The sequence below is a fragment of the Terrabacter sp. NPDC080008 genome, assembly GCF_040702505.1.
Taxonomy (GTDB): domain Bacteria; phylum Actinomycetota; class Actinomycetes; order Actinomycetales; family Dermatophilaceae; genus Terrabacter.
This window is the reverse complement of sequence record NZ_JBFBLC010000002.1, coordinates 1-55,733: the sequence shown is the minus strand read 5'-3', so window position 1 is coordinate 55,733 and position 55,733 is coordinate 1. Positions and strand designations below refer to the sequence as shown.

Below are 55,733 nucleotides of genomic sequence, written 5' to 3'. Positions count from 1 at the left end.
GACCCCCACCCAGACGGCCACGCTCACGGCGACCGCCACGAAGGTGCTCCAGACCGCCTCGCAGGTGGCCACCGCCACCGCCACCCCGTCCGGGACGTGCTCGCCGACGGACCCGAGCCCGAGCAGCGCGCCGACCCAGTCGTCCGGGCCCACCTGCACCGACCCGAACGCCTCAGCGACCACGACGCCCGGCAGCGGCCGTTGAGCGTCGGCGACATCGCCTGACCGTCAGGCCCCCGTGGACACCCACGGGGGCCTGACGGCATACGGCAGCGGACGCGTACGCCGGCGGGCGCGCCTCACGATTGGGGCACGGTCGGCCCCAGGGGTGCTCGATTCCGGGCGAAACCGATAGGTTGCGCGAATGGACGACGTGAAGCCAGACGCCGGTACGCAGACCGACCGGCCGCAGACGCCCCGTGAACCCATGGTCGTCATCGACGGCGTCAACAAGCACTTCGGCGACCTGCACGTGCTGCGCGACATCAACCTCACGGTGGGCCGGGGTGAGGTCGTCGTCGTCCTCGGGCCCTCCGGCTCGGGGAAGTCGACGCTGTGCCGGGCGATCAACCGGCTCGAGACCATCGAGTCCGGCACGATCTCGATCGACGGCAAGGCGCTGCCCGAGGAGGGCAAGCCGCTCGCCGACCTGCGCGCCGATGTGGGCATGGTGTTCCAGTCCTTCAACCTCTTCGCGCACAAGACGATCCGCGAGAACGTCACCCTCGGGCCGATCAAGGTCCGCAAGAAGTCCAAGGCCGACGCCGACCGCCAGGCGGGCGAGCTGCTCAAGCGGGTCGGCGTCGAGGCGCAGGCCGACAAGTATCCCGCCCAGCTCTCCGGTGGGCAGCAGCAGCGCGTGGCGATCGCTCGCTCGCTCGCCATGGGACCCAAGGTGATGCTCTTCGACGAGCCGACCTCGGCGCTCGACCCCGAGATGGTCAACGAGGTGCTCGACGTCATGGTGGAGCTGGCCCGCGAGGGCATGACGATGATCGTCGTCACCCACGAGATGGGCTTCGCCCGCAAGGCCGCCGACCGGGTCGTCTTCATGGCCGACGGCCAGATCGTCGAGGTCGGCACCCCGCAGGAGTTCTTCACCAACCCCCGCAGTGAGCGCGCCAAGGACTTCCTCGGCAAGATCCTCACCCACTGAACCACCGGGCCGGAGCAACCCACGGCCACCTCGTGGCCACCACGGCCACCCCACTGAGCCACCCACAGACCGGCAGGGAGCGGCGCGCACCACCGCGCGCACGCCGGAGATCACCCAGGAGGAACCCACATGAAGGCACGACGACTCGGAGCCGTCGCCGTCGCTGCGACGCTCGCCCTGACGATGGCCGCGTGCGGCTCGGACAAGGGCGGGGACAGCGCATCCGGCGGAGGCAAGGGCCTCAAGATCGGCATCAAGTTCGACCAGCCCGGCCTCGGGCTGAAGAAGGGCAGCGACTTCACCGGCATGGACGTCGACGTCGCCAAGTACGTCGCGAAGTCGCTCGGCACCAGCGAGGGCGACATCACCTGGGTGCAGGCCCCCAGCGCCCAGCGCGAGACGCTCCTGTCGACCGGCCAGGTCGACATGGTCGTCGCGACCTACTCCATCACCGACAAGCGCAAGGAGAAGGTCAGCTTCGCCGGCCCGTACTTCATCGCCGGCCAGGACCTGCTCGTGCGCAGCAACGACAGCTCGATCACCGGCCCCGACAGCCTGGCCGGCAAGAAGCTCTGCTCGGTCACCGGCTCGACCTCGGCGCAGAACGTCCAGAAGAAGGTCCCGGGCGTCAACCTGCAGGAGTTCGGCACCTACTCGGAGTGCGTGACGGCGCTGGCCTCGGGCACGATCGACGCGCTGACCACGGACGACACGATCCTCGCCGGCTACGCCGCGCAGGACCAGTACAAGGGCAAGCTCAAGGTCGTCGGCCAGCCGTTCTCGACGGAGAAGTACGGCATCGGCATCAAGAAGGGTGACACCGCCCTGTGCCAGAAGGTCACCGACGCCATCAAGAAGATGGTCTCGGACGGCTCCTGGCAGAAGGCGGTCGACAACAACCTCGGCCCCGCCGGCTACAAGCCCGGCGCCGGCAACCCGCCCACTCCGGACGCCTGTTCCTGACCCACGGTTCGGGGCGGGGGCCGTCCACACGGACGGCCCCCGTACCCGGGCACAGCACGAGAGGTGACCCTTGGGCTACATCCTCAGCAACTACGGCATCCTCGGCGCCTTCTGGGGGACCATCCAGCTGTCGGTCCTGTCGGCGATCGGCGCCCTGGTCATCGGCACCGTCGTGGCGGTCCTGCGCATCTCCCCGGTGCGGGTCCTGCGGCTGATCGGCACGAGCTACGTCAACATCTTCCGCAACACCCCGCTGACCCTGCTCATGGTGTTCAGCGTGCTCGGGCTGACCTTCGTCCTGGGCCTCACCCTCTCGCAGGACCTGTCCCGCAACGCCTACCTCTGGGCCGTCATCGCGCTCTCGGTCTACCACGCCGCCTTCGTGTGCGAGGCGCTGCGCAGCGGCGTCAACACCGTGCCCGCCGGCCAGGCCGAGGCGGCGCGGTCGATCGGCCTGACCTTCTCCCAGACCCTGCGTGAGGTGCTGCTGCCGCAGGCCTTCCGCGGGGCCATCGCCCCGCTCGGCTCGACCCTCATCGCCCTGATCAAGAACACCACGGTCGCCGCAGTCATCCTCGGCACCCGGGAGTCCGCGGGCCTGCTCGCCAAGATCACCGAGAACGAGGGCGCCAGCCTGCCGACCTTCTTCATCTTCGCCCTCGGCTTCGTGATCCTCACGCTGCCGATCGGGCTGTTGACCACCCACCTCTCCCAGCGTCTGGCGGTGAAGCGATGAGCTCGCAGATCGTCCTGTTCGACGCGCCCGGCCCCAAGGCCCGGCGACGTCACGCCATCCTGACCGGCGTCGGCATCGTCATCGCCGCGTTGGTCGTGTGGCTGGTCGTCCGCAAGATGGGTGAGGCCAGCCAGCTCGAGGGCTACATGTGGTCCCCCTTCGTCACGGACCCCGACGTCTGGACCCAGTACCTCCTGCCCGGCCTGTGGGGCACCCTCAAGGCCGCTGCCCTGTCGGTCGTGTTCGCCGGCCTCTTCGGCCTGGTCTTCGGCATGGCGCGGCTCTCGAGGAACCGTTGGGTCAAGGTCCCTGCGGGCGTGATCGTCGAGTTCTTCCGGTCGGTGCCCGTGCTGATCATGATGGTCTTCCTCTACTTCGGCTACTTCGCCACGAGCGACGTCGTGTCGGCCGACACCGCGCCGCTCGCCTCCGTGGTGGTCGCCCTGACGCTCTACAACGGCTCGGTCATCGCCGAGCTGGTGCGCTCCGGCGTCTTCGGCCTGCCGAAGGGGCAGAGTGAGGCCGGCCTGTCGATCGGCCTCACCGCGGGACAGGTGCTGCGCTCGATCCAGCTGCCGCAGGCGCTCACCGCGATGCTGCCCGCGCTGGTGGGCCAGCTGGTCGTCGTCCTCAAGGACAGCGCCCTCGGCTACGTCATCACCTACCCGGAGCTGCTCAATGCCGCCAAGACCCTGGGCTCGGCGTACGCCAACACCGTCCCGGCCTACCTGGTGGCGGCGGTCATCTTCATCGTCATCAACTACCTGCTGACCAAGCTGGCGGCCGCCGTGGAGCGACGGCTCAAGCGCCGGGGCGGCGGCTCCCCCGCAGCCGGTCTCGCTGCCGAGACGGGCGACCCGGAGGCCGGTGCCGGGCTGCCCGGCTCTCTCGCGACGCGCGACGTCTGACGGCGTCGGGCGCCGCCCTGCGACTCCCGCAGGTGCGGCGCCCGACGGACGAGAAGGGCCCCGACACCAGTGGTGTCGGGGCCCTTCTCGTCGGTGCTCCCCCGATTGGACTCGAACCAATAACCTGCCGGTTAACAGCCGGCTGCTCTGCCAATTGAGCTACAGGGGAATGCTGCTCGGAAACCATAGCAAAGGCAGTGCCTCGACACTAAATCGGGGGTCGGGCCCGACGGCAGCCCTCTCCGGCGCCGTGCAGCCGCCCTCGAGAGGGCTCCGCCACGCGGCCCAGGAGCGGTCAGAGACCGACCTCGGAGCGCAGCCGAGCGAGCCGTTGCGCCGCCTCACGAGCGATGTCGGGATCGCCGAGATCCGCTCCTCGACCGGCGATCGTCTGCTCGACGAGGCCTCCCGAGGCGAGGTCCTGGCGGATGACGACGCGGACCTTGCGGCGCCCGGCGGTGCGGAACTCGTCGGCCAGCACGACGCTGGCCTGCAGGCGCTCCCGGAGCGTCTGCTGCAGCAGCGAGGGCTCGGTGAGGCGCCAGCGCGAGGGCGGCCCGCCGTCGACCCACGTGAGGGTCAGCAGGGACGACTCGCCCTGCCACGTCGCGGCCTCGGCCTCGTGCCACGGCCGTCGCCAGGCGAGGATGCCGTCAGCCCCCACGAGCACGATGTGGTGCGTCGTCGCCACGGCGTGCCCACCGGTGCCCTCGTCCTGGGCCCAGGCCAGCACCTGCTCCCCGCTGTCGAGGGGCACGGCGGAGCGCACCTGCGCCGGAAGTGCCGGCCGTCGTCGGCGGTCGAAGAGTGCCATCAGCCCATTCCTGCCTTGATCGCGGCGAGCTCGCGCTGCAGCTCCTGCAGCTGGACGCCGAGCTCGCGCGTACGTTCCGGAGACGGAATCTCCGCGTGGTCGAGGCGCCGCATCTCGCTCATCGCGTCGGCGATCCGCCGGGTGAGCGCGATGGTGCGCACCCGGTCGAAGAGCTCGCCGACGTAGCGGGCCGTCGGCAGCCCCGTGTTGGGGTCCATCCGGGTGGGCAGCGTGTCGACGGCCAGCTCGCTGACGAGTCCCGCGACCGGCGACGGGGCCGCCTCGGTGACGGCCGCCAACCAGGCCCGGGTGTTGCCCATGTCGCCGTCGTGGTGGGCGATCCGGATGCCGTCGAAGACGGCCCGGTGCGCCGGCGCCGAGAAGGACTCGGGGGTCAGCAGGTCGATGGCCCCGGGCTTGAAGACGGTGGGGAACTGGAGCAGCACCTGCAGCAGCTGGCGCTCGGCCAGCACGACCGGGTCACGTCGGTCGGGCACCGGGAAGGCGCCACCCTCCGGCGCGCCGTCAGGCTCGCCGTGTGCTTCCGGGGCACCGGCCCCGCGCGGTGCGCCCCGCCGGTCTGCTCCCCCCTGGCCGCCGCGGGTGTCGTCGTCGACCTTGAGCTTGCCGGCCCGCGACACCTCGCCGGCCACCTGCTCGACGTCGAGGCCGAGCATGCCCGCGACCTCGCGGGTGTACTCCGGCTGCAGCGACCGGTCGCGGATCGAGGCGACGATGGGCGCCACCGCGCGCACCGCCTGGATGCGGCCCTCGGCGGTGGCGAGGTCGAAGCGCTTGATCGTCGTGCGTGCTGCGAACTCGAACATCGGGACGGCGTCCTCGATGAGCGCCTGCACCGCCGGGTCTCCCCCGGACTGCCGGAGCTCGCACGGGTCCTTGCCGGACTTCTCCACGGCCACGAAGGACTGCGAGGTCCACTTCTCGTCGTCGGCGAAGGCGCGCATGGCGGCCTTCTGGCCGGCGGCGTCGCCGTCGAAGGTGAAGATCACCTTGGCCGGCGCCAGCCCTGCCTCGTCGCGCATGAGCCGGCGAAGCGTCTTGATGTGGTCGGCGCCGAACGCCGTGCCGCACGTCGCGACCGCGGTGTCGACGCCGGCGAGGTGGCACGCCATGACGTCGGTGTAGCCCTCGACGACGACGGCCTGGCGCCCCTGCGAGATCTTCTTCTTCGCCAGGTCGAGCCCGTAGAGGACGGTCGACTTCTTGTAGATGGGGGTCTCGGACGTGTTGAGGTACTTTGCCTCGATGCGGTCGTCGTCGAAGAGGCGGCGCGCCCCGAAGCCGACGGTGTCGCCGGTGATGTCGCGGATCGGCCACACGAGCCGACCGCGGAAGCGGTCGTAGAGCCCGCGGTTTCCTCGACCGGCCAGTCCCCCGGTGACGATCTCGTCGTCGGTGAAGCCCTTGCCGCGCAGGTGGCGCACGAGGTCCTCGCCGCCGCGGGGGGCGAAGCCGATCCCGAACTGCCGCACGTGCTCGCTGTTGAAGTCGCGGGCCCGCAGGAAGTCCCGGCCCTGCCGGGCGGCCTGGCTGCCGAGAAGCAGCTCGGTGTAGAACTCCTCGGCCACGCGGTGCGCCTCGATGAGCCGGCTGCGCCGGCCCAGGCCCTCCTCGCGCGGTCGGTCGCCGTTCTCGTAGCGCAGCTCCATGCCGAGCTTCTGGGCCAGCCGCTCGACGGCCTCCGAGAAGCTGAGGTGGTCGACCTTCTGCACGAAGGAGATGACGTCGCCGCCCTCCTGGCAGCCGAAGCAGTGCCAGGCGCCCACGGCCGGGCGGATGTTGAACGACGGGGTCTTCTCGTCGTGGAACGGGCACAGGCCCTTGAGCGACCCGGGGCCGGCGGAGCGAAGCGTGACGTGCTCGCGCACGACGTCCTCCAGGGACGACCGCGCCTTGACCGCCGCGATGTCCTCGCTGTTGATCAGCCCCGCCATCTGCCTCCTGTCGCTGCCCGTGATCCTAGTTCGTCCGGGTAGGGACCCTCGTCACCGGCACCACCGGCTGTGGAGAGCCAGGGCGCGCACGTCGGTCAGCGACGCCACCTGGTCGACGACCACGCGCAGCCGCTCCCCGTCGTCGGCGGCTGCGGCATGGTCGGCGCGGAAGGCCACGTCGAGGCGCTCCCCGGGCGCGGCGGCATACGCCTCCACGAGGTCGCGCACGACGTCACGCTGCGTCGACATCACCGCCAGCCGCTCGTCGGTGGTCATGACGAAGTGGTTCGCCACGGCCTTGAGGACCGAGCACTCGGCACGGGTGTCGTCGGGCACGACGAGGTCGGCTTCGTAGCGGCACAGTGGACCGGGACCGTGGCGCTCACGGGTGGCAACCTCCACGGCGAGCACGAAGCGTCCGATGAGCCGGCTGGTCAGGTCCTTGAGGCGCGCGAGGTCGCTGCGCGAGCCGTCGTATGCCGTGGGCACCGCGCCGAGGTTCAGCAGGCGTTCCAGCGCGGCACCGAGCACGTCGCTGCCGAGGTCGGGCGCGTAGGCGCGGCCCGCGATGGCGACGACGTCGGCGAGGTCTCCCGAGCGAAGGACGCCCGGGTCGACCCATCCGGAAGCGATGGCGTCCTCGACGTCGTGCACGGAGTAGGCGACGTCATCGGACCAGTCCATGACCTGCGCCTCGAGGCAACGCGCGCCGGGGCTCGCGCCGTCCCGGATCCACTGGAACACCGACACATCCGAGTCATAGACGCCGAACTTCACTGTCGCAGAGGGACCCTCACCCCGCCGCCACGGGTACTTGGTCGCCGCGTCGAGAGACGCACGCGTCAGGTTGAGACCCGCCGATCTCCCGTCGGCGTGGAAGCGCTTCGCCTCCAGCCGGGTGAGCAGGCGCAGGGTCTGGGCGTTGCCCTCGAATCCGCCGATGCCCGAAGCGATCTCGTCGAGAACCGTCTCGCCGTTGTGACCGAAGGGCGGGTGGCCGAGGTCGTGGGAGAGGCAGGCGGTGTCGACGACGTCGGCGTCGCATCCCAGTGCCGCACCGAACTCGCGGCCGATCTGCGCGACCTCCAGGGAGTGGGTCAGCCGGTTGCGCACGAAGTCGTCGTGGCCGGGCGCGAGGACCTGCGTCTTGGCGGCGAGCCGGCGCAGCGACGATGAGTGCACGACCCGGGCGCGGTCGCGGGCGAAGTCGTCGCGGTCGGCCCGCTTCTGGGCAGGGTCCTCGGCGACCCACCGCTCACGGTCCCGACTCTCGTAGCCCACGCGCCCGACTCTAAGGGGTGCAAACCCCATGGCGGCTGCGCCGCCGCGGGGGCAGACTGGCAGCGTGGGGCCGGCCCACGGCCCCGGAGCGGGCAGGAGCTCGTCATGGCCGACAAGTCACCACGGTCGCACATGTCCCAGAAGGGCAAGTCGATCAAGGAGAAGCGCGCGGAGAAGCACGCCAAGGCCGAGAAGGCCTCGCACACGGAGATCATCCCGCCGCGCGGCCGGCGCTGAGCCGCGCTTCGGGACGCTCGGTCCACGACGCCGGTCAGCGCACCGCACCGGCGGTAGTCAGCCGAGCTCGCCGCGGACCCGGCGCACCCAGGCGGGCTCGGTGCCGTAGCGCTGCATCTTGATCAGCCGTCCGTGCGCGCAGTCGTCGACGAGCTCGGCCATCCGCCTGTCCCGCGTGGCTTCCTGCTTGGCGGTGACCACCCAGTTGGTCGCGACCTTGCGGTACGACGGCGTCGCGGCGTCCCAGAACCTCGACGCCCGGGGGTTGGCCCGCAGCAGCGCCTCGTAGGCGTCCGGCCACGTGCGCTCCCGGTTCTCGTACGCGTACACGCCCGACCGGTCCGCACGTCGCCGAGCGAACGCCGCCAGCCCTGCGGGGTGCATGCGCCCGGCGGCGGTCAGCTCGGCGACGGCCTGGATGTTGACGGTGCTCCAGTTGCTGCCGGCCTTGCGCGGCGTCCACCGCTGGCGCACCGCGTCCTCGTCGATGCGCTGCGCCACCGAGTCGATCCACCCGAAGCACAGTGCCTCACGCACGGCCTCGGCCCACTGCAGCCCGGGCGACTCGACGTGCTTCTTGTGCAGGCCCATCCACAGCTCGGTCGCCGTGTCGTGGTTGGCCTCGAGCCACGCGCGGAAGTCCTCCGCGTCGTCGAAGAAGACGGCGGGACGCTCCTCGGTGCCACCCTCGCGCATGAGCCGATCCTGCCACCGGCCACCGACACCGGCTCCCCACATCCGGACGGTCGCTGGGAGGATGACGGATTGTGACCGACCGCATCCTGCTCGCCGCCCGGAACAACGCCCTCTGGTGCGACGCCGTCGCCCGGTCCCACGGAGTGACGACGTCGCTGGACGAGGCTGCCTGGACCGCCGCGACCCGCACCCCGCCCTACTACCCCGACGCCGTGACGCTCTCGCCCGACGTCGGCGAGTACGACGTGCTCGCGCGCATCGACGACTCCGACGGGTGCTCGGTCAAGGACTCGTGGTCACGGCTCGACCTGAGCCTCGAGGACTTCGCCCGCCTCGTCGTCGGCGAGTGGGTCTGGCTCGACCCCGCCGTCGACGTGCGCCCTGCATCGAGCGGCTCGGCACGCACCTGGCGGACCGTGACCACGGGTGACGAGATGGCCGCGTGGGTGCGGGCGTGGGCGAGCGACCCCGACGCGGAGGCCATCCTGCGGCCCTCGCTCCTCGAGGAGCCCGGCGTCCACGTCCTCGCGGCGCGTGCCTCCACCGACCCGTCCGCGCCCGTCATCGCCGGCGCGATCGTCAACGTCACCGGGGAGGTCGCCGGTCTCGGCAACGTCTTCGCACTCGACGGCGACGTGCCGTCGGCATGGCGGGAAGCCGCAGCGACCGCGCGCGAGGCCGCACCCGGCATACCGCTCGTCGGCTGGGAGGCCGGGGACTCGGTCGACGCAGCCGTCGCCGCGGGGTGTGAGCGGCTGGGGTCGCTCACCGTCTGGCTGAAGTGATCCTCAGCCGCCGCTGACCGACAGCTCGGCCTCGGCGATGGTGCGCCGGTGCTCCTCGGAGAGCTCGCGTGACTCCAGCCAGCGGTCCGGCAGGGCCACGTTGCGCGGCGAGCCGGCGCGCCCGCGCTGCCCCTCGGCTGCCTCACCGGGCCAGGGGGCGTCTGGGTCGAGCGTGGCGAGCAGCGTCTCGAGCGAAGCCATCGAGTCGACGAGAGCGAGGGAGTTGCGGATGGTCGAGCCGGCCGGGAAGCCCTTGAGGTACCAGGCGATGTGCTTGCGGATGTCGCGGCAGCCGCGTCCCTCGTCGCCGTAGAAGTCGCAGAGGTATGCCGCGTGCTTCCGCAGCGTGTCCGCGACCTCCCCGAGGGTCGGAGTCACCCGCGCCGACGTGCCGGCGAAGGCCGCCGCGAGGTCGGTGAAAAGCCACGGCCGGCCGAGGCAGCCGCGCCCGACGACCACGCCGTCGCAGCCGGTCTCCTCGACCATGCGCAGGGCGTCCTCGGCCGACCAGATGTCGCCGTTGCCGAGGACCGGGATGCTCGTGACGGTCTCCTTGAGCATCCGGATGGCACTCCAGTCGGCGGTGCCGGAGTACGACTGGGCGGCCGTGCGCCCGTGCAACGCGACCGCCGCGACGCCCTCCGCCTCGGCGGCCAGGCCGGCGTCGAGGAAGGTCAGGTGGTCGTCGTCGATGCCCTTGCGCATCTTGACCGTGACGGGGATGTCGCGCCGGCCGCCCTCCTCGACGACGGCGCCGACGATGGAGCGGAAGAGCTCCTTCTTCCACGGCAGGGCCGAGCCGCCGCCCTTGCGGGTGACCTTGGGGACGGGGCAGCCGAAGTTGAGGTCGATGTGGTCGGCGCGGTCCTCCTGCACGAGGATGCGCGCGGCAGCGCGGGCCGTCGCCGGGTCGACGCTGTAGAGCTGGATCGAGCGCGGGTTCTCGTCGGGGTCGTGCTCGATGAGGCGCATCGTCTCGGAGCTGCGCTCGACGAGCGCGCGAGTCGTGATCATCTCGCTGACGTAGAGGCTCGTCGCGCCACTGGCGCCACCGCTCGACGCGAGCGCGCTGCCCTCGTTGCCGTACTCGCGGCACAGGCGCCGGAAGGCGCGGTTGGTGATGCCCGCCATGGGCGCGAGCACGACAGGCGACTCGATGACGTGGCGGCCGATGCGCAGCGGGGGCAGCACGGCGCCCGTCGTCGCGGCGGCTGGGCCGCCGAGATCTGCGGAGGGGGCCTCACCGGCCTGCGTCGGGGCTGTCATCACGTCGGTCATCGCCCGATTCTCCCCGATCAGGGGCGTGGCGCCGAATCGACGACCTGACGGGTGAAGCGCAGGAGCGCCTCGGCGAACGCCTCCGGCTGGTCGAGGTTGGACACGTGGCTCGCCCGGCGGATGACCTCCTCACGCGCCGTCGGGCACGCCCGGAGGTAGGCGCGCACGCCGACCCGGAACTGGTCGAACTGTCCGTTGAGCAGCAGGACCGGGCAGCGCACGCGCTCGAGCATCGCCGGTCGGCAGTGGGTCATGACTTCGCGCCAGGCGTCGGCGGTGGGGGCGAAGTAGTAGCCCCCGGCGATGACCGGCTCGATGCGCTCGGGCGGGTAGAGCCGGCGCAGGATGCGGTCGTTGAGCCGCGTCATGCGTTCGGGCCCGAGCCGGTCGGTCAGCGCGGCGACGCCCCGGTAGACGGCCGCCCCCGGACCGGTCGGGGTGGCGCTCGCTCCCGCCAGGACGAGCCCGTCGAGCGCGTCGGGCTGGGCGGCGGCATACGCCATCGCGGCGTAGCCGCCGAGCGAGTGCCCGACCAGGACGACCGGGGCGCCCGACGGGACGGCGCGGACCGCCTCGTCGATGACCTCGACGCACCGCACGAGGGTGAAGTCCTCGCCGGCGCGCACCCCGTGGCCGGGCAGGTCGACGAGCGTCAGGTCGACGTGGTCCTGCAGCAGCGCGACCTGCGGGGCCCACTGGCTGCTCGCCAGGCGCGACCCGTGCACGAGGACCAGGTGAGCACGCACACCGCGAGGATGCCACGATGGCGCGGTGAGCCACCTCCTGAGTGCCGCCGACCTCGCCCACGAGATCGAGGACGTCACCGTCCTCGACGTCCGCTGGGCCCTCACGACCGCGAACACGCCCGCGGGGCGCGAGGACTACGAGGCGGGGCACGTGCCCGGCGCGTTCTTCGTCGACCTCGACACCGAGCTCGCCGCCCCTGCCGGTGAGGGCGGCCGCCACCCGCTCCCCGACCCTGCAGTGGTCGAGGCTCTGGCCCGTCGCGCCGGCATCACCGAGCGCAGCCGCGTCGTCGTCTACGACGCCAAGGAGTCGTATGCCGCCGCGCGGGCCTGGTGGGTGCTGCGCTGGGCGGGTGTCCCGGACGTCCGCGTGCTCGACGGCGGGTATGCGGCGTGGGTGTCCGGGAGACTCCCGGTCTCCACCGAGGAGCCCGCCGACCGGCACGGGGACTTCGAGGTGCGCCCGGGGCAGCTGCCGACGCTCGATGCGGGCGGGGCGGCGGAGCTCGCCCGTGAGGGGCTGCTCCTCGATGCACGGGCCCCCGAGCGCTACGCCGGCGAGTCCGAGCCGGTCGACCCGGTGGCCGGCCACGTGCCGGGAGCCGTCAACGTCCCCACAGCGGCCTGGCTGTCCGAGGACGGAACGTTCCGCCGCGACCTCCGCGACCACTGGGAACGCCTGTCGGCGGGTCGCGACGTGGACGGCCGGCCGGTGGGGGTCTACTGCGGGTCCGGCGTGACCGCGGCGCACGAGATGCTCGCCCTCGCCGAGCTGGGGGTGGACACGGTCCTCTACCCCGGCTCGTGGAGCGAGTGGATCCGCGACCCTGCTCGTCCGGTCGCCACCGGACCCCAGCCCGGCTGACCGCCCAGCCGGACCGGCGGACCTGCACGAACCGCCCTTGCGCCGCCGCTCCGTGCGTGGACGCCGACCTCGTGGCGGTCCGCCGGGACGCCCCGGCCCCACGACGACGTATGCCGCCCGCCCGGGTGGGCGGACGGCATACGTCAGCGGTTGGCGCGCGAGCGCCTCAGCAGCCGACGAGGCGCTGCGCGAGGTAGCCCTCGACCTGGTCGAGCGCGATGCGCTCCTGCGCCATGGTGTCGCGCTCGCGGATCGTCACGGCGTGGTCCTCGAGCGTGTCGAAGTCGACGGTGATGCAGTACGGCGTGCCGATCTCGTCGTGGCGGCGGTAGCGCTTGCCGATGGCGCCGGCGTCGTCGAAGTCGATGTTCCAGTGACGGCGCAGCTGCGCGGCGAGGTCGCGCGCCTTGGGCGAGAGGTCGGCGTTGCGCGACAGCGGGAGCACCGCGGCTTTGACCGGCGCGAGACGCGGGTCCAGACGCAGCACGACGCGCTTGTCGACACCGCCCTTGGTGTTGGGCGCCTCGTCCTCGGAGTACGCGTCGACGAGGAAGGTCATGAGCGAGCGGGACAGGCCGGCTGCCGGCTCGATGACGTAGGGGGTGTACTTCTCCCCCGTCTGCTGGTCGAAGTAGACGAGCTCGGTGCCCGAGTGCTTGCTGTGCGTCGACAGGTCGAAGTCGGTGCGGTTGGCGATGCCCTCGAGCTCGCCCCACTCGGAGCCGGCGAAGTTGAAGCGGTACTCGATGTCGACGGTGCGCGTCGAGTAGTGCGACAGCTTCTCCTTGGCGTGCTCGTAGTGGCGCAGGTTGTCCGGGTTGATGCCGAGGTCGGTGTACCAGCGGGTGCGCTCGTCGATCCAGTACTGGTGCCATTCCTCGTCCTCACCCGGCTTGACGAAGAACTCCATCTCCATCTGCTCGAACTCGCGGGTGCGGAAGATGAAGTTGCCGGGCGTGATCTCGTTGCGGAAGCTCTTGCCGGTCTGGGCGATGCCGAACGGCGGCTTCCGGCGCGAGGCCTGCATGACGTTGAGGAAGTTGACGAAGATGCCCTGGGCCGTCTCGGGGCGCAGGTAGTGCAGGCCCGACTCGTCCTCGATGACGCCGAGGTAGGTCTTGAGCATCATGTTGAACTCGCGCGGCTCGGTCCACTGGCCCTTGGTGCCGCAGTCGGGGCACACGATCTCGCTCATCGGGATCGAGTCGGGGTCATCGATGCCCTTCTTCTCCGCGTACGCCTCCTGCAGGTGGTCCTGGCGGCGGCGCTTGTGGCAGTGCAGGCACTCGACGAGCGGGTCGGTGAAGGTGCCGACGTGGCCGGAGGCGACCCAGGTCTCGCGGGGCAGGATGATCGAGGAGTCGAGGCCGACGACGTCATCGCGGCTCGTGACCATGGCCTTCCACCACTGCCGACGGATGTTCTCCTTGAGCTCGACGCCGAGGGGGCCGTAGTCCCAGGCCGATCGCGTGCCTCCGTAGATGTCACCGCTCGGAAAGACGAAGCCCCTGCGCTTGCAGAGGCTGACGACGGTGTCCACGGTGGATGTCTGCTTGGCCATGCCGCACAGGCTATCGGGCGGGCGCCACTGCTTTGCCACGCGTCCGGGGTATGCCGTCGCGTCCCCTAGGCTCGTTCCGTGGCACTGAGCTTCCGTTCCCGTCTCGAGCACGCCTCCGCCCCCTTGGCCGAGCGCCTCAATGCCCTTCCCCGACTCGTCGGGCCGGCCGTCCTCGTCGTCCTGCTCCTGGTGGGCATCTTCGCGCCGCGGCCGTGGGGGGGCATCGCGTTCCTCGTCGTCGCCGCCTTCCTCGGATGGCTGCTCTTCCTCACCTGGCAGCGGCTGGCACTGCCCGAGCGGCTGATGCGCCTCGCGGTGCTGGTGCTCGCCCTGGCCGTGGCGATCGTCAGGCTCGTCCCGGCCGGCTGAGGGACCGGCGCCTCGCAGCGACCGCGAGAACGGTTTTGACAATCATTCTCACCTAGGCGGAGGATGGGCGCCATGCCCCCTCTCCGCGACCCATCGCGCCGGTCCGCAGCAGCGTCCCTGCTCGCCATTGCGGTCCTCGTGCTGACCGCGGCCTGCGGCACGACAGCCGGTGCCGGCTCCGGCTCGGCCGGCTCGGACCGTCCTGACCAGGCCGTCGTCACCTCGTTCTACCCGCTGCAGTTCGCGGTGGAGCAGATCACGGGCGGCGCCGTTCCCGTCACGGTCCTCACCAAGCCCGGCACCGAGCCGCACGATCTCGAGCTCGCCCCCCAGGACATCGCGACGATGAGCAAGGCCCGGCTCGTCGTCTACGCCGACGGCTTCCAGCCCGCGGTCGACGACGCCATCGCCGAGGTGCAACCGGGCTCCGTGCTCGACGTCGCCGACGCCGCACAGCTGAGCCTCACCCTGGCCGAGGAGTCCGGCCAGGCCGGCGAGAGCCCGCAGGAGCACGGCAACCACGACCACTCGGGCAACGACCCGCACTTCTGGCTCGACCCGCAGCGCTACGCGGCAGTCGTGAAGGTCATCGGCGCCCGACTGGCGAAGGACGACCCGGCCCACGCGGCGGCATACGACCGCAACACCGCCTCCCTCGTCACCAGGCTGACCGCCCTCGACGGGCAGTTCCGGACCGGGCTGGCCTCGTGCCGCTCGACGGTGCTGGTCACCAGCCATGCCGCCTTCGGCTACCTCGCGCAGCGCTACGGCCTGCAGCAGCACGGCATCTCCGGTGTCTCCCCCGACACCGAGCCGAGCGGCGCCGCGCTCAAGCAGATCGCCGACCTCGTGCGGAGCCGGGGCGTGACGACCATCTACCAGGAGACCCTCGTCGAGCCGCACCTCGCGCAGACGGTGGCCGGCACCACCGGCGCCACGGTCGCGACACTCGACCCGCTCGAGGGCATCACGTCCGCCTCCGCCGGGAAGGACTACTTCGAGGTCATGCACAGCAACCTCAAGGCGCTGCAGAAGGGGCTGGGGTGCTCATGAGCTCCGACGGTGTCAGGACCATCGACTCCCCCGCGGACGAGGTCGTCATCGAGCTGGACCACGCGGCCTTCGGCTACGGCGAGCGCGCCGTGCTGCGCGACGCGTCCCTGACCGTCCACCGCGGCGAGATCGTGGCGGTCGTCGGGCCCAATGGCTCCGGCAAGTCCACGTTGATGAAGGGCATCCTCGGCCTCAACGAGCAGGTCTCCGGCAGCGTGCGGCTCTTCGGCGTGGCCGGAGAGGACCTGCACGAGCGGGCTCGCCTCGGCTACGTGCCGCAGCGCCACACCCTGTCGGCCTCGGTGCGGGCGACGGCCGAGGAGATCGTCTCGACAGGCCGGCTCCCCCGCATCGGGTGGCTCGGACGGCTGCGTGCCACCGACCGGCAGCTGGTCGCGCGCTCGCTCGACGTCGTAGGGCTGGCCGACCGGGCCGCCACCGAGGTCAGCACCCTCTCGGGCGGGCAGCAGCGCCGGGTGCTCATCGCCCGCGCGCTCGCGGGCCAGCCGGACGTGCTCATCATGGACGAGCCCACCGCCGGCGTCGACGCGGCGAACCAGCACGTCCTCGCCGACGTCCTCGACCGCCTCGTTCAGCGGGGCGTCACGATGCTCATCGTCACCCACGAGCTCGGCGCCCTCGAGCGCCTCCTGACGCGGATCGTCGTCGTCGACACCGGTCGCATCACCTTCGACGGCACCCCGCGGGAGTATGCCGCCGCGCGCGACCGCGTCCACCACGACCACGACAGCCACCACCACGACAGCGAGCTGGACGCGTACGCCGTGGTGACCCGCGGCCCGCTCGACGCCGACCACACCGACCACCACCGGGAGGCCCGACCGTGATCGAGATGCTCACCGTCGACTTCATGCAGCGGGCCCTCATCGCAGCCCTCCTCGTGGGCACCGTCGCGCCCATGGTCGGCATCTTCCTCGTGCAGCGGCGGCTGTCGCTCATCGGCGACGGCATGGGTCACGTGGCCCTCGCAGGTGTGGCGATCGGGCTCGTCACCGGTTCGGCGCCGGTGCTCACGGCCCTCGCGGCGGCCGTCGTCGCAGCGATCGTCATCGAGCTGCTCCGGGCCAAGGGACGCACCAACGGCGACGTGGCGCTGGCCGTCATCTTCTACGGCGGCATCGCCGCCGGCGTCGTCATCATCAGCAAGTCGCCCGACGGCACGCCGGCGAACCTCATGAAATACCTCTTCGGCTCGATCCTGACGACGCAGCGCGGCGACCTCTACGTCTTCGCCGGCCTGGCGCTCGTCATCGCCGTGACGACGTGGGCCCTGCGGCCGCGGCTCTTCGCGGTCGCCAACGACGAGGAGTACGCCCGCGCCGTGGGGCTGCCGGTGCTCCCCCTCAACCTCGTGCTGGCCGTCCTGACGGCGACCACCGTGGTCGTCGCGATGCGCGTCGTCGGGTTGCTGCTCATCAGCGCCCTCATGATCGTGCCGAACGCCGCCGGCCAGCTCGTCGCCCGCTCCTTCAGCGGCGGCCTTCGGTGGGCGATCGCGATCGGCCTCGTCTCGTCGGTCGGAGGCGTCGCTCTCTCCTACCCGCTCAACACCCCGTCCGGCGGCACCATCGTGCTGCTCGCCGTCGCGCTGTTCGTCGTCATGGCCGTCGTCACCGGCGTCGCGGCCCGGGCACGCGGCAGGCAGCACGCCGTCGCCGAGACCCACGCCCACGAGCACGGCATCGAGTGCGGACACCCTGCGGTGACCCACGGCGACCACGTCGACTACCTCCACGACGGCCACCTTCATGCCGCGCACGAGGGCCACTACGACGAGCACGGGGACCACGACCACCCGTCGCCGGCGCCGGCCGAGCAATCCGGTACCCCTGGAGGCGAAGCGGCCGCAGCCTCCTCTTCCACGTCGACAGGAACGACACGATGACCGGCACGAACAGCCCCAAGGTCGCCGCCCTCTCACGCAAGCCGACCCGGCAGCAGGCTGCCGTGGCCGAGCTGCTCGAACGCTCCGACGACTTCACCTCGGCCCAGACGGTGCATGCACGGCTGCGCGAGGCCGGTGCCGGCGTGGGGCTCGCCACCGTCTACCGCACGCTGCAGTCGATGGTCGAGGCCGGCACGGTGGACGTGCTGCGCACCGACGACGGCGAGGCCGTCTATCGCGCCTGCTCAACGCATCACCACCACCACCTGGTGTGCCGCAGCTGCGGTCGCACCGTCGAGGTGGAGGGGCCCGCGGTGGAACGGTGGGCCGGCAAGGTGGCGAGCGAGCACGGCTTCATCGGCGTCACCCACACCCTGGAGATCTTCGGCACCTGCGCCGACTGCGCCGCCTCCTGACCCGATGGCTCACCGAACGCCGCGTTCGGTTTCGAAAGCCGTGTTCCAACAGCGCGTTCGAGACCGAACGCGGCGTTCGGTCTGTGGGGAGGCGGGTCAGCGGGGCACGGGGGTCCCGGGGGTCAGGAAGTCGAGGTCGGGGTGTCGACGGCTCCGCCGTAGCGGCGGTCCCGGGCGACGTACTCCTCGATCGCAGCCCACAGGTCGCGCCGGTCGTAGTCGGGCCACAGCCGGTTCTGGAAGACCATCTCCGCATACGCCGACTGCCACAGCAGGAAGTTGCTCGTGCGCTGCTCGCCGGAGCTGCGGACGAAGAGGTCGACGTCCGGCATCGTCGGCTCGTCGAGGTAGCGCTTGATCGTCTTCTCGTCGACCGACCCGGGGCGCAGCCGGCCGTCCTTGACGTCGTGGGCGATCCGCTGCACCGCGTCGGCGATCTCGGCGCGGCCTCCGTAGTTGACGCAGAAGTAGAGCGTGAGACCGGTGTTGTGCTGCGTCAGCTCCTGGGCGATCTCGAGCTCCTTGATCACCGACCGCCACAGCCGGGGTGCCCGCCCGACCCACCGCATACGCACGCCCCACTCGTGCAGCTGGTCGCGCCGGCGGCGGATGACGTCACGGTTGAAGCCCATGAGGAAGCGCACCTCCTCCGGCGAGCGCCGCCAGTTCTCGGTGGAGAACGCGTACGCCGACAGGTGCGTCACGCCCACCTCGATAGCGCCGGCGACGACGTCGAGCAGCGAGGCCTCCCCCGCCTCATGCCCCTTCGTGCGCGGCAGGCCGCGTGCGTTGGCCCAGCGGCCGTTGCCGTCCATCACGATCGCCACATGCTTGGGCAGCAGGTTGCCCGGGATCTGGGGCGCGGTGGCGCCGGACGGGTGCGGGAAGGGCTTGGCGTACACGGCTCTCCGGTCGGTCGGGGTCGGGATCGACTGCAGCGAAAGTGGGCTCGGCGACACTACTCAGGCACGCTCGACGAGGCGCAGCGACCGCAGCCCTCGCTCGATGTGCCACTGCAGGAAGGCGGAGACGAGGCCGTTGCCCTGTCGCCGGCAGCGCTCGTCGCTGGCGTCGGCGACGTCCCAGTCGCCGGTCAGCAGGGACGCGAGGAGGGTGAAGGTCTCGGGAGCGGGGGCGCTCGAGCCGGGCGGACGGCATACGGAGCAGACGGCGCCGCCGGCCTGCACGTTGAACGCCCGGTGGGGACCCGGCGCGCCGCACCTCGCGCAGTCGACGAAGCTCGGGGCCCAGCCGGCGACAGCCAGCGAGCGCAGCAGGTAGGCGTCGAGGACGAGCCCCGGGTCGTGGGCGCGCTCGGCGAGCGAGCGCAGGGCACCGGCGAGCAGGAGGTACTGCTGCGTCTGCGGCTCGTGCTCCTCGGTGAGCTGCAGGGCGGTCTCGAGCATCGAGGTGGCGCACGTGTAGGCGGTGTAGTCGCGGGCGATCGCGTCGCCGTAGGGGGCGAGGGTCTCGACCTGCGTCACGGTGTCGAGGTTGCGTCCCTCGTAGCACTGCACGTCGACCACCATGCCGGGCTCGAGGCGCGAACCGAACCGCGACTTCGTGCGGCGTACGCCCTTGGCGACCGCGCGCACGCGACCGCGGGTACGCGTGAGCATCGTGATGATGCGGTCGGCCTCGCCCAGCTTGTGGGTGCGCAGGACGATCGCCTCGTCACGGTAGAGGGGCATGGCCCCATTCTCCACCGTCGCCTCGCGCGGGCGGCACCGCACGCGCCGTCGCGGGCCGAGCGCACGACATCTGGCCAACTCGAGTCGAACACCCGTTCGACACGTTGGGGTATCGTGGACGGCATGGACCTCTCTCTCCAGGGTTCGCTGCTCGACCTGACCGACGCGATGACGCTGCGGGAGGTCGGCACGGGCCTGACCCGCCACCGGCTGACGCGCGGGGCGTGGGTCGACGTGCGGCCCGGCTGGCTCGCTGCCGGCGACGAGCTGTTCACCACCTTGCTCCACGAGGTGCCGTGGCACGCCGAGCGACGCCAGATGTACGACTCGGTCGTCGACGTCCCGCGGCTCACCAAGTTCTACGCGGCCGACGAGCCGCTGCCGCACCCGATCCTCGTCGAGGCCCGCGACGCCCTGAGCCGCCACTACGCGCCCGAGCTCGGTGAGCCGTTCGTCACCGCCGGGCTCTGCCTCTACCGCGACGGGCACGACAGCGTCGCCTGGCACGGCGACCGCATCGGACGCTCGCGCGACACCGACACGATGGTCGCGATCCTCTCGCTCGGCTCGCCGCGCACCCTCACCCTGCGACCCCGCGACGGCGGTGGCATCCCCGGCACCACCCAAAAGAGCTTGCGCTACCCGCTCGGGCATGGTGATCTCGTCGTGATGGGCGGCTCGTGCCAGCGGACGTGGGACCATGCGGTCCCCAAGACGTCCGAGCCGATGGGCCCGCGCATCTCCGTCCAGTTCCGTGTCGCCGGCGTCCGCTGAAGGAGCCCTCCGTATGCCGTCAAGCCGCTCAGGTGGCCCCCTGCCCTTCCTCGACCACCTGGCGGCGGACTCCGCCCGGTTCCGCGAGGCGCTGGCCTCGGCCCCGAGCAGCGCGCGCGTGCCGACGTGCCCCGACTGGGACGCCGACGACCTGCTGTGGCACCTCGCGGAGGTGCAGTGGTTCTGGGGCGAGATCGCCGAGCGCGGCGTCACCGACCCCGCCGACCTCGACGCCCTGAACGCCTCACGCGAGGAGCGACCCGCCGACCGCGCGGGCCTGCTCGCCTTCTTCGACCGCTCGAGCGAGCGGCTGCACCGGACGCTGGCCGGGCTCTCGCCCGAGACGCCCCTGTGGATGTGGGCCGACGACAAGACGGCCGGCTACATCCGGCGACGACAGGCGCACGAGGCACTCATCCACCGGCTCGACGCCGAGCTCACCGTCGGGGAACGCACCCCGATCGACTGCCGGCTCGCGGCCGACGGCGTCGACGAGGTGCTCCGCATCATGCGCGGCTACGAGCCCGAGCCGGGCCTGACCCACGTCCCGAGCGCCGCGCCGGTCACCCTCGTCACCGTGGACGCCATGCACTCCTGGAGCCTGACGCCGGTGCGCGTGACGGGCACCTATGAAGGTCGCGCCATCGACCTGCAACGATTCCTCGTCACCGACGGCCCGGACGACCGGGCGGCCGCCGAGATCTGCGGGTCGGCCGCCGACCTCGACTGCTGGCTGTGGAACCGTCCCGCCGAGGGCGAGATCACCCGTGAGGGAGACGTTGCAGCGCTCGCCGCCGTCGACGCGGTCCTCAGCGACTCGATCGACTGAGCCCCGACCGCCCGGGCCGACGCAGGCGCGGGAGCGCCCCGTGGGCCATGGCCGCCAGCGCCACGACGACCGGCACGAACGCGAACAGGTAGCGGGAACGGCCCTCGAGGACGATGGTGAACGCGGCGATGCCGAGGACCGTGAGCGCCAGCAGGAGGGTCTCCCGGCGGTAGGGAGCGCGCAGCAGCCCGAGGCCCGCCACGAGCAGGACCGCGAGCCACACCGCCTGCGTGACGTCGGCGCGAGTTGCATATGACGAACCGTGGAACCCGTTGAGCGAGTGCACGACTCCCGTCAAGCCGGTGGCCGAGGCGAGCGTCCCGGGCAGTGAGTCCGGCCCTTCGCCCCAGGCCCAGAACATGCCGTCGCCCCAGTTCCACGCGGCCTTGCTCGCGTAGAAGGCAAGCATCCCGCCCGGTCCACGCTCGGCCCAGCGGTCACCGAGGAAGCGGGCGGCATACGCCCTCATCTCCTCCTGGGTGCGCCCGGAGATGGCTTCGACCATCTCGCGCGAGTAGGCGCCGTAGTTGACGACCCCATCCGAGGTCCGTTGCTCACCGGCACCGTGGGCCACCCACCAGAGCAACGGCGGGGACGCCGACGTGTCGATGCGCGTCGTGTCGACGCCGCTCGCCGAGGTCGCCGCCGCCGAGAGCCCGAGGCCGAGGCCGACGAAGAGGACGGCCGAAACCGCACATGCGGCAACGACGGCGGCCCGTCGGCGGCCGGCGACGTCGTGGTCGAAGACCGCCACGACGGCCGTCAGCACAGCGGCGATCGCGATGACCACGGGGGTCGTCTTGATCGCGTAGGCCACCGACACCGACAGGATCGCGAGCACCCACAGCAGGACGCGCCGCGAGAGCCGTCCCGGCGCCAAGGCCCTGGCTGCCAGAGCAACGGCCCCGACGACGAACGGCATCGCATAGAAGTCGGTGTACGGCACGGCGAGCCAAGGACTGGTGCCGACGAGCACGAGCGTCACGAGCTGCGCGGCGAGGGACGGCCCACGGCCGGCGACGCGCACGACGAGGAGGTGGACGGCATACAGCGTCACGGCGACGCAGATCCCGTTGAGGGTGATGAGGATCGCGTCGGGAGCCAGCGAGAAGCGTTGTCCCACAGCGGCGCCCACGCGGTCGATGGCGAGCAGCGGCAGGTTGTTGGGGTAGAGCGAGAGGTAGTCGTAGTCGGCCGTGCCGAGCGGTCGGCCGGCCTGGAGACTCCGGGCCATCTCGATGACGACTCGGGCGTCCCAGCCGTAGTGGTAGCGGGTCATCAGTCCGACGAACGTCGCCACGACCCCGCCCCCGAGGGCGACGACCGGGGGCACCCAGCGGCCTCGCAGCCAACCCGGGAGCCGGATGACCATGGCCAGCAGCACCAGGGCCACGGTGACGGGGACGACCACCTGCCACCGGTGCGCGACATTGACCGGGCGCGGTGCGACCAGGCCTGCGAGCGCCACCGCGAGGAGCGAGACCCCGGCCAGTCGAAGCAGAACTCGACCGACCGGGGACTCCATGGCGCCAGACGCTACCCCACCGGGGCAGCCCTGCTGTCAGGCGGCGGAACGGGCGTCCCGCTCGGCCCGGTTGACGGCCGAGACGATGGCCTTGATCGAGGCGGTGACGATCGAGGAGTCGACGCCGACCCCCCAGAGCACCCGGTCGCCGACGGCGCACTCGACGTACGCCGCGGCACGCGCGTCGCCACCTGCCGACAGGGCGTGCTCGGCGTAGTCGAGGACGCGCACGTCGGGCGTGCCCTCGATCGTGGAGAGGGCGTCGACGAAGGCGGCGATCGGACCGTTGCCGGTGCCGTTCACCGTCACCGGCTCGCCACCGTCGGTGACGGTCGCCTCCATCGTGCTCGCACCGTCGACCGTGGAGTCGGTGACGACGTTGACCAGCTCGAAGCGTCCCCACGGGCTGGCCGGGTTCGGGAGGTACTCGTCCTGGAACCTGCCCCACAGCTCGGCGGGTGCGACCTCGCCACCGTCCTGGTCGACGCCGCGCTGGACGACGCCGGAGAACTCGATCTGCAGCCGGCGCGGCAGGTCCATCTGGTGCTCGGTCTTCATGATGTACGCGACGCCGCCCTTGCCGGACTGGCTGTTGACGCGCACGACCGCCTCGTAGGACCGGCCGAGGTCGTGCGGGTCGATCGGGAGGTAGGGCACGCCCCAGACGAGGTCGTCGACGCTCGTACCCTTCTCCTTCGCCTCGGCTGCCATCGCCTCGAAGCCCTTCTTGATGGCGTCCTGGTGCGAGCCGGAGAAGGCGGTGAAGACGAGGTCGCCGCCATAGGGGTGGCGCTCGTTCACCGGCAGCTGGTTGCAGTACTCGACCGTGCGGCGCACCTCGTCGATGTCGCTGAAGTCGATCTGAGGGTCGACGCCCTGGCTGAAGAGGTTCATCCCGAGGGTGACGAGGCAGACGTTCCCGGTGCGCTCGCCGTTGCCGAACAGGCACCCCTCGATGCGGTCGGCGCCGGCGAGGTAGCCCAGCTCGGCCGCCGCCACGCCGGTGCCCCGGTCGTTGTGCGGGTGCAGGCTGACCACGACGGACTCGCGCCGGTCGAGGTGGCGGATCATCCACTCGATCGAGTCGGCGTAGACGTTGGGAGTCGCCATCTCGACGGTCGCGGGCAGGTTGACGATCATCTTGTGGTCGGGGCTCGGGTCGATGACGTCGATGACCGCGTTGCAGATCCGCATGGCGAAGTCGAGCTCGGTGCCGGTGTAGGACTCCGGCGAGTACTCGTAGTAGACCTGCGTGTCGGGGATGGTCTCCTCGAGCTTCTTGCACAGGCGCGCGCCCTGGACGGCGATGTCGATGATGCCGTCCTGGTCGAGGCCGAAGACGACCCTGCGCTGCAGCGCCGACGTCGAGTTGTAGAAGTGGACGATCGCCTGCTTGCTGCCGCGGATCGCGTCGTAGGTGCGCTCGATGAGGTGGTCGCGGCACTGCGTCAGCACCTGGATCGTCACGTCGTCCGGGATGTGGCCGCCCTCGATGAGCTCCCGGCAGAAGTCGTAGTCGGTCTGGCTCGCCGACGGGAAGCCGACCTCGATCTCCTTGTAGCCCATCTTCACGAGCAGCTGGAACATGCGCAGCTTGCGCTCGGAGTTCATCGGGTCGATGAGCGCCTGGTTGCCGTCTCGCAGGTCCACTGCGCACCAGCGCGGGGCCTGCTCGATCCGCTTCGTCGGCCACGTGCGGTCGGGCAGCTCGAACGGGATCTGCTCGTGGAAGGGGACGTACTTCTGGAACGGCATGCCCGACGTCTGCTGGGGGTGGATCATCACTGCACTCTCTTCGTCTGCGTCTCGCTCGGTGTCCGGCCGGACACGGGAAACTCCGCGACGAGGAGGGCCGGGATCAGGCCTCGTCGCGGCGAAGAAGCAGGAGGCTCACCGCAAGCACCCCGCCACCGTATGCCGGTCGCTCCCTCCGCGTCCACCGCTCGGGACCGCCGGCCCGGATGGTGAGACCGTTTCGTCCCGGAGGGCGCGGCTCAGAAGCCCAGGCGCTGCAGCTGCTTGGGGTCGCGCTGCCAGTCCTTGGCGACCTTGACGTGCAGGTCCAGGAAGACCTTCTGCCCGAGCAGCGCCTCGATGCCCTTGCGGGCGTTGGTGCCGACCTCGCGCAGCCGGGAGCCGCCGCGACCGATGACGATGGCCTTCTGGCTCGGGCGCTCGACGAAGACGTTGACGCGCACGTCGAGAAGCGGCCTGTCCTCGGGCCGGCCCTCGCGCGGCACCATCTCCTCGACGACGACGGCCAGGGAGTGGGGCAGCTCGTCGCGCACGCCCTCGAGGGCGGCCTCGCGGACCAGCTCGGCGATCATCACCATCTCGGGCTCGTCGGTGAGCACGCCGTCGGGATAGAGCTGCGGAGAACGCGGCAGGAACGAGGCCAGCACGTCACGGACCTCCTCGACCTGGCTGCCGGAGACCGCGGAGCACGGGATGATCGCGTCCCACTCCCCCAGCTGGTCGATGGCGATGAGGTGCTCGGCGAGACGCTCTCGGTCGACGGCGTCGGCCTTGGTCGCGATGGCGACGACCGGGCGACGACGCACCGAGCGCAGCTCCTTGAGCTCGTTCGCGATGAACGTGTCGCCGGGGCCGATGCGCTGGTCGGCAGGCAGGCAGAAGCCGACGACGTCCACCTCGAGGAGCGTCTCGCGGACGAGGTCGTTGAGCCGCTCCCCGAGCAGGGTGCGCGGCTTGTGCAGACCGGGGGTGTCCACGAGGATCACCTGCGCCGTCGGCGTCGTGGCGACACCGCGGATCGTGTGGCGCGTCGTCTGCGGCTTCGACGAGGTGATGGCGACCTTCTGCCCGACGAGGGCGTTCGTCAGGGTCGACTTGCCGGCGTTGGGCCGCCCCACGAGGCAGGCGAACCCGGCACGGTAGTCCTCCGAACGGCCGGGCAGCATGCCGGCGTCCGGGCCCTGCGTCGGCTCAGCGTCCTGCGTGCCCATGGGCGTCCTCCGTCTTGGTGTGCACCTCGGTCTGCGCGGCGTCGTCGTCGGGCACCGGCGCCCGGTGCACGATGACCGACGCGACCCGGTGGCGGCGTCCGGCCATCCGCTCGGCCGTCAGCTCCAGACCAGCGACCGTACCGGACGACCCGACGATCGGCACGCGTCCGATGACCTTGGTCAGCAGGCCCCCGACGGTGTCGACGTCCTCCTCCTCGATGGTGACGTCGAAGAGCTCGGCGAGGTCGTCGATGTCCATCGAGGCCGGGACGCGCAGGGTGCCGTCCTCGAGCTGCTCGACTCCCGGCGCCTCCCGGTCGTGCTCGTCGGAGATCTCGCCGACGATCTCCTCGATGATGTCCTCGATGGTGATGAGCCCCGCGGTGCCGCCGTACTCGTCGACGACGATGGCGAAGTGGCTCTGCTCGAGCTGCATCTCGCGCAGCAGGTCGTCGACGGGCTTGCTCTCGGGCACGAAGTGCATGGGCCGCATGACCTCGGTCGCCGGGTGCCGCGCGTCCTCCGGGGCCGCGTTGAGGCGGCGGGCGACGTCCTTGAAGTAGAGCAGGCCGCGCACGTCGTCGCTGTCCTCGCCGATGACCGGGATGCGCGAGAACCCCGAGCGCAGGAAGAGCGACATGGCGCTGCGCAGGCTCTTGTCGGCGTCGATCGTCACCATGTCGGTGCGCGGCACCATGACGGCCCGAGCCACGGTGTCGCCCAGCTCGAAGACCGAGTGGATCATCTCCCGCTCGTCGGCCTCGATGACGTCGGAGTCGCCGGCCATGTCGAGCAGGTCGCGCAGCTCCGACTCGGTCTGGAAGGGCCCGTCGGTGTAGCCCTTGCCCGGCGTGACGGCGTTGCCGAGGACGACGAGCAGCTTGGCCAGGGGGCCGAGCACGCGGCGCAGCCCGACGGCGAAGGGTGCGCTCCACAGCGCCACCGTGTCGTAGTTCTGCCGGCCGAGCGTGCGCGGGGACACCCCGACGACGACGAAGGAGACCACCGCCATGATCGCGATGCTCGTCAGGGCCCGACTCCACGTCGAGTCCAGCCGCGCCGACACCGCCAGGGTCACGAGGACCGCCGCGGTGGCCTCGGCCACGACACGCAGGAAGGCGATGACCGACAGGTAGGCCGGGGAGTCGCCGACCACCGTCACGAGGGACTTGGCCCCGGAGCGACCTTCGTCGAAGAGCTCCTGGGCCCGCACGCGGGACATCCTGAAGATGGCGGCCTCGGCGGCCGACAGCAGGAACGCCACGACGATGCTGATCAGGGCCGGGAGGGCGAACTGCGGGAGCATCTCGTTCTCTCGAGTCGGGGCCGGCGCTCAGGCGCTGGGGCGGTTGCGCGTGGCGAGGAAGGTCAGCAGGAGCTGGCGTTGCAGCTCGAACATCTCGCGTTCCTCGTCCGGCTCGGCGTGGTCGTAGCCGAGCAGGTGCAGGATGCCGTGCGTCGTCAGCAGCAGCATCTCCTCCATCGGGGCGTGACCCGCCTCGGCGGCCTGCTTCGTGGCGACGGACGGGCACAGCACGATGTCACCGAGCGTGCCCTCCTCCGGCTCCTGGCCCTCGCGGCCGGGCCGCAGCTCGTCCATCGGGAAGCTCATGACGTCGGTCGGGCCGGGCAGGTCCATCCACTGCACGTGGAGGACCTCCATGGCGTCCTCGTCGACGAGCTTGATGCACAGGTCGGCCTGCGGGTGCACCCGCATCTGCTCCATGACGTAGGCCGCGCACGAGAGCAGCTCGAGCTCGTCGACGTCGTGGTCGGTCTCGTTGAGGACGTCGATGCTCACGCCGGGTCCTCCTGCGCCACCGAGGGCGCCACCGGGGGCGTGGAGGAGGGCGTATGCCGTGTGGCGCGCCGGGCGCCCGCGGCGGCGCCGTGCCCCGCGCGGCCCGACTGCTCGCCGTCCGCTGCCCGACGGGCGGCCCGCTTGCGCTCGCGCGCGTCGGTGCGGTCGTAGGCGTCGACGATCGCGCTCACCAGCCGGTGGCGTACGACGTCGTGGGAGGTCAGCTCGGCGAAGTGGATGTCGTCGACGTCGCCGAGGATGTCGCGCACGATGCGCAGACCGGAGCGCGTGCCGCCGGGCAGGTCGACCTGGGTGATGTCGCCGGTGACGACCATCTTGGAGCCGAAGCCGAGGCGGGTCAGGAACATCTTCATCTGCTCGCTCGAGGTGTTCTGGGCCTCGTCGAGGATGATGAACGCGTCGTTGAGCGAGCGGCCGCGCATGTACGCCAGTGGTGCCACCTCGATGGTGCCGGAGGCCATGAGCTTGGGGATCGTCTCGGGCGAGACCATGTCGTGCAGCGCGTCGTAGAGCGGGCGCAGGTAGGGGTCGATCTTGTCGTTGAGCGTGCCGGGCAGGAAGCCGAGCCGCTCCCCCGCCTCGACGGCGGGGCGGGTCAGGATGATGCGGTTGACCTGTTTGGCCTGCAGCGCCGCGACGGCCTTGGCCATGGCGAGGTAGGTCTTGCCCGTGCCCGCGGGTCCGATGCCGAAGACGATGGTGTGCTGGTCGATGGCGTCGACGTAGCGCTTCTGGTTGAGCGTCTTGGGCCGGATCGTGCGCCCGCGGTTGCTGACGATGTTCATCGTCAGCACGTCGGCGGGGCGCTCGAGCGTCTGGTTGCGCAGCATCGAGATCGAGCGCTCGACCGCGTCACGGTTGAGCGGCTGGCCGGTCTCGACGATGACGAGCAGCTCGTCGAGGAGGCTGTCGATGATCTCGAGCTCACCGGCCGGACCGGTGAAGGTCATCTCGTTGCCGCGCACATGCGTGTCGACCAGCGGGAACTGCCGCTCCATGGTGCGCAGCAGCTCGTCGCGCGGGCCGAGCAGCGTCACCATCTCGATCGGCGGCGGGATCTCCCGCGTCAGCACCGGGACGCCGTTCCCGCGGTCCCCGTCCGAGCCGCGGGGGCTGCGGGCCGTGCGGGCGCCGTCGGGGCGGGCAGCGGTGTCGCTGTCGAGGTGGCCGTCGGACTCGGAGGGTCGTGGCTGCGCGTCATTCATCGTGGTCACGAGTCTACGTGTCGCGGCTCGCGCTCCTCACCACGAAATCGGCCAGGTCTGCGCTCTGCCGCAGGCGCGAGGGCTCGTGGACGTACATCATGTGCCCTGCCTCGTAGTACACGTGCTCGACGTTCGCGAGGCGGTCTACGGGCAGCTGCAAGTGGGCGACGACGTCCTCGGCCGCGAAGTGGGGCGTCGCCCCGTCGTAGTAGCCGTAGGCGATGTGCACCAGCAGGTGCGGGTTCTGCCGCATGGCGCGCTCCAGCTTCGGTGACACGTCGACCGGCCGTCCCTCGAAGTCCTTGAACGACCAGGGGTGCACGAGCCGTGAGATCTGCTCGTAGTGCAGGTCGCTGCGGTAGCCGAGCTCGTCGCGCACGTAGTGGTTCCACGCGGCGGCGTACGGGCCCGTGATCGCGTCGTGCGAGGGGTCGGCGTCCATGTTCTCCGCGATGGCGGCGGCGGCCGGTCCCGTGAACCGGGCGTCGAGGCGCCCGACCGACAGCCGCTGGTCGCGCAGCAGCTCGGTGAAGAAGCGCCAGTGCTCGATGCGCAGGTCGGCGCGGTCGACGTAGTCCTCGGTCAGACCCGACAGGCGCGCCAGCGTCGAGACCGCCTCGGCGCGCTCCACGGGCGTGAGCCGGTTGCCGCGCGAGAGCACCCACGGGTAGTCGCGGGCGGCATACGCCTCCGCCTCGTCGAGCACGTCCCTCAGCGAGCGTCCGGCATGCTTGCCGTGGTAGTGGGCCACGGCGGCATACGTCGGCAGGTAGAGGGCGTGGGCGCGGTCGTTGCGCTGGTTCTCGAAGTCGACGGAGCCCAGGTCGAGGACGCTGCTGATCAGGATGAGGCCATTGAGGTACATCCCGTAGCGGCTCTGCAGGTGCTCGGCGAGGGCCGCCCCGCGGAGGGTGCCGTAGGACTCGCCGGCGACGAGCTTCGGAGACATCCACCGGCCGTGGCGCGAGGTCCACAGGCGGATGAGCTCGGCGACCGACTCGATGTCCTTCTGGTAGCCGTGGTACTCCCCCGGCTTGCCGCCCTCGACGGCTCGGGAGTAGCCGGTCGACATCGGGTCGATGAAGACGAGGTCGCTGACGGTCAGGAGTGACTCGGGGTTGTCGACGAGGTCGTAGGGCGGCGGCTGGAGCGCCCCGACGTCACCGCTGACCACCCGGCGTGGGCCGAGCAGGCCGAGGTGCAGCCAGACGCTGGAGCTGCCGGGGCCGCCGTTGAAGGCGAAGGTCACCGGGCGGGTGCGTGGGTCGGCGTCGTCGAGGACGTAGCTCGTCAGGGAGAGCTCCGCGCGCGCCTTGTGGCCGCCGAACGTGCCGTCCTTGTGCTCCTCCTCGCGCAGCACGACGCGCCCCGTGGTGGCGGTGTAGCGCAGGGTGCGGCCGCCGGCCTCGAGCGTGTGCTGGGTGGTGACGAGGTCGTCGACCGGCTCGGCGGCCCTGGCGGTGGTCGCGGTGGTCGAGCCGCCCTCGGGGCGCTCGGCATCGTGGGCGGCGTCGCCAGCGGCGTCGTGGGCGGTGTCGTCGGAGCCGGGCGTGGTCACACCATCCCCCGCTCGGTGAAGGTGGTGCCACCGAGGACGTGGACGTGTGCGTGGAAGATCGTCTGGCCCGCGCCGCTGCCGGTGTTGACGATCATCCGGTGCGCGTCGGCCACGCCCTCCTGCTCGGCTACCTGCGCCGCCAGTCGGAAGACGTCGGTCAGGTCCTCACCCGAGGCGGCGGCGAGCGCGCCGACGGTCGGCTCGTGGCGCCGCGGCACGACGAGCACGTGGACGGGCGCGGCCGGGCTGATGTCGCGGAAGGCGATGGACCGCTCGCTCTCGGCGACGCGTTCGGAGGGGATCTCACCGGCGACGATCTTGCAGAAGAGGCAGTCACTGGGGGTCTGCGAGGTCATGACCGCACCCTAGGACCCCGACGCCGACGGGCGCGTCAACCTGCACGTGCAGCTGCGCGTCTACCGTCCGTGAGAGCGTTGGGTATGCCGGTCGGTGAGCTCGGAGCCTCCCGACCCACCGGGTCCGGGGAGTCTCCCGCCGCCGTCCCGGCTGCCCTGCCCGCCGATCCGGACCTCGCCGTGACCGAGCTCTACCGCGCGCACTGGCACCGGTTGGTGCGCCTGGCGTGGCTGCTGCTGCGCGACCAGCTCGCCGCCGAGGACGTCGTCCAGGACGCGTTCGTGGCGACCCACCGCAGCTGGTCCGCCATCCGTGAGGGCGGACGGGTCGTGGGATATCTGCAGGCGGCGGTGGTGAACGGCTGTCGCTCGGTGCAGCGCCACCAGGTGGTGGTGGACCGGCAGAACGTGCGCGAGGCCGCGGCTGCGGACGTCCCCGGGCGTGGGAGCCACGGGAGCGCCGAGGTCGAGGCGCTGCGCTCGGCCGACCGTGCCCTCGTCGTCACGGCCCTGCACGACCTGCCGGTCCGCCAGCGCGAGGTCGTGGTCCTGCGCTACTACGCGGGCCTGTCCGAGCCCCAGATCGCAGCGGCCCTCGAGATCTCACCCGGGGCCGTGAAGACCCACGCCCACCGCGCCCTCACCACCCTGCGCCGCACCATCGAGCCCCTGGAGCTGTCATGAACACAGACGCCACCGGGCCCGCGCCGCGTCCCGGCGAGGACCACGGGGAGCCGCCCACCACCGCCGGAGCACCCGGGCCTCGCGGGGACCACCCCCCGCTCGGGTCCACCGAGGCGCGCCTGCGCCGGGCACTGCACGAGGAGGCCCGGTCGATGGCTCCCACCGAACGACTCGACGCGATCCTCACCGAAGCGCGCGGAACCCGCGCCTCAACGGCCTTCACCGCGCGTGGACGCGGCGGCGACACCGCGAGGCCGACCCGCTCCCGTCGCCTGATGCTGCCGGCCGCGGCAGCCGCCGCTGCGCTGCTCGTCGCGGGCACCCTGTGGGCGCTCAACCGGCCACCGGCCCAGGCGCCGCCGGTCGCGGCGACCTCCCCCACCGCCACCTCCGTCGCGCCGACGGCGCCGGGCACACCCTCGGGCGCTTCCTCCGGTGCACCTTCGAGCATCCCCACCACCTCGGCCGAGGGGCTCTCCCCCTCCCCGACGGCGGCCCCGACGAGCGCCCCCGGGCAAGCGACAGTGCGCACGACCGTGCCGGTCTACTACGTCGGTCCGGTCGTGGCGGGGAGCCCGCAGCTGCGGCTCTTCCGCGAGTTCGCGCCTGCCTCTTTCCCCTCACCGAGCACGGGCGACAACACGGCCCTCGCGGCGCTCCGCCTGGCGATGGGCCCGGCACCGGCCGGCTCCTCCTACCGCTCCGCCTGGGTCGGCATCACGCCGCAGTCGGTCGCGGTCTCCGCCGACGGCATCACCGTGCGGCTGTCGGGAGGCACCGCCAGCACCCAGCAGCTGGCGATCGAGCAGCTGGTCTGGACGGTGCAGGCCGCGCTCGGCAAGTCGCTGCCGGTCCGGTTCCAGCTCGCCGACGGCGGCAGCCAGGTCTCCCCCGGTCACCCGGTGACCGCGTCCTACACGCGCCCGAGCGACCCGATGGCCGTCCTCGACCAGGTCGCGCCGATCTGGGTCGACGAGCCGGCCCGCGGCGCGGTCGTCAGCGCGGGCAAGCCCGTGACCGTCAAGGGCGTCGCCAGCACCTTCGAGGCCACCGTGCTGTGGGAGCTGTTCCGGAACGGCAGGCGCGTCGACGGCGGGGTGACCACCGCGGCCCAGTCGGCCCCGGCACGCGCCGCCTACACGTTCACCACCAAGCCGGTGCCTGCGGGCACCTATGTGCTGCGCGTCTACGAGAGCAGCGCCGAGGACGCGAGCACCGTGGCCGAGCAACGCGTGCCGCTCACCGCCCGCTGACCCACCCGCCGTCGTCTCGCGGTTCGAGGTGATCGCGGCAGCCGCAGGTGCCCGATATCACCTCGAACCGGGGCGCCGGCTGGGCGAAGGCCTGCGCATGCCGCCCCGCAGGGGCACGCTCAGCGCCAGCGGGCGCGCGCGCTGAGGACCGCGAGCGCCGCCGGGCCGGCGGAGGAGGCGCGCAGGATCGTCGAGCCCAGTCGAACCGGCCGGGCACCCGCTGCCGCCAGCGCGTCGAGCTCGCGCGCGGTGATGCCGCCCTCCGGCCCGACGACGAGGAGGACGTCGCCGTCGGTCGGCAGCTCCATGGGCGCGAGCGGCTCGGTGGCGTCCTCGTGGAGCACCAAGGCCAGACTCGCGCTCTTGACCCGCGCGACGAGGCCGTCGATCCCCACGACGGAGGCGGTGGCCGGCATACGGGCTCGGCGGGACTGCTTGGTCGCCCGGGCCACGACGGCCGCCCACTTGGCCTGCGACTTCGCCGCCCGCTCGCCGCGCCAGACCACGACGGAGCGCTCGGCCTGCCACGGCACGACCTCGTCGACGCCGAGCTCGGTCGCCGCCTCGATCGCCTGCTCGTCGCGGTCACCCTTGGCGAGGGCCTGGACGAGCACGAACCGCGGCGCGGGCGCCGGCTCGTCGACCACGTCGAGCACCCGGCCGCACACGCGGGTGCGGTCGACCTCGGTGGCCTCGACGAGCACCCGCCGGCCGGCGCCGTCGGCCACGAAGCAGCGCTCACCGGGGCGCAGCCGCACCACCGTGGCCGCGTGCCGGCCCTCGTCGCCCTCGAGCACGAGCGTCGCGCCGACGACGGCCGCGGCCACCGCCGAGGGCTCGCCGAGGAAGAGCTGGTGCGTCACCGCGGGCCCACCGGAGGGCTCACTTGTCCTTGAAGGCGTCGCGCAGCTTGCCGAACAGGCCCTTGTTGGCCGGCGTGAGCCGGCCCTGGGGGCTGTCCTCGCCGCGCAGCGCGGCGAACTGGCGCAGCAGCTCCTCCTGCTCCTCGGTCAGGCGCGTCGGCGTCTGCACCGTGGCGTGCACGAGCAGGTCGCCTCGGCCGCCGTGGCGCAGGTGGGTGACACCGAGGCCGCGCAGGGTCAGCACGTCGCCGCTCTGGGTGCCCGGCTTGATCTCGAGGTCCTGCATGCCGTCGAACGTGGACAGCTTGAAGCTCGTGCCCAGCGCGGCCGCCGCCATCGGCAGCTCGACGCTGCAGTGCAGGTCGTCACCGCGGCGGGTGTACGTCTCGTGGTTGAGGACGCGGATCTCGACGTAGAGGTCGGCGTTGGGGCCGTTGCCCGGGCCGACCTCGCCCTCGCCCGTCAGCTGGATGCGGGTGCCGGTGTCGACGCCCGCGGGCACCTTGAGCTTGAGGCTGCGGCGGGTGCGCACGCGCCCGTCACCGGAGCAGTCGTGGCACGGGTCGGTGAGCGTGGACCCGAATCCCTGGCAGTTGACGCACGGCCGCGAGGTCATGACCTGGCCGAGGAAGCTGCGCTGGATCTGCTGCACCTCGCCGCTGCCGTGGCAGATCGGGCAGGTCTGGCGCCCGGTGCCCGGCTCGGCACCGTCGCCGCCGCACCGGGTGCAGCCGACCGCGGTGTCGAGCGTCAGCTCCTCCTCGGAGCCGAAGACCGCCTTGGCGAGGTCGATGTCGAGGCGTACGAGGGCGTCCTGGCCGCGCTGCACGCGCGAGCGGGGGCCGCGTGAGCCGGCCGTGGCACCGGCGCCGAAGAAGGCGTCCATGACGTCGCTGAACGAGAAGCCCTGGCCGGCCCCGAAGCCCGCGCCGCCGCCCGTCGCGAACGGGTCGGCGCCCATGTCGAAGGACTGGCGCTTCTGCGGGTCGGAGAGCACGTCGTAGGCCTGCGACACCCGCTTGAACTCCTCCTCGGCCTCGGGGCCGGGGTTGACGTCGGGGTGCAGCTTGCGGGCCAGCCGACGGTAGGCCTTCTTGATCTCCTCCTGGCTCGCGTCGCGCGAGACCCCGAGGACGGCGTAGTAGTCGTTCAAGCTGGTTCCTTCGATACGTGGTGCTTCTGGTTCCGGCGCCGTGGGCACCGGCGGACTGGCCGAGGTCGGTGCTTCGGGTCAGGTGGCCTGGTTCTCGTCGAGGATCTCCGAGACGTAGCGCGCCACGGCCCGCACGGAGGCCATCGTCGTCGGATAGTCCATCCGGGTCGGGCCGAGGACTCCGAGGCTCGCGACCCGCTCGCTGCCCGAGCCGTACCCCACGGAGACGAGCGAGGTGGTCTGCAGGCCAGAGACGGGGTTCTCGGAGCCGATGCGGACCGAGACGAGGTCGGGGTCATCGCCCAGCTGCCCGAGCAGGCGCAGCAGGGTGACGTGCTCCTCGAGCGCCTCGAGGATGGGTCCGATGGTGCGCGGGAAGTCGGCGACCGAGCGGGCGAGGTTGGCCTGCCCCGCCAGCACGACGCGCTCCTCGCGCTCCTCGACGAGTGCGTCGCCGAGGGCCGAGACGACCGCCTGCAGCGCCGCCCGGTCATCGTCGGCTCCGGCGCTGCCGTCCGGCTCGTCGACGAGCCGCCGCAGACGCGTCGCCGCCACGGTGAACGGCACGCCGGCCGCGACCTCGTTGACCCGGGTGCGCATCGACGCGACGAGAGCCTCGCCCTCAGCGCCGACGAGGACGCGACCGGTGTCGACGACGCGCTGCTCCACCCGCCCGGTGTTGACGATGAGCACGACCATGAGGTGGGTCGAGCCGAGCGGCACGAGCTCGACGTGCCGGACCGTGGAGCGGCTGAGCGACGGGTACTGCACCACGGCGACCTGGCGGGTGAGGCTGGCGAGGAGGCGCACGGTGCGGTCGACGACGTCGTCGAGGTCGACGGCGCCCTGCAGGAACTGGCTGATCGCCCGGCGCTCACCCGGTCCCAGCGGCTTGATGGCGCTCAGCCGGTCGACGAAGACGCGGTAGCCGGCGTCCGTGGGCACTCGCCCGGCCGACGTGTGCGGCGCGTGGATGAGGCCCTCCTCCTCGAGCAGGGCCATGTCGTTGCGCACGGTGGCGGCGCTGACGCCGAGGTGGTGGCGCTCGACGAGCGCCTTGCTCCCGACGGGTTCGGAGGTCTGGACGTAGTCCTGCACGATGGCGCGCAGCACCATCAGCCGGCGGTCCTCGCTCATCGCAACCCTCCCTCGCTGGTCTCGCACGTGCTGGGCGGCGCTCTGGCAGCGTGCTGGCACTCTCGATTGACGAGTGCCAAGTCTACGTCGTCGCGGCCGGATCTCCGATTCCGGCCAAGTAATGCCGCCACCCAGTCGGCGCCCGCGTGGCGGCTGCCGACGACCCGGCCCGACGGCATACCCTCGCTTCCCGTGTCCCCCATCGACCGTTACGGATCAGACGTGCTCAGCGGCGACTGGCGTGCCCCGCGCCGCGGTCGCTCGACCCCGGTGGCCGCGGAGCCGGACCTCGTCGTCGAGGAGGTGGAGACGGGCTGGGTGGGCGCCGTCGTCCGTGTCGAGAAGGCGGGTGGCATGCACGTCGTCCACCTCGAGGACCGGCAGGGACGGACCCGAGCGTTCCCCCTGGGCCCCGGCTTCCTCGTCGACGGCGCACCCGTCACGCTGACACCGCCCACCGCCGCGGCCGGGGCGGCGCTCGCAGCGGCTCGCAAGGCCGCCTCGCGGACCGCGAGCGGCTCGGTCGCCGTCGAGGGGGCGCGGGCCCGCGTCGCGAGCGGGTCGCGGATCTACGTCGAGGGGCGTCACGACGCCGAGCTCGTCGAGAAGGTGTGGGGTGATGACCTGCGGGTCGAGGGCGTGGTCGTCGAGCTCATGGACGGCGTCGACGACCTCGCCGGCATCATCGCCGACTTCCACCCCGGCCCCGGCCGGCGGATGGGCGTGCTCGTCGACCACCTGCTGCCGGGCACCAAGGAAGCGCGGATCGTCGAGCAGGCGCGAGCCCTGCCGGGCCTGAGCCAGCACGTGCGGATCCTCGGCCACCCCTACGTCGACGTGTGGCAGTCGGTGCGCCCCGAGCGCCTCGGCTGGCAGCAGTGGCCCGTCATCCCCCGCGGCACGTCGTGGAAGCACGGCATCTGCGCCGAGCTCGGCTGGGCCCACGCCACCCAGGCCGACATCGCGAACGCGTGGAAGCGGATCCTCGGCACGGTGCGCACCTACGCCGACCTGGAGCCCACGCTGCTGGCCAGCGTCGAGGAGCTCATCGACTTCGTCACCGAACCCGGCGCCTAAGCGGACGCCGCCGGTGAGCTGAGGTGCCAGCAGGTGGCGTCGCACGACGCCACCTGCTGACCCTCCTGCACCCCCACGCACCGCCGCGCCCGTGCCTTCACGGACCGGCGGCCGCCACTACTGCGCCAGGTAGCCCTGCACGTCGGCGACCACCTGCGTGCCCTGCTGGGCGTAGATGTCGACGTAGCCGTCGCTGCTCGGCCGCACGAACGCCGTGTTGGCGATCGTCTGGCCGGCGAGGTAGTTGAGGTTCGACGTCGTGGGCCGCGCGGTGTACGAGGGGTATGCCGTGAGGAACCCGTTGCTCTCCGGCGCGGTCACCGTCAGGGTGAGGACCACCGCCTTGACGCCGGTGGCCGGCACGCCGCCGCGGCCGGTGACCTTGAGGCGGATCACGCTGCTCGGGTCGACCGCGCCGCGCGAGCCGACGCCCGTGCCGTCACGGGTGTCGAGCAGGCGCGACGGCGTGAGGCCGAGGTAGTCGGCGGGCGAGGGGTACCAGCCCACGACGTCCGCGACGACGTCGGTGCTCGAGGAGGCCATGATGCTGACCTTGCCGCCCGCTCCGACCTTGGCCACCACGAGCCCGGACAGCGCGGTGCCGGCGTCGTAGTTGAGCGAGGACGAGTTCGGCCGGCTGGCACCGGCCGGCCAGGCGGCGAGCCACCCTGGCCCCGACGGGGACGCGGCGGTGAGGTTGATCAGGACCGAGTCGACCCCGGAGGACGGCACGACAGAGGTCCCGGTCACCTGCAGGTCGACGCGGCCGCCGGAGGGCAGTCGCCCGCCGGTCGTGCCGAGCCCCGAGCGGGTGTCGAGCAGGCGCGTCGGCGTCGTGGTCCTGAGGTTGCCGAACGAGGGGTACCAGCCGACGACGTCGACGAGCACGTGGGTCGCCTGGCTCACCCTGACGCGGATGCGCCCGTCCTGGCCGACGCCGACGACGGCCTGGTTGGCCAGGGTGTCTCCCCGACCGAAGTTGACGGTCGACGACGCCGCCGGCGAGGTGCCCGACGGGTAGGCCAGCAGCCAGCCGGCCTTGCTCGCGTTGACGGCGGTGACGTTGACGACCACGGCGCCCAGGGCGGTCTTGGGCAGGCCGGCCTTCCCGGTCACGAGGATGCTCGTGTCGCTCCCTGCCGCCAGCGGTCCGCTTGCGCCGAGGCCGGAGCGGGTGTCGACGATGCGCGTCGGCGCTACCGGCTTGTAGGTGGGGTAGTCGGCCGGCTGGGCCACCTTGGGGCCGACGTCCTTGAAGTGGATGAAGCCGGCCGGCCAGTAGCCGCCGGAGCGGCTCACCGTGCGCCACCGGAACTCGCCGCCCCAGTTGTCCTCGGAGATCTGGATCTGGTCGGGCGAGATGACCTTCTCGACGTACGCGACGTGGCCGGTGCTCGAGAAGGACTGGCCGAACCATGCGACCGAGCCGACGGCCGGGGCGTCGTCCATCTTGTTCGCGAAGGCCAGTCCCCAGTTGTAGGCGTTGCCCGAGAGCCCGGCCGGCCGCACGTTCGGCATGCCGTTCTGAACGAGGCGGTAGGCGACGTAGTTGGTGCAGTTGTGGCCCGTCGACTGGCTCCACCACGAGCTGCTCGCCTTCGCGGCGTAGCCGCCGTCGGTGTAGCCGGCGTTCGTGCAGGCGGTGTAGCTCGTGCCGTGGCACAGCACCGTCCACTCGTAGGAGCGCGCCGGGCCGGCGAGACCGACCGTCGAGACCAGGACGGCCAGGGCCGTGACCAGCAGGGCGAGGCGTCGGCGGACGCGCGTTGAGCGCGCGGCCAGCGCGCTGCCGACCCGGGGGAAGGTGGCCAAAGGCATGTCGGTCTCCAGAAGTTGCGTGTGGGGTGCACCCGCAATCTAGGACATACAGGCCAAGGCGTCCCTGCTTTCCCAAAAATCACACGCGACACGCCAGACGACTTCCACCGCTTCGGCCACGTCGTGTGCTAGTTACACCGCTGTCATTCGACCTTCCGACGAGGACGGCGGCGCCGCCCGGGGAACGCCACCCGACTCACGACCTGCTCCTTGAGCGCCGTGAACGGCGGCCGCACGAAGACCGTGGCGTCGGGACGAGTCGGCAGGGTGAGCACCGGCTTGGAGTGGGAGAACAGCTCCAGCGAGTGCTCCCCGTGGTAGGCGCCGGTCCCGCTCGCTCCCACCCCGCCGAACGGCAGTCCCGGCACCGCGAGGTGCGCCAGCGGCACGTTGAACGCGAGCGCCCCCGAGGAGGTGTCGCGCACGAAGCGCCGGCGTACGCGGTTGGAGGAGGTGAAGACGTAGAGCGCCAGCGGCTTCTCCCTCCGGTTGACGAAGTCGACGGCGGCGTCGAGTCCCTCGATCTCGACCAGGGGCAGGACCGGCCCGAAGATCTCCTCGCGCATCACCAGCTGCTCGGGGTCGTCGGCGTCCTCGACCTCCACGACCGTCGGCTCGAGGTAGCGCGTCGAAGCGTCGGAGCGGCCCCCGGTCACGAGGCGGTCGTGGTCGACCATCGAGGTGAGCCGCTCGAAGTGCCGAGCGCTGACGATCCGGCCGTACTCGGGCGACCGCGACGGGTCCTCGCCGAACGCGGCTCGGATCCCCTCGACCAGGAGCGGCTTGAGCGCCTCGATGGTCGCTCGTGAGGCGAGCACGTAGTCCGGCGCCACGCAGGTCTGTCCCGCGTTGGTGAACTTGCCCCACACCAGCCGCTGCGCCGTGACCCTGAGGTCGGCGTCGTCCGAGACGTAGGCCGGCGACTTGCCACCGAGCTCGAGCGTGACGGGCGTCAGGTGGCGCGCTGCGGCCTCGAGGACGATGCGGCCGACAGTGCCGTTGCCGGTGTAGAAGATGTGGTCGAAGCGCTCGGCGAGCAGGGCGGTGGTCTCCGGCACGCCGCCCTCGACCACATGGACTGCCGACGTGTCGAGGTAGCGGGGCACCAGCCGCGCCAGCACCCGTGAGGTCGCCGGTGCCACCTCGCTCGGCTTGACGACGACAGCATTACCGGCAGCGAGCGCCCCGAGCAGCGGCGCCAGGCACAGCTGCACCGGGTAGTTCCACGGCGCGATGACGAGAACGACGCCGAGTGGCTCGCGCACGACCTTGGCGCGGCCGAGCGCGAGGGACACGGGCACGGGCACGCGCCTCGGTGCCGTCCAGGCGCGCAGGTGACGCAGTGTGTGGTCGATCTCCCGGACGAGGAAGCCGGTCTCGGTGACCCACGCCTCGGTGGCGCTCTTGCCGAGGTCGGCGTGCAGCGCCTCCGCGATCTCCTGCTCGTGGTCGACGAGCAGCGTCCGCAGGGCACGCAGCTGCGCCTCGCGCCACGACCGAGGCTTGGTGAGCCCGCTGTCGAAGGCGGCTCGGGCGCTCGCCACCACCTCTGCCGGGGTCCGAGCTGCCGTCGTCTCGAGCAGCGTCTCCGTCATGCGGCCTCCTTCGTCGTCGGTCCCTCAGTCGGCGAGGAGCCGGTGCACCACCGTGTCGGCGAGCAGCCGCCCGCGCCGGGTCAGCACCAGCCTCCGGGAGCCCAGCACCGCGGTCCCGTCAACGAGCCCGTCGGCGATGAGCCCGGCCACCGCGCCGCGTCCCGATCCTCGCAGGTCCGAGACGGGCAGTCCCCCGACCAGGCGTGTGCCGAGGAGCACACGCTCGTCGTAGCGCTGCTCGTCGGTGAGCGACTCACGCGCCTGCGCGGGCGAGGTCCCGGAGGCCAGCCGGGCGGCATACGCACTCGGGTGCTTGACGTTCCACCAGCGCACGCCGCCCACGTGGCTGTGCGCCCCCGGCCCGACGCCCCACCAGTTCGTGCCCGACCAGTAGGCGACGTTGTGCCGGCACCGGGTCTGCTCGGAGCGCGCCCAGTTGCTCACCTCGTACCACCCGAAGCCGGCCGCGGTGAGCAGCTCGTCGGCGAGCTCGTACTTGTCCGCCTCGTCGTCGTCCTCGGGTGCGGCGACGAGCCCGCGGCGCACCTGCGCGGCGAGCTTCGTCCCCTCCTCGACCACGAGGGCGTAGGCCGAGACGTGGTCCGGCTCCAGGGCGATCGCTGTCTCGAGGCTGCGCCGCCAGTCGTCGAGCGACTCCCCCGGCGTGCCGTAGATCAGGTCGACGCTGACCTGGAGGCCCTCGGCCTTCGCCGCCGAGACGGCCCGCGCGACGTTGTCGGGGTCGTGGGTGCGTTCGAGGGTGCGCAGCACGTGCGGCACGGCCGACTGCATCCCCACCGAAACGCGCGTGAAGCCCCCCTCGGCGAGCTCGCGCAGCGACTCGCGCGACACCGAGTCGGGGTTGGCCTCGGTCGTGACCTCTGCGTCGGGGGCGAGCCCGAACCGATCACGTATGCCGTCCAGCACCTTCACGAGGTCGGCCGACCTCAGCATCGTCGGCGTCCCACCCCCGACGAAGACCGTCGAGACGTGGGGCGCTGCCGCACCCAGGACGTCGCCGGCGAGCTCCAGCTCGCGCAGCGCGGCGTCGGCGTAGCTGTCGACGCCGATGCGCGCGCCCGGGCCGCCCAGCTCGGTCAGCGTGTAGGTGTTGAAGTCGCAGTAGCCGCAGCGCACCGTGCAGAACGGGACGTGGACGTAGATCCCGAGGTCGGTCTGCGCGAGGTGCTCGAGCGCTGCGGCAGGCAGCTCACCCGTGGCGGGCGCGGGGTCGCCGTCGGGAAGGGCGGAGGGCGGCATACCTCCATTGTCCCAGCCGTGACGGGGTGCGCCGGCCGGCGGCCCGTCGCTCAGCCGGAGTGGGTCGTGACCCCGTAGCGAGCCCGCGAGCGCAGCGCCCAGCGGGCGGCCGGGACGGAGACGAGCGCGATGACGACCATGAACGCGGCGAGCATGAGCCAGCCGGCCTCGCCCCGGTCGACGCAGAACCAGGTCACCACCGGTGGGGCGACGACCGCGAGCACACTGAAACCGAGGCCGGCGAAGCCCTGGTACTGCCCCTGCCGCTCGTGCGGCGCGAGCCCCATCTGCAGGCCCCACTGGCCGCCCGAGCCGATCATCTCGCCGACGACGTGCACGAGCGAGCCGGCCACGAGGGCGGCGATGGCCACCCACTCGTTGCCGCGCTCGGCGAGCCCCACGACGGCGAAGCCCCCGGCGATCCACCAGGCACCCCGCACGAGGGCGCGGGCGCCCGCCTCGACCGAGTCGGCCCGGCGCGAGAGGCGCACCTGGAAGAGGGCCACCGCGGCGGTGTTGAGGATGAGCAGGATCGCCACCATCACCGGCGGGGCGGCCGTGCGGGCCGAGACGAACAGCGCGAGGCCGAGCTCCATGACGAAGAAGTGCAGCGAGAAGAGCCCGGTGATGACGGTGATGACGACGTAGGGCCAGTCGCGGATCACGGCGAGGCGCGGCTCCCCCTCGGCGCGCGTGTGCGGGGCGAGATGCGGCAGCCGGGTGGTGTTCCAGGCGGCGAATCCGGTGAACACGGCGTTGAGCAGGAACACCCCGACGTAGGCCCAGCGCTGGTCGATCACCAGGGCCGCGCCGCCGAAGACCGAGCCGAGGCCTAGGGCGGTGTTGGTGACGGCACGCAGGTACGCCTTGAAGAGCACCCCTCGCCCGCCCGTGGCCAGCTGCGCGATGACGCCCTGGTTGACCGCCCCGGCGCCGCGCTCGAAGAACGCGAGGACACCGAGCAGCACCGCGAGCATCCACGGTGTCGTGGCGAGGACCGGCGGGGCGCTGAAGACCGCGGCCCCGGCCATGAAGGCGGTCAGGACCTTGCGGGGACCTTTGGAGTCCCCGAGGTGGCCGGCGGGCACCTGCACGACGATGCCGACGATCGCCGAGACGGACATCGCCAGCGCCACCTCGGTCGCGCTGAAGCCCACCTGACGGGTGAAGTAGAGGGCGCTCGTGGTGAGCACCGCCCCGGCACCGAAGCGGTTGGCGAAGGAGCCGAGGGCGAGGATGCGCAGGTCCCGGTCGACGGGGATGCCCCGGTGGGTCAACGGTGGGTGCGTCGTGGCCGTCACGGCAGGCTCCTCGGTGTCTCAGATATCTTGACGTCAAGATATCTGAGGGTCGACGGTCCGGCGCAATGGGTTTTCGCCCTTCGGCATATGGTGCAGGGGTGTACCGCCCCAACTGGATCGAGCTCGACGGCGTCGTCAACATGCGCGACCTCGGAGGGATGGTGACAGCCGGCGGCGACACCGTGCGCCCGCACCGGCTGCTGCGCTCCGACAACCTGCAGGACCTCACCCCCGAAGCCGTCGAGGTGCTCGTCTCGCGCGTCGGTCTGCGCGACGTCGTGGACCTGCGCACCCACGTCGAGGTTGCGAAGGAGGGCGACGGACCGCTGCGCGCCGTCCCGGTCGTACGCCACCACCACCACACGCTCTACCGCGAGGACAGCCTCGAGTCGGGCATCCCGGCGGCCGAGCGGGCCCTGCCGTGGGAGAGCGACGAGCGCCGGTACACCTCCACGGCCGGCTCTCCCGACCCTGCGAACGGCTCCCCCGAGCCGGCGAACGCGCCGGAGCGGCGCCCCAGCCACGACGAGTTCTGGTCGGAGCACTACCTCAGCTACCTCGCGAGCCGACCCGACTCCGTGGTCGCCGCGCTGCACGCCATCGCCGCGAGCGACGGCGCCGTGGTCGTGCACTGCGCGGCCGGCAAGGACCGCACGGGCACCGTCGTCGGACTGGCACTCAAGGTCGTCGGCGTGCCCGACGAGCTCGTCATCGCCGACTACGCCGCGTCCGCCGAGCGCGTCGGCGCCATCATGGACCGCCTGCGGGTCAAGCCCGCGTATGCCGCCAACCTCCGTGACAAGACCGTGGCCCAGCAGTCGCCCACGACCGACACGATGCGCCTGCTCCTCGCCACGCTCGACGAGCGCTTCGGCGGAGCGCTGGGCTGGCTCGCGACCCGGGGCTGGACCCGCAGCGACACCGACCGCCTGCGCCGCAAGCTGCTCGACGACTGAGGGCCGCGCATCGGCGGCTGAGCGGCATTTGGATGGACACTCGGACCTGCTCTGACACCGCCGTGCCGATGATCGGACGTCGCGATCCCTCTTGTGAGGGGGCCTCGCTCAGCCGGTGATGGCGCCTCGGGGGCGCGCGCGGACCACTGCGCGGGTCAGCCGAGGGATGCCATTGAGGAGGCGGTGCTCGGCATTGCGCGCAACACCGTCGGCTGCCTCGAACGAAAGATCGTCGGCGAGGCGCACCACGGCCTCGGCGTGCACCTCGTGGCCCACCCAGCGCATACGAATTTCGTCGACCCCCAGGACGCCTGGCACGCCGGCGACAACGGTCTCGGCGGAGTCGACGAGCTCGGGCTCCACGCCGTCCAGGAGCCGACGGAAGACGTCTCTGACGGCGGTGCGCAGCACGAGGAGGATGGCGACGGTGATCAGCAGGCCGACCATCGGGTCGGCCCAGCTCCACCCGAGGGCGACGCCGCCGGCGCCGATGAGGACAGCGAGGGAGGTGAGCCCGTCGGTGCGGGCATGGTGACCGTCTGCGACGAGGGCTGCCGATCCGATGGCCTTTCCCTCGCGGATCCGGAAGACCGCGACCGCTTCGTTGCCCAGGAAGCCGACGAAGCCCGCGAGGGCGACCCAGCCGAGGTTGTGCACCGGGGCCGGGTTCACGAGTCGGTCGATCGCCTGCCAGGCGGCGATCACCGCGGACAGGGCGATCATGGCCACGACGAAGAGGCCGGCAAGGTCTTCGGCCCGACCCAGGCCGTGGGTGTACCGGCGCGTCGCGGCGCGGCGGCCGAGAACGAAGGCGATCCACAGCGGGATGGCGGTCAAGGCGTCGGAGAAGTTGTGGATCGTGTCGGCCAGCAGTGCCACCGACCCGGAGACGAGGACGACGACCAGCTGCAGGATTGCGGTGGCGCCGAGCCCGAGGAGGCTCAGACGCACCGCTCGGATCCCGCGCGCACTGGACTCCAGCACCTCATCGAGGGAATCTGCGACGTCGTGCGAGTGGGGCATGACGGCGTGCCGCAACCGTGCCCACAAGCCCGATCCATGGTCGTGGTCGTGGTCGTGGTCGTGACCATGGTCGTGCAGCGGAATCGGGCTCGAGGTCGAACTCATTCGCGCCATGCTATCTGCACACCTATGAAGGTACGAACTCACGTAGGCTGCAGTGCATGCATGAGGCGCTCCCCAACCTGTCGATGCCTGAGGACGAGCAGGCGCACCTGGCCGCCGAGACCTTCCGGATGCTGGCGGATCCCACCCGGATCAAGCTGTTGTGGGCCCTGCTGCAGGGCGAGTCCTCGGTGACGTGCTTGGCCGAGCTGGCGGGCGTGAGTCCGACGTCGGTGAGCCAGCACCTGGCGAAGTTGCGGCTGGCCGGGCTGGTTCGTGGCCGCCGCGAGCGCACGTTCATCTACTACACGGCGGCCGACACCCACGTGCACGCGTTGCTCGCCGAGGCGCTGTTCCATGCCGACCACACCGACCGCGACCTCGGTGCCGAAACCGACCACCAGCACCCGATGCCAGCCGCTGAGCGCGCTTGAGCCAGGCGGGACCCGTATCCGCTCTGCGCTGTGACCCAACGCTCGACTGGTTGGTCGCCGCGGGTGCCACCTACCAGGTCAACGGAGGGTGGGCGGTGGACGCGTTGGCCGCTCGGGAGACACGACAGCACCACGACCTGGACGTCTTCGTCGACTCGACCACCGTGCCGCCTCTCTTGGAGTGGCTCCAGGACCGCGGGTACCACATCGCAGAAGACCGGCAACCCGTGCCTGTGGAACTGGCCGCCGAGCGTGGACGCATCGACGTGCATCCCATGGAGATCCACGCCAACGGTGACGGGATTCAGCGCGGCCTCGGTGAAGAGGTCTTCGTCCACGCGGTCCAAGATCGGACGGTAGGTGTGATCGGCGGCCGAGATGTCATCGTCGCGTGCGCGGCACGGCTGCGGGAGCTGCGGACTGGCTATCAGCTACGGCCGGTCGACGTGCACGACCTCGAGGTTCTCGACCCCCTTTGACTCCTTTTGACTGGCATCCTCTATCCGCTGTTGCCGCAGGTGGCGTCTCTTGCCGTCCTGGTTCCCATGGGCCCGCTCGGATTCCCTCCTCCCGGACTCTGGCCGGCGAAGAGCCGTCGATCGGCTGCGGGTAGAGCCGAGGCCACGACCCTGATTCGCAGATACCACCGCCGACGCCGCGGCGCTGGGTGTAGACCGGATCCATCCGGCTCTGCACGAGGGGCCGCTGGCAGAAGGGTAGTGACCCATGATCACAGCACAGCGGCGGCGGGTCCGAGGAGCTCTTGCCGTTGCCGGAGCGCTTGCGATGTCGGGCGCAACGGTGACCGGAGCCATGGCGAGCCCCACACCGACGGCGTACGTCTGCACCGGCGGCCAGATCCCCACGGGCAGCTATGCCAGCATCCGTGTGACCGGGGAATGCAGCATCCGTCCCGATGCCGTGATCAACGTCGTCGGCAACATCGACGTCGCTGCTGGCGCTGTGCTCGACGCGCAGAGCGCGCCCTCCACCATCACTGTCGGACACAACGTCACTGCGGCTTCTGGTTCGCTCCTCGGCCTGGGCTGCCAGCCCAGCAACTTCATCGGCAGGTTCGCAGGAGTGCCCTGTGCCGTCGAACCCGCCGGGCACACGGTCATCACTGTCGCCGGCAACGTGTCAGCCAGCGACGCGAATACGGTCCTGCTCAGACAGCTGACGGTGGGCGGGAACGTCACGCTGACCGGAGGTGGCGGCGACATCCCGTGGTCCATCAAGGGCAACACGATCGGTCGCAACCTGACCATCAGCGAAGTGACGGCTGACTGGCTCGGCGTGCAGTTCAACAAGATCGGCGGCAATGCGACGCTGACCGACATCACTGCCACCGACCCCGGCGATCCCGGCCGCACGGTCGCAGTCGTGGAGAACACGGTCGGTCGGAACCTCACGTGCACCGGGCTGGCCCCCGGGGTGTCCGGCGGATTCATTCCCGGCGAGGTCAACCACGTCGGTCACAACGCGAACGGTCAGTGCGCAGCGCTCGTGTGAGGCCCGGAGGGGTGGACCACCTGCGAGTCCGCCGCGCCAACCAGCGGGGAACTCGTGATGCACTCGACCAGATCGACGTCCGGACCCGGTACGACGTCCCCCTAGGCGGCCTCTGGGGAGATGAACACCGCCATCACTGCCAGGCGCCGACTCGGCCAGCAGGCGCATCGACGCCGCCGGCACGAGGTGCGAGCTCACGGCTCGCACCTCGTGCCGGTACGTCCCGTCCGACCAGCCAGCGCCGCCCAGCCCCGTGGTGGAGGTCGTTCCCGGAGCCTTTCTGCGCGTCTCGCCGGCAAGGAAAACGCACGGGCATGCCGCGCAGAGTGAAGTCGCCTCATGCCGGCACTCGGTGTTCATGTGAGTGGGGTGACAGGATCGAACCGTGCCAGATGCCCGTCTGAGATACCCGGATCGCCCGCTGAGTGATGGGCGGATCTGCCTCAGGAGGTGGCGTGAAGCCGATGTGGAATGCGTCCGGCTCGCTGGAACCGATCCCCGCATCCCGCGAGGCACGACCGTTCCCGATCCATTCACGCCCACGGAGGGGCTTGCGTTCATCCATCGGCAATGGAGTCGCGCGGAGAGCGGCGAGGGGTTGTCGCAAGCGGTTGTCGAGGTCGATAGCGGCCGTGCCGTCGGCCTGTTGTGGGTGGCCCTCCGGCCGCAGCCGCACGTCGGCGGGTTGGGGTACTGGATCATCCCGCCTGCACGTGGCCAGGGCCTGGCGACGGCCGCCGTCCGCCTCGTCGTCCCTTGGGCGCTGGACGTGTTGAACCTTCGGCGCTTGGAGGCATGGGTGGAGCCGGACAACGTGGCCTCCCAGCGCGTCCTCCGCGACGCGGGGTTCCAGCTGGAGGGGCGCCTTAGGAACTTCATCACGGTCGAGGACCGGCCCTCGGATGCGCTGGTCTTCTCGGTCATTCCGCCGGAGCCGTGACCCCGAACGCATGGACTGACATGTAAGAGTTCGTTGCCGATCGCGCGGGCCTATCGACGACGAGCCCGATGAGCTCGGGTGAGCATCCAGAGGGACAGCACGAAGGCGGCCGCACCGACCAGGAGCAGCCCGCCTGAGCCAGTGGTCGTGCACGACGAGGCGGCGGCCTCAGCAGAGTCAGCGCAGCTACCGGACTTGTCCGTCAGGGCCGAAACGACCACGACGACCGACACAAGGATCGCGGCCCACCACATCACCAGGCGTGTCACGAGACCATCCTGTCCGACCGCTCCTCGGACGACGCCCGAACATGGCCATTGGATCTCAACCGGCAATCGGACCGCAGGCTTCGATCGCGTACCTACGCTGGCGAGAGAGGCAGTTCTGTGGGGAAGAGTTGCGATGGTACATCCGCGGCGAGGTCGCGATCGAGGCGCCGGTCGAGGACGTGTTCGACCTCGTCGCCGATGAGCGCAACGAGCCCCGGTACAACCGGCGCATCATCCGGGCGGAGAAGGTGGGTGAGGGCCCGGTGGGCCAAGGTCCCCTATTCATCGCTCAGCCGGCGGGGATCGGCTCCGGCGGCGCGATGACGGTCGAAATCCTCGAGTACGAGAGGCCGCGTCGGTTCCGCAACACGATCCGGTCGTCGTTTATGCGCTTCGATCCCCTGAGCACCCGACGCGTCGCACCGGGCGCGTCGTGTCGCCATCCCATCTGCCTCTGGGCACGTTGTCGCGCCGCGGATACCTGCAAACGGACCGCGGCTGTGGTCAGCCGGCGTACGTGCCGAAGCTCCAGCTCGTGCCCTCCGGGTCCGCGACGGAGAACCCGCGCGAGCCGTAGTCGGTGTCCTGCATCGGGCGCAGCACCCGCGCACCGAGGTGCTGCGCGCGCTGCCAGACGGCGTCGGGGTCGTCGGTCACCACGTAGACCGTGGCGCCACCCGGAGCCGTGACGAAGTTCGGATCAGCCCCACCCCGGCTGCTCACCATGACCCGGCCGCCCTCGGGCCACAGCATCTCGCTGTGCCGGATCTGCTCGGGCTCCTCGCCGTCGACGACGATGCCCTCGAGGAAGCCGAGGCCGCGAAGCCACGCCCGTGCCGCGCGAGGGTCGTCGTAGGTCAGGCCGACCCACACGCTGTGGTCGGTGCGCGCCGCGGCCTCCGGCGCCGGCACTCCCGCGTCCGAGGCTGTCGTCGTGTCCGAGCGGGTGTCCGTGTTCGTGTTCGTGTCCATGGCGCCATCGTGGCGCGCGACGCCGGCCGCCGTCTTGGACGAATGCGCAGCCCTGCGTGCCTCCTTGGACTGCGACTCAGTGCGCCAGCACGTCGTCCGTGCGCCAGCGCGTCGGCGAAGTCCCGGCGAGGGCACGCCAGTCGCGGTCCATGTGGGCGTGGTCCGCCCAGCCGCACCTCGTGGCGACGTCGGCCAACGACATCCGCCCGGCCGCCACGAGCGGGACCGACCGTTCGAATCGGGCGACGACAGCTGCCGTCTTCGGGCTGACCCCGAACTCGCCGCCGAACCGGGCCTGCAGCCGGCGCATCGACCAGCCGACCCGGGTGGCCACCTCGCGGATGGGCAGCGCTCCCCCGCTGGCCGTGATGAGTCGCCACGCCTCGTCCACCTCCGGGTCCGGGGCCCCTGTCCGTGGCGCCGCGTCGAGCAGACCGGTCAGCCACGCGTCCACCAGCTCGAACCGCTCGGCCCACGAGTCCGTCGCGTGCAGCCGCTCGCGCAGCGGACCGGCCCCGCGCCCGGCGACGTCCACGAGCTCGTGCGACCGCGCCGAGATCTCGGCCGCGGGCAGGCCGAACAGCGCACGCGCGGCGACCGGGCGAAGGGCGAGCTGGATGCCGTGCTGGGTCCCGTCGTGGTGGATCAGCGTGGGTGCGGCAGCCAGGCCCGCGAGCACCGAGCCGTATGCCGTGGGCGGGCGCCCCGCGTCCGCGACGGTCAGCAGCTCGTCGAGGGGCACGACCAGCGTGACGCTGCCGGACGGCATACCGACGTGGACTCCGGCGGGGAAGCCCGAGATCCGGTAGCCGACCGCCCGCTCCACCCACCGCGAGAGCGCGGGCCCGGGCACGTGCTCGTGGTGCTCGGCACGGGGGCCCGGTGCGTCGGTGGTCGGCTCCACGCCACCACGGTAGGCACGGCACCCAGCCGGACGGGCTACTTCTTGGTCTTGGCCTGGTCGGCGTCGCTCGAGAGGGCGGCCACGAAGGCCTCCTGCGGCACCTCGACCCGTCCGACCATCTTCATGCGCTTCTTGCCCTCCTTCTGCTTCTCGAGGAGCTTGCGCTTGCGGCTGATGTCACCGCCGTAGCACTTGGCGAGCACGTCCTTGCGGATGGCGCGGATGTTCTCGCGGGCGATGATGCGCGAGCCGATGGCGGCCTGGATGGGCACCTCGAACTGCTGGCGTGGGATGAGGTCCTTGAGCTTGCCGGCCATCATGACGCCGTACGCGTACGCCTTGTCCTTGTGCACGATGGCGCTGAAGGCGTCGACGGACTCGCCCTGCAGCAGGATCTGCACCTTGACGAGGTCGGCCACCTGCTCGCCGTCGGGCTCGTAGTCCAGGGAGGCGTAGCCCCGGGTGCGGGACTTCAGCTGGTCGAAGAAGTCGAAGACGATCTCGGCGAGCGGGAGCGTGTAGCGCATCTCGACGCGGTCCTCGGAGAGGTAGTCCATGCCGCGCAGATTGCCGCGCTTCTGCTGGCACAGCTCCATGATGGCGCCGACGAAGTCGCTGGGGGCAAGGATGGTCGCGCGAACGATCGGCTCGCTGACCTCGGCGATCTTGCCCTCTGGGAACTCGCTCGGGTTGGTGACGTGGATCTGCTTGCCGTCGTCCATCGTGACGTCGTAGACGACGTTGGGCTGCGTGGAGATCAGGTCGAGGCCGAACTCCCGCTCGAGCCGCTCACGGACGATCTCGAGGTGGAGCAGGCCGAGGAAGCCGACGCGGAAGCCGAAGCCGAGCGCGGCGGAGGTCTCGGGCTCGTAGACGAGCGCGGCGTCGTTGAGCTTGAGCTTGTCGAGGGCATCGCGCAGGTCGGGGTAGTCCGAGCCGTCGATGGGATAGAGGCCGGAGAAGACCATCGGCTTGGGGTCGCGGTAGCCGCCGAGGTCCTTCGTGGCGGGCTTGCTCGCGTTGGTCACGGTGTCGCCGACGCGGGACTGGCGCACGTCCTTGACGCCGGTGATGAGGTAGCCGACCTCGCCGACGCCGAGCCCCTTGCCGGGCACGGGCTCGGGGCTGATGACGCCGATCTCGAGCAGCTCGTGCGTCGCCTTGGTCGACATCATCACGATGCGCTCGCGTGGGTTGAGGTTGCCGTCGACGACGCGCACGTAGGTGACGACGCCGCGGTAGGTGTCGTAGACGGAGTCGAAGATCATGGCTCGCGCCGGGGCGTCGGCGTCGCCGGTCGGCGCGGGCAGCTGCCGGACGATCTGGTCGAGCAGCGGCTCGACGCCCTCGCCGGTCTTGCCGGAGACCCGCAGGCAGTCCTCGGGCTCACCACCGATGAGCTTGGCGAGCTCCTCGGCGTACTTCTCCGGCTGGGCTGCCGGCAGGTCGATCTTGTTGAGCACCGGGATGATGGTGAGGTCGTTCTCCATCGCGAGGTAGAGGTTCGCGAGAGTCTGGGCCTCGATGCCCTGGGCGGCGTCGACGAGGAGCACGGCGCCCTCGCACGCGGCGAGGCTGCGCGACACCTCGTAGGTGAAGTCGACGTGGCCGGGGGTGTCGATCATGTTGAGCGCGTACGTCGTGCCGTCGAGCTCCCACGGCATCCGCACGGCCTGGCTCTTGATCGTGATGCCGCGCTCGCGCTCGATGTCCATGCGGTCGAGGTACTGGGCGCGCATGGCGCGCGCTTCGACGACACCGGTCAGCTGCAGCATCCGGTCCGCGAGCGTCGACTTGCCGTGGTCGATATGCGCGATGATGCAGAAGTTGCGGATCAGGTCCGGCGGCGTTGCGTTGGGAGCCAACGCGGAGCGGGCCATGGGCGACACGTGGGAGGAACCTCGCGGTGTGGGGCGGAAGTGGACGACATCGGCCGCGGCCGACATCGACCCAGTCTCCCACGTCGTGGCCGCTGCCCGTGCACACCCGGCACCCAGAACGTTCCAGCGCATGCGCCGTCTCCCCGGCGCCCTGTCGACGGCATCATGTCGAGAAGCGGCGGCGCTGATCGACGTCGGGGTGGGAGCCGGACCCACCGGTCCCAGGAAGGAAGGCATCGTGGACACCCTGATCACCCGCTCGGACGCCCGCGAGGACGGCGAGGAGTGGACCGAGAACTACGAACGTCTGCCCGGCGGCGCCGGGGTCAGCCTGATCCTCGAGTCGACGACGCAGGAGGGCGTCGGCCCGCGCCTGCACTCCCACCCGTATGCCGAGACGTTCGTCATCCGGCGCGGCTGGGCCACCTTCACCCTGGGTGCCGGCCCGGACGCCCGTGAGGTCATCGGGCGAAGCGGTCAGGTGCTCGTCGTCCCGGCTGGCACGCCGCACAAGTTCCGCACCGGCCCGGCCGGCTACGAGGCCGTCCACATCCACGCGAACGATCACTTCGTGACCGAGTGGCTCGAGTGACCGTCAGGGTCGCTGCGTCGCGCACGCCCGGGCTTCGAGTCGAGCGAGCGCCTCGTCACGAGCTGGCAGCGGAGCCCACCTGGACCGTCTCACTCGACCCGGGTGCAGCGAGGGAGTGCCGGCGGCGCCGCTCGAGACCGGCGGAGAGCACAGCGACACCCACGCCGAGCACGGCCAGACCGGCGCCGACCAGGCTCGGCGCGCCGTAGCCCCAGCCGGCCGCGAGGACGAGCGAGCCGAGCCAGGCACCCAGCGCGTTCGCGGTGTTCAGCGTCGAGTGGTTGAGAGCGGCGGCGAGCGACTGGCCCTCGTGCGCGACGTCCATCAGGCGCGTCTGCAGCAGCGGCACGACGACCGAGGGAAGCAGCCCGAGCACGAAGACCATGAGCACTCCGAGCCACAGGACGTGCACCGCCCAGCCGAAGACCGCCAGCAGCACCGCGATGGCGGTCAGGGCCCCGATGATGCCCTTGAGCACGCCCACCCGGTTCGCGACGCGACCGCTCAGCACCATGCCGGTGACCATCCCGATGCCGTATGCCGCCAGCACCCACGGGATGTAGCGCTCGTCCAGCCCGGCGAGCTGCGTCATCGTCGGTGTGATGAACGAGTACATCGCGAACATGCCGCCGAAGCCCACCACCCCGATGAGCAGCGCCAGCCACACCTGGCCGCGGCGCAGCGCCCGCATCTCGGCGCGCATGGACTCCTCGCCGCTCGACGGCTGGTGCGGCAGGAACACCGCGATCGCGAGCACGGTCAGCGCCGCGACGGCCCCGACGAGCACGTAGGGCAGGTGCCACGAGTAGCGCTGGCCGAGGAGGGTCGCCACCGGCACGCCGACGACGTTGGCGACCCCGAGGCCGCCGAGGATCGCGGCGACGGCCGCCGTGCGCCGCTGGTGCGACACGAGGGAGGCCGCGACGACCGAACCGATGCCGAAGAAGGCGCCGTGGGGCAGGCCGGCCAGGAAGCGGGCTGCCATCACCGTCGGATAGCTGTTCGCCGCCAGGATCGCGAGGTGTGCCACTGCGAAGAAGGCCATGAGCGCCATGAGCAGCCCCTTGCGCGGGGCCCGGGCCGCGGCGACCGCGATGACGGGGGCACCGACGACGACGCCCAATGCGTATGCCGAGACGTAGTGCCCGGCGGTGGCGATGTCGACGCCGGTCCCCCGCGCGATCTGGGGTAGCAGTCCCATCGTCACGAACTCGGTCGTGCCGATCGCGAAGCCACCGACCGCGAGCGCGAGGATGGCGAAGGTGGTTCGACGTGCTGCGGGGCTCACAAGGGTCTCCGGGTTCGGTCGTCGGTCGGCGATGCCGGCTGCGGCACCTGGCGGCGGGCTCGGATCGCCGTCGACCCGTTCTCGGACGCAAACCGTAACGGCCGCGCCGCTACGGTGATTCCCGTGTCCGCCACCCTCGGGAACCTTCTCGGCCGCCTCCGCGGCATCGTCCGCCGTCCGTCCTCCCCGCGCACCGGGCCCACGCCGGTGCTAGCCACGACGCCGGGGCGCTACCCCGGAGACGCGACGCGGCTGCCCGACACCACCTACTCCCCTCGCCCGGACGGGCGCCCCGACCCCGGCGAGATCGTCTGGACGTGGGTGCCCTACGAGGAGGACCACAGCCAGGGCAAGGACCGCCCCGTGCTCGTCATCGGCCGCGAGGGCCGGTGGCTCGTGGCCCTGCCGCTGACCAGCAAGGACCACGACCGGGACGCGGAGCAGGAGCGGCGGGCCGGACGCGAGTGGGTCGACATCGGCACCGGCGCCTGGGACACCCGCGGGCGTCCGAGCGAGGTACGCGTCAACCGACTCGTCCGGGTCGACCCCGAGCGGGTGCGCCGGGAGGGCGCGGTGCTACCGCGCGACCGATACGAGCAGGTCGTCGCCGCGGCCCGCGCACTGCGGCAGGGCTGACGCAGAACGGGCCCGCCACCACGAGGTGACGGGCCCGGTCGGACGAGCAGGGTGCGTCAGAGCGACGCGACCTTCTTGGCCAGCGCCGACTTCTTGTTGGCGGCCTGGTTCTGGTGGATGACACCCTTGGACACGGCCTTGTCGAGCTTCTTCGAGGCGGTCTTCAGGGCGTCGGCCGCAGCGTCCTTGTCGCCGGCGTCGGCGGCCAGGCGGACCTTGCGGACCCAGGTGCGAAGCTCGCTCTTGACGGCCTTGTTGCGCTCGGTGCGCGTGCGGTTCGTCTTGATGCGCTTGAGCTGCGACTTGATGTTTGCCACGTTGATGGTTTCTTTCGTTCGGTCGGATGGTTGCCGTTAGAGGGCGGCAAAGCTGCTCGGGACCGGGCGTGGGGACACCCTGCGTGAGCAGCTCTGGGTGGAGCATGCATGCGCACACGACCTGAGCGCGCACGCGAGGATCAAAGTTACCAGCGTCGTCGGCGCTCGACCAAACCGGCCGTATGCCGCCGAGCAGGTACGCGGGTCAGTGGGCCGAGCGCGCGCGGGCGATGGTGAGGATGGCCCGCTCCACGGCATACACCGGGTCGCGGCCGCCGCCCTTGACCTCGAAGTCGGCAGCGGCGACGGCCTGAACGGCGACGGCGAGGCCGTCGGCGTTCCAGTGGGTGACGGCGCGGCGCGCCTTGTCGATCTGCCACGGGGCCATCCCGAGGCTCTTCGCGAGCTGGGCGGAACTGCCCCGCCCGGCCGCGCCCACCTTGATCAGCTGCCGCAGCTGGGAGGCGATGACGGCCACGATCGGCACGGGGTCGACGCCGGTCGCGATGGCGTGCCGCAGCAGGCGCAGGGCCTCGCCCGACTGCCCGGCCACGGTCGCGTCAGCGACCCGGAAGCCGGTCGCCTCGACCTTGCCGCCGTGGTAGGTGTCGACGACCGCGTCGTCGACAGTGCCCTCGGTGTCGGAGATGAGCTGGCTGCAGGCGGCCGCGAGCTCGCGGACGTCCTTGCCGACGGCCTCGATGAGGGCGCGCACGCCCTCGCTGGTGATCTTGCGCCGGGCGCCCGCGAACTCCTTGAGCACGAAGTCGGTCTTGTCGCGGTCGGTCTTGATCGCCGGGCACTCGATGACTCGCGCCCCGGCCTTGCGCATCGTGTCGAGGACCTTCTTGCCCTTCATCCCCCCGCCGTGGGCGACCACGAGCCCGAGCTCGGGGTCCGGCGTCGCGAGGAGCGCGAGCAGGTCGAGCTGCAGCTCGTCGGGTGACTCGTGCAGGTCGCGCACGACGATGGTCTTGGCGCCGCCGAAGAGCGACGGGCTGGCGTGCATCTGCAGCGCGCCCGACTCGTAGGTGGCCGGGTCGATGCGGATGACCTCGACGTCGTCCGGAGCCGCCTGCAGCACGCCGGTGACCGCGCGCTCGACGAGGATGCCCTCAGGTCCGGTCACAAGGACGAAGGGCGGGGCGGCCGGGTCGGTCATGGCGCCAACTGTGCCATGCGGGTGCGACACCCGACTGCGGCAGCCCGGCGCCTCGGACACGACGCTCCTATGGATCGTCAAGTGGTTGCGGGTGGGTGTTCGAGGGTTCGGAAGAGGTCTCTGGCGATGTAGCGCTTGAGGCAGCGTTTGATCT

The 55,733-nt window shown here is 71.3% G+C and carries 56 protein-coding genes, 1 tRNA gene and 1 pseudogene (1 of these 58 running past the window's edge); 26 read left to right on the top strand and 32 right to left on the bottom strand.

What is annotated here, in order from left to right; genetic code table 11:
• The 5 genes from AB0316_RS06115 to AB0316_RS06095 all read left to right on the top strand — a co-directional run.
• Positions 1-205, top strand: the 3' end of a protein-coding gene (locus AB0316_RS06115) for a M23 family metallopeptidase (RefSeq protein ID WP_366271412.1). 1,181 nt of this gene lie to the left of the window's left edge; the window shows 205 of its 1,386 coding nt (coding positions 1,182-1,386); its start codon lies off the left edge, out of view; it ends in the stop codon at positions 203-205.
• A gap of 222 nt (positions 206-427) precedes the next feature.
• Entirely contained in the window at positions 428-1,156 is a 729-nt protein-coding gene (locus tag AB0316_RS06110) for an amino acid ABC transporter ATP-binding protein (RefSeq protein ID WP_366272799.1), read from the top strand.
• 129 nt (positions 1,157-1,285) lie between these two features.
• On the top strand, positions 1,286-2,119 hold the full coding sequence (locus AB0316_RS06105; RefSeq protein WP_366271410.1) for a glutamate ABC transporter substrate-binding protein: 834 nt from the start codon (positions 1,286-1,288) through the stop codon (positions 2,117-2,119).
• A gap of 70 nt (positions 2,120-2,189) precedes the next feature.
• Positions 2,190-2,855, top strand: a complete 666-nt coding sequence (locus tag AB0316_RS06100; RefSeq protein ID WP_366271409.1) for an amino acid ABC transporter permease — start codon at positions 2,190-2,192, stop codon at positions 2,853-2,855.
• Positions 2,852-3,763 carry an amino acid ABC transporter permease gene (locus AB0316_RS06095; protein ID WP_366271407.1) on the top strand — a complete coding sequence of 304 codons (912 nt, stop codon included), beginning with the start codon at positions 2,852-2,854 and terminating at the stop codon, positions 3,761-3,763. Before AB0316_RS06100 ends, AB0316_RS06095 begins: the two co-directional genes overlap by 4 nt.
• A gap of 96 nt (positions 3,764-3,859) precedes the next feature.
• Here the strand turns inward: AB0316_RS06095 and AB0316_RS06090 are convergent.
• The 4 genes from AB0316_RS06090 to AB0316_RS06075 form a co-directional block, all read right to left on the bottom strand.
• Positions 3,860-3,932, bottom strand: a tRNA-Asn gene (locus AB0316_RS06090).
• Positions 3,933-4,058: 126 nt separating this feature from the next.
• Entirely contained in the window at positions 4,059-4,577 is a 519-nt protein-coding gene (locus AB0316_RS06085) for a hypothetical protein (protein ID WP_366271405.1), read from the bottom strand.
• The gene (gene dnaG, locus AB0316_RS06080; RefSeq protein WP_366271403.1) at positions 4,577-6,532 is read right to left on the bottom strand and encodes a DNA primase; all 1,956 of its coding nucleotides are present in this window, start codon (positions 6,530-6,532) and stop codon (positions 4,577-4,579) included. Before dnaG ends, AB0316_RS06085 begins: the two co-directional genes overlap by 1 nt.
• A gap of 51 nt (positions 6,533-6,583) precedes the next feature.
• Complete coding sequence (locus AB0316_RS06075) at positions 6,584-7,813, bottom strand: deoxyguanosinetriphosphate triphosphohydrolase (protein ID WP_366271402.1); 1,230 nt, start codon at positions 7,811-7,813, stop codon at positions 6,584-6,586.
• Positions 7,814-7,918: 105 nt separating this feature from the next.
• Between AB0316_RS06075 and AB0316_RS06070 the strand changes: the two genes are divergently transcribed.
• Positions 7,919-8,050: a hypothetical protein gene (locus AB0316_RS06070; RefSeq protein ID WP_366271401.1), complete on the top strand. Its 132-nt coding sequence runs from the start codon at positions 7,919-7,921 to the stop codon at positions 8,048-8,050.
• 57 nt (positions 8,051-8,107) lie between these two features.
• Here the strand turns inward: AB0316_RS06070 and AB0316_RS06065 are convergent, their stop codons facing one another.
• Complete coding sequence (locus AB0316_RS06065; RefSeq protein ID WP_366271399.1) at positions 8,108-8,746, bottom strand: YdeI/OmpD-associated family protein; 639 nt, start codon at positions 8,744-8,746, stop codon at positions 8,108-8,110.
• A 71-nt stretch (positions 8,747-8,817) separates the two neighbouring features.
• Between AB0316_RS06065 and AB0316_RS06060 the strand changes: the two genes are divergently transcribed.
• On the top strand, positions 8,818-9,531 hold the full coding sequence (locus AB0316_RS06060; RefSeq protein ID WP_366271398.1) for a hypothetical protein: 714 nt from the start codon (positions 8,818-8,820) through the stop codon (positions 9,529-9,531).
• A gap of 3 nt (positions 9,532-9,534) precedes the next feature.
• Here the strand turns inward: AB0316_RS06060 and dusB are convergent, their stop codons facing one another.
• Positions 9,535-10,809: a tRNA dihydrouridine synthase DusB gene (dusB, locus tag AB0316_RS06055; RefSeq protein ID WP_366271396.1), complete on the bottom strand. Its 1,275-nt coding sequence runs from the start codon at positions 10,807-10,809 to the stop codon at positions 9,535-9,537.
• A gap of 17 nt (positions 10,810-10,826) precedes the next feature.
• Positions 10,827-11,555 (bottom strand): alpha/beta hydrolase, encoded by a 729-nt coding sequence (locus tag AB0316_RS06050; protein WP_366271394.1) that lies wholly within the window; start codon positions 11,553-11,555, stop codon positions 10,827-10,829.
• A gap of 25 nt (positions 11,556-11,580) precedes the next feature.
• On the opposite strand from AB0316_RS06050, the gene AB0316_RS06045 reads away from it, so the two are divergent.
• Complete coding sequence (locus AB0316_RS06045) at positions 11,581-12,420, top strand: sulfurtransferase (RefSeq protein WP_366271392.1); 840 nt, start codon at positions 11,581-11,583, stop codon at positions 12,418-12,420.
• A gap of 166 nt (positions 12,421-12,586) precedes the next feature.
• On the opposite strand, the gene AB0316_RS06040 is transcribed toward AB0316_RS06045, so the two are convergent.
• Entirely contained in the window at positions 12,587-13,981 is a 1,395-nt protein-coding gene (locus AB0316_RS06040) for a glycine--tRNA ligase (RefSeq protein ID WP_366271391.1), read from the bottom strand.
• A gap of 78 nt (positions 13,982-14,059) precedes the next feature.
• Here AB0316_RS06040 and AB0316_RS06035 point away from each other — a divergent pair, with 78 nt between their 5' ends.
• The 5 genes from AB0316_RS06035 (at position 14,060) to AB0316_RS06015 (ending at position 17,725) form a co-directional block, all read left to right on the top strand.
• Entirely contained in the window at positions 14,060-14,350 is a 291-nt protein-coding gene (locus tag AB0316_RS06035) for a DUF6703 family protein (protein ID WP_366271389.1), read from the top strand.
• A 72-nt stretch (positions 14,351-14,422) separates the two neighbouring features.
• On the top strand, positions 14,423-15,403 hold the full coding sequence (locus AB0316_RS06030; protein WP_366271387.1) for a metal ABC transporter substrate-binding protein: 981 nt from the start codon (positions 14,423-14,425) through the stop codon (positions 15,401-15,403).
• Positions 15,400-16,251, top strand: a complete 852-nt coding sequence (locus AB0316_RS06025) for a metal ABC transporter ATP-binding protein (protein ID WP_366271385.1) — start codon at positions 15,400-15,402, stop codon at positions 16,249-16,251. Before AB0316_RS06030 ends, AB0316_RS06025 begins: the two co-directional genes overlap by 4 nt.
• Entirely contained in the window at positions 16,248-17,309 is a 1,062-nt protein-coding gene (locus AB0316_RS06020; RefSeq protein ID WP_366271383.1) for a metal ABC transporter permease, read from the top strand. Before AB0316_RS06025 ends, AB0316_RS06020 begins: the two co-directional genes overlap by 4 nt.
• Positions 17,306-17,725 carry a Fur family transcriptional regulator gene (locus AB0316_RS06015; RefSeq protein WP_366271382.1) on the top strand — a complete coding sequence of 140 codons (420 nt, stop codon included), beginning with the start codon at positions 17,306-17,308 and terminating at the stop codon, positions 17,723-17,725. The genes AB0316_RS06020 and AB0316_RS06015 overlap by 4 nt, the downstream gene beginning before the upstream one ends.
• 122 nt (positions 17,726-17,847) lie before the next feature.
• Here the strand turns inward: AB0316_RS06015 and AB0316_RS06010 are convergent, their stop codons facing one another.
• Positions 17,848-18,627 (bottom strand): isoprenyl transferase, encoded by a 780-nt coding sequence (locus AB0316_RS06010; RefSeq protein WP_366271380.1) that lies wholly within the window; start codon positions 18,625-18,627, stop codon positions 17,848-17,850.
• Between the two features lie 60 nt (positions 18,628-18,687).
• The gene (recO, locus tag AB0316_RS06005) at positions 18,688-19,416 is read right to left on the bottom strand and encodes a DNA repair protein RecO (protein WP_366271378.1); all 729 of its coding nucleotides are present in this window, start codon (positions 19,414-19,416) and stop codon (positions 18,688-18,690) included.
• Between the two features lie 123 nt (positions 19,417-19,539).
• Here recO and AB0316_RS06000 point away from each other — a divergent pair, with 123 nt between their 5' ends.
• Positions 19,540-20,190: an alpha-ketoglutarate-dependent dioxygenase AlkB gene (locus AB0316_RS06000; protein ID WP_366271375.1), complete on the top strand. Its 651-nt coding sequence runs from the start codon at positions 19,540-19,542 to the stop codon at positions 20,188-20,190.
• Positions 20,191-20,203: 13 nt separating this feature from the next.
• On the top strand, positions 20,204-21,019 hold the full coding sequence (locus tag AB0316_RS05995) for a maleylpyruvate isomerase family mycothiol-dependent enzyme (protein WP_366271374.1): 816 nt from the start codon (positions 20,204-20,206) through the stop codon (positions 21,017-21,019).
• Here AB0316_RS05995 and AB0316_RS05990 read toward each other — a convergent pair.
• The 8 genes from AB0316_RS05990 to AB0316_RS05955 all read right to left on the bottom strand — a co-directional run bounded on the left by AB0316_RS05990 (position 21,000) and on the right by AB0316_RS05955 (position 30,451).
• Positions 21,000-22,544: a hypothetical protein gene (locus AB0316_RS05990; RefSeq protein ID WP_366271372.1), complete on the bottom strand. Its 1,545-nt coding sequence runs from the start codon at positions 22,542-22,544 to the stop codon at positions 21,000-21,002. The genes AB0316_RS05995 and AB0316_RS05990 overlap by 20 nt on opposite strands.
• 36 nt (positions 22,545-22,580) lie before the next feature.
• Positions 22,581-24,326 carry a 2-isopropylmalate synthase gene (leuA, locus tag AB0316_RS05985; RefSeq protein ID WP_366271370.1) on the bottom strand — a complete coding sequence of 582 codons (1,746 nt, stop codon included), beginning with the start codon at positions 24,324-24,326 and terminating at the stop codon, positions 22,581-22,583.
• 212 nt (positions 24,327-24,538) lie between these two features.
• On the bottom strand, positions 24,539-25,465 hold the full coding sequence (gene era, locus AB0316_RS05980) for a GTPase Era (RefSeq protein WP_366272797.1): 927 nt from the start codon (positions 25,463-25,465) through the stop codon (positions 24,539-24,541).
• 25 nt (positions 25,466-25,490) lie between these two features.
• Complete coding sequence (locus AB0316_RS05975; protein ID WP_366271369.1) at positions 25,491-26,816, bottom strand: hemolysin family protein; 1,326 nt, start codon at positions 26,814-26,816, stop codon at positions 25,491-25,493.
• Between the two features lie 27 nt (positions 26,817-26,843).
• Positions 26,844-27,311 (bottom strand): rRNA maturation RNase YbeY, encoded by a 468-nt coding sequence (gene ybeY, locus AB0316_RS05970; protein ID WP_366271367.1) that lies wholly within the window; start codon positions 27,309-27,311, stop codon positions 26,844-26,846.
• Positions 27,308-28,372, bottom strand: coding sequence for a PhoH family protein (locus tag AB0316_RS05965; RefSeq protein ID WP_366272795.1), 1,065 nt, complete (start codon positions 28,370-28,372; stop codon positions 27,308-27,310). Before AB0316_RS05965 ends, ybeY begins: the two co-directional genes overlap by 4 nt.
• A 178-nt stretch (positions 28,373-28,550) precedes the next feature.
• Positions 28,551-30,095: a peptidase S10 gene (locus AB0316_RS05960; protein WP_366271366.1), complete on the bottom strand. Its 1,545-nt coding sequence runs from the start codon at positions 30,093-30,095 to the stop codon at positions 28,551-28,553.
• A complete protein-coding gene (locus tag AB0316_RS05955) occupies positions 30,092-30,451 on the bottom strand; it encodes a histidine triad nucleotide-binding protein (RefSeq protein ID WP_366271364.1) in 360 nt (119 codons plus the stop codon). The genes AB0316_RS05960 and AB0316_RS05955 overlap by 4 nt, the downstream gene beginning before the upstream one ends.
• A gap of 84 nt (positions 30,452-30,535) precedes the next feature.
• Between AB0316_RS05955 and AB0316_RS05950 the strand changes: the two genes are divergently transcribed.
• Both AB0316_RS05950 and AB0316_RS05945 read left to right on the top strand, forming a co-directional pair.
• On the top strand, positions 30,536-31,135 hold the full coding sequence (locus AB0316_RS05950) for a SigE family RNA polymerase sigma factor (protein ID WP_366271362.1): 600 nt from the start codon (positions 30,536-30,538) through the stop codon (positions 31,133-31,135).
• Positions 31,132-32,388 (top strand): Gmad2 immunoglobulin-like domain-containing protein, encoded by a 1,257-nt coding sequence (locus AB0316_RS05945; protein WP_366271360.1) that lies wholly within the window; start codon positions 31,132-31,134, stop codon positions 32,386-32,388. The genes AB0316_RS05950 and AB0316_RS05945 overlap by 4 nt, the downstream gene beginning before the upstream one ends.
• A gap of 119 nt (positions 32,389-32,507) precedes the next feature.
• On the opposite strand, the gene AB0316_RS05940 is transcribed toward AB0316_RS05945, so the two are convergent.
• The 3 genes from AB0316_RS05940 to hrcA all read right to left on the bottom strand — a co-directional run bounded on the left by AB0316_RS05940 (position 32,508) and on the right by hrcA (position 35,541).
• Positions 32,508-33,251 carry a 16S rRNA (uracil(1498)-N(3))-methyltransferase gene (locus AB0316_RS05940; RefSeq protein ID WP_366271358.1) on the bottom strand — a complete coding sequence of 248 codons (744 nt, stop codon included), beginning with the start codon at positions 33,249-33,251 and terminating at the stop codon, positions 32,508-32,510.
• 19 nt (positions 33,252-33,270) lie between these two features.
• Positions 33,271-34,404 carry a molecular chaperone DnaJ gene (gene dnaJ / locus AB0316_RS05935; RefSeq protein WP_366271356.1) on the bottom strand — a complete coding sequence of 378 codons (1,134 nt, stop codon included), beginning with the start codon at positions 34,402-34,404 and terminating at the stop codon, positions 33,271-33,273.
• Between the two features lie 78 nt (positions 34,405-34,482).
• Positions 34,483-35,541 (bottom strand): heat-inducible transcriptional repressor HrcA, encoded by a 1,059-nt coding sequence (hrcA, locus tag AB0316_RS05930; protein ID WP_366271354.1) that lies wholly within the window; start codon positions 35,539-35,541, stop codon positions 34,483-34,485.
• A 192-nt stretch (positions 35,542-35,733) separates the two neighbouring features.
• Here hrcA and AB0316_RS05925 point away from each other — a divergent pair, with 192 nt between their 5' ends.
• Positions 35,734-36,618, top strand: a complete 885-nt coding sequence (locus AB0316_RS05925) for a DUF3097 domain-containing protein (RefSeq protein ID WP_366271352.1) — start codon at positions 35,734-35,736, stop codon at positions 36,616-36,618.
• A gap of 117 nt (positions 36,619-36,735) precedes the next feature.
• Here AB0316_RS05925 and AB0316_RS05920 read toward each other — a convergent pair whose 3' ends face one another.
• The 4 genes from AB0316_RS05920 to AB0316_RS05905 all read right to left on the bottom strand — a co-directional run bounded on the left by AB0316_RS05920 (position 36,736) and on the right by AB0316_RS05905 (position 42,592).
• Positions 36,736-38,436 (bottom strand): CHAP domain-containing protein, encoded by a 1,701-nt coding sequence (locus AB0316_RS05920; protein WP_366271350.1) that lies wholly within the window; start codon positions 38,434-38,436, stop codon positions 36,736-36,738.
• 143 nt (positions 38,437-38,579) lie between these two features.
• Positions 38,580-40,031, bottom strand: coding sequence for an aldehyde dehydrogenase family protein (locus AB0316_RS05915; RefSeq protein ID WP_366271348.1), 1,452 nt, complete (start codon positions 40,029-40,031; stop codon positions 38,580-38,582).
• 24 nt (positions 40,032-40,055) lie between these two features.
• The gene (hemW, locus tag AB0316_RS05910; protein ID WP_366271346.1) at positions 40,056-41,291 is read right to left on the bottom strand and encodes a radical SAM family heme chaperone HemW; all 1,236 of its coding nucleotides are present in this window, start codon (positions 41,289-41,291) and stop codon (positions 40,056-40,058) included.
• A 50-nt stretch (positions 41,292-41,341) separates the two neighbouring features.
• Positions 41,342-42,592, bottom strand: coding sequence for an MFS transporter (locus tag AB0316_RS05905; RefSeq protein ID WP_366271344.1), 1,251 nt, complete (start codon positions 42,590-42,592; stop codon positions 41,342-41,344).
• Positions 42,593-42,690: 98 nt separating this feature from the next.
• Here AB0316_RS05905 and AB0316_RS05900 point away from each other — a divergent pair, with 98 nt between their 5' ends.
• A complete protein-coding gene (locus AB0316_RS05900; protein WP_366271342.1) occupies positions 42,691-43,548 on the top strand; it encodes a tyrosine-protein phosphatase in 858 nt (285 codons plus the stop codon).
• A gap of 108 nt (positions 43,549-43,656) precedes the next feature.
• Here the strand turns inward: AB0316_RS05900 and AB0316_RS05895 are convergent, their stop codons facing one another.
• Positions 43,657-44,676, bottom strand: a complete 1,020-nt coding sequence (locus tag AB0316_RS05895; protein WP_366271340.1) for a cation diffusion facilitator family transporter — start codon at positions 44,674-44,676, stop codon at positions 43,657-43,659.
• A gap of 56 nt (positions 44,677-44,732) precedes the next feature.
• Here AB0316_RS05895 and AB0316_RS05890 point away from each other — a divergent pair, with 56 nt between their 5' ends.
• The 5 genes and pseudogenes from AB0316_RS05890 to AB0316_RS05870 form a co-directional block, all read left to right on the top strand.
• On the top strand, positions 44,733-45,107 hold the full coding sequence (locus AB0316_RS05890; protein ID WP_366271338.1) for a metalloregulator ArsR/SmtB family transcription factor: 375 nt from the start codon (positions 44,733-44,735) through the stop codon (positions 45,105-45,107).
• Between the two features lie 95 nt (positions 45,108-45,202).
• Complete coding sequence (locus tag AB0316_RS05885; RefSeq protein WP_366271336.1) at positions 45,203-45,586, top strand: lincomycin resistance protein LmrB; 384 nt, start codon at positions 45,203-45,205, stop codon at positions 45,584-45,586.
• Positions 45,587-45,833: 247 nt separating this feature from the next.
• A complete protein-coding gene (locus AB0316_RS05880) occupies positions 45,834-46,619 on the top strand; it encodes a hypothetical protein (RefSeq protein WP_366271335.1) in 786 nt (261 codons plus the stop codon).
• A 385-nt stretch (positions 46,620-47,004) separates the two neighbouring features.
• Complete coding sequence (locus AB0316_RS05875; RefSeq protein ID WP_366271333.1) at positions 47,005-47,559, top strand: GNAT family N-acetyltransferase; 555 nt, start codon at positions 47,005-47,007, stop codon at positions 47,557-47,559.
• Between the two features lie 310 nt (positions 47,560-47,869).
• Positions 47,870-48,247 (top strand): annotated as a pseudogene (locus tag AB0316_RS05870) (SRPBCC family protein); the annotation flags it as partial.
• 85 nt (positions 48,248-48,332) lie between these two features.
• Here the strand turns inward: AB0316_RS05870 and AB0316_RS05865 are convergent.
• The 3 genes from AB0316_RS05865 to lepA form a co-directional block, all read right to left on the bottom strand.
• Positions 48,333-48,800, bottom strand: a complete 468-nt coding sequence (locus tag AB0316_RS05865; RefSeq protein WP_366271331.1) for a VOC family protein — start codon at positions 48,798-48,800, stop codon at positions 48,333-48,335.
• Between the two features lie 76 nt (positions 48,801-48,876).
• Positions 48,877-49,704: an AraC family transcriptional regulator gene (locus AB0316_RS05860; RefSeq protein ID WP_366271330.1), complete on the bottom strand. Its 828-nt coding sequence runs from the start codon at positions 49,702-49,704 to the stop codon at positions 48,877-48,879.
• A gap of 35 nt (positions 49,705-49,739) precedes the next feature.
• On the bottom strand, positions 49,740-51,584 hold the full coding sequence (lepA, locus tag AB0316_RS05855) for a translation elongation factor 4 (RefSeq protein ID WP_366272793.1): 1,845 nt from the start codon (positions 51,582-51,584) through the stop codon (positions 49,740-49,742).
• 238 nt (positions 51,585-51,822) lie between these two features.
• On the opposite strand from lepA, the gene AB0316_RS05850 reads away from it, so the two are divergent.
• Positions 51,823-52,176: a cupin domain-containing protein gene (locus AB0316_RS05850; protein WP_366271328.1), complete on the top strand. Its 354-nt coding sequence runs from the start codon at positions 51,823-51,825 to the stop codon at positions 52,174-52,176.
• A 55-nt stretch (positions 52,177-52,231) separates the two neighbouring features.
• Here AB0316_RS05850 and AB0316_RS05845 read toward each other — a convergent pair whose 3' ends face one another.
• On the bottom strand, positions 52,232-53,464 hold the full coding sequence (locus tag AB0316_RS05845) for an MFS transporter (protein WP_366271326.1): 1,233 nt from the start codon (positions 53,462-53,464) through the stop codon (positions 52,232-52,234).
• Between the two features lie 117 nt (positions 53,465-53,581).
• Between AB0316_RS05845 and AB0316_RS05840 the strand changes: the two genes are divergently transcribed.
• A complete protein-coding gene (locus AB0316_RS05840) occupies positions 53,582-54,100 on the top strand; it encodes a type II toxin-antitoxin system PemK/MazF family toxin (RefSeq protein WP_366272791.1) in 519 nt (172 codons plus the stop codon).
• A 56-nt stretch (positions 54,101-54,156) separates the two neighbouring features.
• Here AB0316_RS05840 and rpsT read toward each other — a convergent pair whose 3' ends face one another.
• Complete coding sequence (rpsT, locus tag AB0316_RS05835) at positions 54,157-54,417, bottom strand: 30S ribosomal protein S20 (protein ID WP_366271325.1); 261 nt, start codon at positions 54,415-54,417, stop codon at positions 54,157-54,159.
• Between the two features lie 205 nt (positions 54,418-54,622).
• The gene (gene holA / locus AB0316_RS05830; RefSeq protein WP_366271323.1) at positions 54,623-55,579 is read right to left on the bottom strand and encodes a DNA polymerase III subunit delta; all 957 of its coding nucleotides are present in this window, start codon (positions 55,577-55,579) and stop codon (positions 54,623-54,625) included.
• Positions 55,580-55,733 lie beyond the last annotated feature (154 nt).

Excerpts from the sequence above, each read along its gene's own strand:
- AB0316_RS06110 (WP_366272799.1), top strand. The coding sequence starts at position 428 with ATGGTCGTCATCGACGGCGTCAACAAGCACTTCGGCGACCTGCACGTG.
- AB0316_RS06105 (WP_366271410.1), top strand. The coding sequence starts at position 1,286 with ATGAAGGCACGACGACTCGGAGCCGTCGCCGTCGCTGCGACGCTCGCC.
- AB0316_RS06095 (WP_366271407.1), top strand. The coding sequence starts at position 2,852 with ATGAGCTCGCAGATCGTCCTGTTCGACGCGCCCGGCCCCAAGGCCCGG.
- AB0316_RS06085 (WP_366271405.1), bottom strand. The coding sequence starts at position 4,577 with ATGGCACTCTTCGACCGCCGACGACGGCCGGCACTTCCGGCGCAGGTG.
- dnaG (WP_366271403.1), bottom strand. The coding sequence starts at position 6,532 with ATGGCGGGGCTGATCAACAGCGAGGACATCGCGGCGGTCAAGGCGCGG.
- AB0316_RS06070 (WP_366271401.1), top strand. The coding sequence starts at position 7,919 with ATGGCCGACAAGTCACCACGGTCGCACATGTCCCAGAAGGGCAAGTCG.
- AB0316_RS06065 (WP_366271399.1), bottom strand. The coding sequence starts at position 8,746 with ATGCGCGAGGGTGGCACCGAGGAGCGTCCCGCCGTCTTCTTCGACGAC.
- dusB (WP_366271396.1), bottom strand. The coding sequence starts at position 10,809 with ATGACCGACGTGATGACAGCCCCGACGCAGGCCGGTGAGGCCCCCTCC.
- AB0316_RS06040 (WP_366271391.1), bottom strand. The coding sequence starts at position 13,981 with ATGGCCAAGCAGACATCCACCGTGGACACCGTCGTCAGCCTCTGCAAG.
- AB0316_RS06030 (WP_366271387.1), top strand. The coding sequence starts at position 14,423 with ATGCCCCCTCTCCGCGACCCATCGCGCCGGTCCGCAGCAGCGTCCCTG.
- AB0316_RS06025 (WP_366271385.1), top strand. The coding sequence starts at position 15,400 with ATGAGCTCCGACGGTGTCAGGACCATCGACTCCCCCGCGGACGAGGTC.
- AB0316_RS06015 (WP_366271382.1), top strand. The coding sequence starts at position 17,306 with ATGACCGGCACGAACAGCCCCAAGGTCGCCGCCCTCTCACGCAAGCCG.
- recO (WP_366271378.1), bottom strand. The coding sequence starts at position 19,416 with ATGCCCCTCTACCGTGACGAGGCGATCGTCCTGCGCACCCACAAGCTG.
- AB0316_RS06000 (WP_366271375.1), top strand. The coding sequence starts at position 19,540 with ATGGACCTCTCTCTCCAGGGTTCGCTGCTCGACCTGACCGACGCGATG.
- AB0316_RS05995 (WP_366271374.1), top strand. The coding sequence starts at position 20,204 with ATGCCGTCAAGCCGCTCAGGTGGCCCCCTGCCCTTCCTCGACCACCTG.
- AB0316_RS05990 (WP_366271372.1), bottom strand. The coding sequence starts at position 22,544 with ATGGAGTCCCCGGTCGGTCGAGTTCTGCTTCGACTGGCCGGGGTCTCG.
- leuA (WP_366271370.1), bottom strand. The coding sequence starts at position 24,326 with ATGATCCACCCCCAGCAGACGTCGGGCATGCCGTTCCAGAAGTACGTC.
- era (WP_366272797.1), bottom strand. The coding sequence starts at position 25,465 with ATGCTGCCCGGCCGTTCGGAGGACTACCGTGCCGGGTTCGCCTGCCTC.
- AB0316_RS05975 (WP_366271369.1), bottom strand. The coding sequence starts at position 26,816 with ATGCTCCCGCAGTTCGCCCTCCCGGCCCTGATCAGCATCGTCGTGGCG.
- AB0316_RS05965 (WP_366272795.1), bottom strand. The coding sequence starts at position 28,372 with ATGGTGACGCTGCTCGGCCCGCGCGACGAGCTGCTGCGCACCATGGAG.
- AB0316_RS05955 (WP_366271364.1), bottom strand. The coding sequence starts at position 30,451 with ATGACCTCGCAGACCCCCAGTGACTGCCTCTTCTGCAAGATCGTCGCC.
- AB0316_RS05950 (WP_366271362.1), top strand. The coding sequence starts at position 30,536 with ATGCCGGTCGGTGAGCTCGGAGCCTCCCGACCCACCGGGTCCGGGGAG.
- AB0316_RS05945 (WP_366271360.1), top strand. The coding sequence starts at position 31,132 with ATGAACACAGACGCCACCGGGCCCGCGCCGCGTCCCGGCGAGGACCAC.
- hrcA (WP_366271354.1), bottom strand. The coding sequence starts at position 35,541 with ATGAGCGAGGACCGCCGGCTGATGGTGCTGCGCGCCATCGTGCAGGAC.
- AB0316_RS05920 (WP_366271350.1), bottom strand. The coding sequence starts at position 38,436 with ATGCCTTTGGCCACCTTCCCCCGGGTCGGCAGCGCGCTGGCCGCGCGC.
- AB0316_RS05915 (WP_366271348.1), bottom strand. The coding sequence starts at position 40,031 with ATGACGGAGACGCTGCTCGAGACGACGGCAGCTCGGACCCCGGCAGAG.
- hemW (WP_366271346.1), bottom strand. The coding sequence starts at position 41,291 with ATGCCGCCCTCCGCCCTTCCCGACGGCGACCCCGCGCCCGCCACGGGT.
- AB0316_RS05895 (WP_366271340.1), bottom strand. The coding sequence starts at position 44,676 with ATGAGTTCGACCTCGAGCCCGATTCCGCTGCACGACCATGGTCACGAC.
- AB0316_RS05890 (WP_366271338.1), top strand. The coding sequence starts at position 44,733 with ATGCATGAGGCGCTCCCCAACCTGTCGATGCCTGAGGACGAGCAGGCG.
- AB0316_RS05880 (WP_366271335.1), top strand. The coding sequence starts at position 45,834 with ATGATCACAGCACAGCGGCGGCGGGTCCGAGGAGCTCTTGCCGTTGCC.
- AB0316_RS05865 (WP_366271331.1), bottom strand. The coding sequence starts at position 48,800 with ATGGACACGAACACGAACACGGACACCCGCTCGGACACGACGACAGCC.
- lepA (WP_366272793.1), bottom strand. The coding sequence starts at position 51,584 with ATGGCCCGCTCCGCGTTGGCTCCCAACGCAACGCCGCCGGACCTGATC.
- holA (WP_366271323.1), bottom strand. The coding sequence starts at position 55,579 with ATGACCGACCCGGCCGCCCCGCCCTTCGTCCTTGTGACCGGACCTGAG.